Origin of the sequence: uncultured Pontibacter sp. (genome assembly GCF_947499215.1) — a bacterium.
In the GTDB taxonomy this organism is placed as follows: Bacteria; Bacteroidota; Bacteroidia; order Cytophagales; family Hymenobacteraceae; genus Pontibacter.
In genome coordinates, this window is sequence record NZ_CANMNI010000002.1 from 1,264,650 (window position 1) to 1,305,249 (window position 40,600).

The following is a 40,600-nucleotide window of genomic DNA, read 5'->3' on the forward strand; positions in this document are numbered from 1 at the left end:
GCTCTATCTTGCCAACCAAGGCCTTCTCGAGTTGTTCGTACCAGAAGCGCCGGATGTTTGGCCGCTGCTCCATTAGGCGCATAAAATCAACTTTACTTATACCTAGCAACTCACTCTTCTTGAGGGCCTGTATGTAATAGTCAGACGGTTTGCCGTCGACAAACGATGGAAACGAAACTAGCAAGGTCTGCGGATACCCGAAGCCCACGCAAATCTCTTCGTCAGGCAGCGGGTAGTAAATACGAAGCGCCCCACTTGTGACAAGGTATAGCCCTTGTTCCACCTGCCCCTGCCGTATTAGGAAATCATATCTGTTGAGTTGTACCTTCTTCTTCCAAAGCGGCAGGAAGGCGGCTATATCGTCTGGCGTGAGGTAGGGGACTTGGTTGAGGAGGGAGAGGGGCATGGGAGGTTAACTGACTGCGCTCACAACTGCTAGAACTGTGTTAAGTCTTTCTTCAACAATGTTATTCTTTACTCTTTTTAAGTGATTACTTAAAATTGAGGTATATTGCTCAATTCCAATAGCTTTAGCTATATAGCATTCATTGACGAGATTTAACCTATTAGTAATACAGCAGAGGCTATTTAGTACATCTAGTCCCTTAAAGCCATTATAATTAAAGGTGTCGATGTCATCATAATTAGCCTTAATTCTTTTTCTGTATAATAAGTCCATTATAGTTGTGTGGCCTAGAGAATCAGATACTTTCTTCCAGTCCAAGAAGTTAAGACTTTTTTTAGGTTTTCTTTTGGATGTTATAAACTTAAAATCTGATACCTTTTCCTTTAATCTAAGTTCTCTAGTAGATTTTAGAAATTGACATATTTGATTATTTATTGTTTCTTCCTTCTCTAACTCAATTTGTAAATTTTTGATACCACATGGTTTAGATATATTAACGAAATCAATGTGGTTTCTGCCTCCTGTAGAATAAAAACTCATCGACAGAGGTAGTTTGCTTTCTCCCATTAACTTGCCTAATTTCTTCAAAACAGCTGAATGGCTATTTTCTGTATGTCCAACAGCTTTAAAATGGGCAAGAAAAGAGCCAAATGTCGTGTAATAGGCTTGAGCAAATGCCCATTGCATTGCAAATGATTGTCCTGTGTTTTCGATTACAGTTTTATTTTCAGCAAGTACTTTTTCGGTATTCCAAGAGTTTTTAAGCCATTTATCTATTTCGGGTAATGGTGGATTTTTAGCTCCCCTTAAATTGACAAAGTACTTACTGTTAACCATGTCATTTTCAAGATCGGCTTGATTTAATTTAGTTGAAAGGGCTAAAAATTGATTGTGTGTAACATCAGCTCTAAACTTAAGATTATCTTCTTCTTTGAGAGATTTAATATAGAGTTCGAAATCAAACATATAGGAGCTGAATAATGGTTTAGTTACATAATTTTCTATATTTTAAAATTAATTTATTTTAATAGAAAAGTATTGATTAACGCCACGGAAAATTTTGTAAATCACCTCCTCTGCCTAAACCCAACAAACCCTTCCAACCCATTCTTCTCCTCCACCTCCACTTTCTCAACCCGCGCACGGTCGGGGCCTTGGTGTGCCCATGCTTCTAGTTCCTTTAGTGCCTCAGGGCTTCCTTCGGCTTCGAGGTATACGGTGCCGTCGTCTTCGTTCTGCACGAAACCGGTTAGGCCCAGCTCCAATGCTTTGCCTTGAGTACTCGCCCGGAAGAACACACCTTGTACCCTGCCGTGAACCCGCATCGCGACGCGCTTTTTGTTGTTGTTCATACTAATAAGGTTGTTTGTCTATAAAACGACCAAAAGGAGTAACGGTTAACGCTGATTTAAAGCAGTAAATTCGATTATAAACTAATAGTAAAGCCAGTGCCCTTTCAACTGCCCTTTCGAATTTACCTCGAGCGCCGGAAACGGGAGCTTTATAAAAAACATGCCTTTCAGTACCGTGTTAAGGAATTTGCTGTCCGTTTTTATCTTGGTCCAATCTATGTCGAGGGAGAGCAGGTATTGGCGGTAGCGTTGTGTTTCAGGTAAAGCCATCCCACGGTAGTAGCGCCTGTTCTGGAACTCCCCAAACATACCACCGGCGCTGTACCCAACCGCCACGTTTGCCCAGTCCGGGACTATGCTATTGGGCACTAACTTGTTTGCAGGCACACTCAGCCAGTAGGTATGCGAGTTATAGTCTAAGAGCATACTCTCCAGGTGGGTGTCGCCCAAATAGCCGTTAGCCTGTTTATAGTAGGGAGAAGGAGAGAAGCTGAACTTGAATTTGGCAACCTGTTCATCAAAAGCAAGTTCCTGCCCGATCACAAAAGCAGATCCGGCGGCATTGGCGATCATGTCGGGTACGGAAAAGCCCCAGCCTTCATAAAGCCCGTCGTATACTTCGATGGGCGTCTGCAACACGAGCCCCAATGTACCACCGTATAGCAACGCTTTGCCTTTAGGCACACCCGCATTACGCAGGAGCTTATACCCGATGTAACTCTCCACATAAGCACCGAAGGCATGGCCGAACTTGTCTACCTGCTGGTAACCTTTGGTGTCGTTATAGAAATGGAAAGGCACACGTTCATGGTCTTTATACCACACAAAATGCAGGTAAGACATGCCTGCCACATAAAATACTGCTTCTGAAGCTATAACAGGTATAAGTTTTCGGCGGTTAACGGTACTGGTATCTGTAGCGATACTATCAGCAGCTTGCGGGAATGCCAAGGTCTGGGCAAGCAGGAACACAGGCAGTAAAAACAGCAATTTTCTGAACATCATCCGGTATGGGAGCATGAATGGCTCCAGCCGCATCAATATAGCAGTTTATACTTATAAGATAAACGGGGCCTTGTTTTGTTGTGAGCTAAAAGAACGAATGACCCCCTTGAACTTGTTAGAAAAGCGGCAGCATATAGCTGATTCCTTAAATTTGGTTTATCTTTATCGGCCCCTCGCGCTTTGGCCGTAGGGTAGGTATAAGCAATACGATATGTCATTACTATTCAACGATTTTAAGAGCTGGGAAAAGCATTGCGCTGAAACCGGCGAACCACTATACCAGCCCGTGCTGGATTACGAAGTAGAGCAGAAGGGCCGCACCGAAGAGTTTATCTGGGAGAACATCGCCAAAGCCTACGAGGTGATGAAGGACGCCGTGCAAACGGGCCTTACCGAAGACATGACCTCCCGCTCGGGTATGGTGAACAACAGCGCCAAGAAAGTAGCCAAGTCACCGGTAACGGTACTCTCGCCAGAGTTTCAGATGCTGGTAACGCGTGCACTCGGAGCCAAGGAAGTGAACTCCTGTATGGGCCGCGTGGTGGCTGCCCCAACGGCGGGTGCCTCCGGGATACTGCCCGGTACGCTCACCACCCTGCAGGAACTGCACGGACTCGAAGATCGCAGCATACACGAAGGCCTGTTGGTGGCGGCAGGTATAGCCCTCATCATTGAGCAGAATGCCTCACTGGCTGGAGCCGTGGGCGGTTGTCAGGCGGAGACGGGAAGCGCGGCGGCCATGGCGGCGGGTGCCATCGTGTACTGCCTTGGCGGTAATGTGGAGCAGGTGTTCACGGCAGTGGCCATCACGATCCAGTGTATGCTGGGCCTTGTGTGCGATCCTGTGGCGGGACTCGTAGAAGTACCGTGCATTGTACGCAACGCCAGTGCGGCAGCCATCGCTTTCTCCTCAGCGCAAATGGCTATTGCCGGCGTAAGTGCCGTCATTCCGGTTGACCAGTGCGTAGCTGCTCTAGGCGAGGTAGGCGAGAGCATGGAGCGCAAATACAAAGAAACCGCCCTTGGCGGACTGGCCAACACCCCACGCGCCCGCGAAATTGAAAAGTTCGTGCTGGTGCAGGACGTGGAGATTCTACCCGACGAAACCGAGGAAAATTAATAGAGTTTAAGAGTTTAAGAGTTAGAAAGGAAACCCCTTAATCTCTCAAATAATCAAGAAAGGCAGTGGCTGTAAAAGTCGCTGCCTATTTCTTTTTATACCTATACCTGTTGTTCCGGAACCTTCATCCTGAAAATCCTTCAATTCTGAGGTTCGTGATCCACACAACTGGTTCATGGCATAATATATGATAATGCTATATTCACAGCCTGTAGGTTGTGAATACTCAGCTTATATACTATGAGAAAAGCATTACTAAGCGTAGCGTTGGCCGGAGTGCTGGTGCTGCCATCCTGCACATTGCCGAACATGGCAATGGAGCCGACTTTTAAAGAGCAGGCGCAGGAGCTGCCGGTAGAGGGCCGCAAAGCCTTTAAACCCAACGGGAGTTTTATGATAGGCGACTACCGAGTTGCCAATGTGAACCGGGGCTGGAAAAATGCCGGAGGCTTCAGCATATTCGGTTATGAGAACATCAAAATGAACCAGCGCTATGAGTTCAGTCTGCAGAGCCCTGCAGGCGAGCAGTGGTTTGCCTTCGGCGCCAGTCAACTACAGGAGAAAAATCTCCGCTCCGACAATGGCATTACACTCGCTGTTGGCAAAAACCTTGAGTATTTTGTGACGCATTTTACCTCGCCTGTTAGTGGGCCGTGGCGCTTGCTCACTGTGGATCCGGGGCAGTACCTCATGCGCAAAAAGTTTGAGGGGGAGTTGAGCAATGGAATTGATTCCTATAAAGTAGCCCCCATCTATAAAATGGAAGACTCCAAGCTGCCTATCGGTGACATAGTGGGCTATGAGTTTCTGCGCGAAGACGAGCGAATGGCAGCGGTGCAGGTTATCAACCATGGCAAGGTATGGCTGGCTCCGGATCTAGACGAAGATACGCGTATGATATTGGTTACTGCTGCTGCTTCTCTGTTACTCTACGACAAGCTGCAGGGTACAACCGATGAGATGGCCAACCTACGATAAACTTATTTGAACCTAGTTTAGAATAAGTGGCACTTAAAACTAAAGCCCATCGTTCTTAGTATAATTCCTGTTTTCAGTGAAGCGCCTGCAAGTCGTAGAATTCTTGCAGGCGTTTTTTTGTGCCTTGTTTAGGTATAAGCCCTTCGCCTGACTATGCAAAAATGCTGCAGACTTAGTATCTTGTTGCGTACTAATTCACAGGCTCATGACCGTTTCAAAAATGGCCCAGAACCTCATCGGCTCCGAGATCATCAAACTCGCCGGTGAAGTCAACGCAATGATTGCCAAAGGAGAGCAGATCTGCAACCTTACCATTGGCGACTTCGACCCCAAGATATTTCCCATACCCGGCGAACTGCGGGCCGGCATAGCCGAGGCCTACGCCGAAGGGCATACCAATTACCCGCCTGCCAACGGGGTGGCCGTGCTGCGCAAAGCCGTAGCCGACTTCACCCGCGACCGACTGGGCCTGACTTACTCTGAGAATGATATTCTGGTAGCCGGCGGCTCCCGTCCACTCATCTACGCCACCTATCTGGCCGTCGTAGACCCGGGCGACAAAGTGGTGTTCCCAACGCCTTCGTGGAACAACAACCATTACTGTCACCTCTCGAGCGCGACGCCTGTGATGGTAGAGACCAACCCAGAGAACAACTTCATGCCGACGGCCGCTGATGTAGCCCCCAACCTAAAGGGCGCTACCTTGCTGGCCCTGTGCTCGCCGCTTAACCCGACCGGTACCATGTTCTCTAAAAAAGACTTAGAAGACATCTGCGATTTGGTGATAGCTGAGAACAAAAGCCGTGGAGCTGACGAAAAGCCGCTTTACATCTTGTATGACCAGATCTACTGGATGCTGACTTTTGGCGAACACAAGCACTACGATCCGGTAAACCTGCGCCCTGAGCTGCGTGACTATACCATTTACATCGACGGCACCTCCAAATGTTTCGCCGCTACCGGTGTGCGTGTAGGCTATGCCTTCGGCCCGACCGTGATGATTGACAAGATGAAAGCCATATTGGGACACGTAGGAGCCTGGGCTCCAAAAGCAGAGCAAATGGCGACTGCCCGATTCCTGCACCAAGCCGAAGCGGTAGACGTGTTTCTGGATGAGTTCAAGCACAACGTGTGCGAGAGTCTGGATGAGCTCTACCATGCTTTCAAAGAGCTGAAAAACGAAGGGTACAATGTGGACGCCATCGAGCCGATGGGTGCCATTTACCTCTCCGCCAAACTCGACTTAGCCGGTAAAACCACACCATCTGGCCAAGTGCTGCAAACCAGCAAAGACATCAGCTTCTACATACTCGAAGAAGCCAAGCTGGCCGTCGTGCCGTTCTCCGCCTTCGGTTCAGCCCCTGAGCTTGGCTGGTTCCGACTGTCGGTAGGTGGCGCTTCTCTGGAAAGCATAAAGGGCTCGCTGAGCAGGTTAAGAGAAGCGCTGAAGAGGTTGAAGTAGGGTATAAGCATGGGCTTTATTTCCAGTTTTCTGGCTACAGATATAAGTAAGCGCAAGTGGCTTTCAGTTGCGCTTACTATCCTAGTGGCAGCACCATTAACGTGGTGGGGAATTTATGGGATTGGTGAGTATGGCATTGCGCTTTTCATCCTGACGCCATTCCTAATCGGCTTACTTTCAGTAGTGCTTTTTGGCTATGAGAGAATCATTACACTGCGAGAGTCAATTAAAATCGCCTTCCTAACTCTTTTGGTTTTCACGATTGGATTAGTAGTATTTGCTATAGAGGGGCTTATCTGTATTGCGATGGTAGCGCCAGTTGCCTTGCTGATGACATGGTTGGGAAGTTATTTTGGTTATGAGCTGGTCCGTAAAGCCCCGAAGAGTTCATCTACATTGTCGTTGCTGCTAATCTTCGCGATTCCATCAACTGCTTATGTGGAGAAACAGAGTGCCCCAGAACTTTCACCTGTCGTTACCTCCATTATCATCGACGCATCTCCAGAAGCTGTATGGAAAAATGTAATTGAGTTTCCTGAACTTGATATACCGACCGAGCTCATCTTTAAAACAGGTATAGCTTATCCCATTAATGCCCGAATTGAAGGGACGGGAGTGGGAGCTGTGCGACATTGTAATTTTACTACAGGAAGTTTTGTAGAGCCCATCACAGTCTGGGACGAACCAAGACTATTGAAGTTTGACGTAATTGAGCAGCCAGAACCAATGAAAGAAATTAGTTTCTGGGACATCGATGCACCGCACCTCCACGACTATTTTGTTTCAAAAGAAGGACAATTCAAACTAACGGAGCTTCCTAATGGGCAAACGAAACTAGAGGGAACAACTTGGTACTACCATAACATAAAGCCAGCTTTCTATTGGCAGCCTTGGAGCAACTACATTATCCATCAAATCCATGAGCGAGTGCTGAATCATATAAAAGTCAACTCAGAGAAATAAAGAAGGCTTCGCGAACTTGTCGGTTAAAGCCTTTTTTAACTTTAATCAAGCACGGGACTCAGTCCCGTGCCAAGGTATAAAAGCGAGTCTGTGACTCGCAAAACTCAAGCACTACTCAACCCCCACCGAAATCTGTCTTGTGATGCTTTCCTCCAACGAGATAAACGTCTCTGTGCGGTGCACGCCTGCTATACCTTGAATCTTCACGTTGAGCACCTCGCGTAAGTGCTTGGTGTCGCGGCAGATGATCTTAACGAACATGCTGTAAGAGCCCGTTGTATAGTGCAGTTCTACAATCTCAGGTATGTCGCGCATTTTCTCTACCACTTCTTTATAGGCAGAACCTTTCTCCAAAAATACCCCGATAAAGGCGCAGATGTCATAGCCAATAGCGGCCGGATTGATCAGTAACTGAGCGCCCTGCACAATGCCCATTTCCGTCATTTTCTTGAGGCGCACGTGTATGGTACCACCCGAAACACCCAGTTCTTTGGCAATATCAGTATAAGCGCGGTTCACATTCTGCATGAGCAGGTGGAGAATCTGGCGGTCGAGTTTATCAATTTGTAAATCCATGCCCAATATGTATCCTGTGTTTTAAAAATTTGTTAGAAATGTTGACTATATATTGATTATATATCAATAAAATTAATTAAATGTTAAATAATTTTCAATATATATTGTTGATAATTATGTTTGTAATACATCAATTCATTAAAATTAGATAAAATGGAATTGCAAACACTCACTGAACCGACGGCACTGGAAGCTACGATGAAGCACCTGAGCCGCGCGCCCCTGCCCAAAGTGCTTCAAGTACAGCAGGGAATCATCCGTGCCACGCACGACTTTATGTTCAAAAAAGGCCTGACGCAGCTAATGCCGCTCATGCTTTCGCCCATCACTGACCCGCTCAACCACGGCGTGGTAGATGCTTCTATTGGGTATGCCGACCAACGTTGGAGTCTCACCAAGTCGATGATCTTCCATAAGCAGCTGGCTTTGGTGAATCCCGAACTGGAAAGCCTCTACATTGTGTCGCCAAACGTGCGCCTCGAGTTCTCTGACCGCGCTGCTACAGGCCGACACCTCTTCGAGTTCACGCAGGTGGATTTCGAATTTCGTGGCAAAGACCGCTTTTTTGTGATGGAGTTTATGGAGGAAATGGTGAACTACATTTTTGCCCGTCTGAACAAAGAGATTCCGGAGCTTTTGATAGATTTGCGAGGAGAGCTGTTGCCACAATATGAGAAGTGGCCGGTATACCGCACCGAAAAGCTGGAAGCCGCTCTGGGTTCAGACTATGAGAAAATACAGTCCGAAGAGGCGACAGAGCCATTTTGGCTGATCAACCACAAGCGTGAGTTTTACGACAAAGAAGACCCAATCCGCCGGGGCACCTACCTGAACTACGACGTGATCTGGCCAGAGGGCTTCGGGGAAGGCTTGTCAGGTGCTGAGCGCGAGCATGAGTATCATCAGATTCTGAAGCGTATGGACGAAGTGGGCACAAGTAAAGAGACGTTCAAGCACTATTTGGAAGTTGCCAAAGCGGGGTTGTTGCCTAAAACTGCCGGTGCCGGTTTTGGTGTAGAGCGTATGACGCGTTTTATTTGCCGACTAAAGGATGTGGACGAAGTAACGGTATTCTCTCGTAAGCCATGCACACCCGCTATTTTTTAAAGGTATAAGGTATGGATGACGGTAATAATAGTAGCTTGGGGGACCAAGCACGCAATAGAACATAAAAGGCCTGCAAATGAGTTTGCAGGCCTTTTATGTTCTATTGCGCGAGCGTCCACACTCGCGTTATACATTGCCTACTTCCCTTCCCGCTCCTTCCAGAGCTGGTTAAACGACTTCGGCGCTACTTGCAGCGGCTCTCTCCGCTTACTCCATGTATCTTTCAAGACTTGTTTTAGCACAAAGTTCTTCACACCGGCCGGTGCCATATTCAGCAGCTTGCGACTCTTCATGGCCTTTAGCCACAGCTTAAAAGTGGTGCGCTCGCTCTTCTCCGTGAAGCCTTGCTCCACACTCTGGCGGCGGTTGAGCAGCAGCAGGTTGTGAATATTGATTTTGACAGGGCAAACTGACGTGCAGGCGCCGCAAAGCGAACTGGCAAAGCTCAGGTGCTTGTTCTCAGCCATGCCGTTGTAGTGCGGCGTAATCACAGAGCCAATCGGCCCACTGTAAGTGCTTTCGTAGGTATGGCCGCCGATATTCTTATACACCGGGCACACATTGAGGCAGGCGCCACAGCGGATACAGTTGAGCGCTTCCCGCTTCTCAGGCAGTGCCAGCAGCTCCGTACGGCCGTTATCAAGCAGCACCACATACATCTCCTCAGGACCGTCCTTTTCGTTTGGCTGGCGTGGGCCTGTGAAGATTGTGTTGTAAATAGTTACTTGTTGACCGGTACCGCTGGTGCTGAGAAGTGGCCAAAACAGGTCGAGGTCCATGACCGATGGCAGGATCTTCTCTATACCTACAATGGCAATATGCGTTTTCGGGAAAGCGGTGGATAAACGGCCATTGCCTTCATTTTCAGTAACGGCCACACCCCCGATATCGGCTAGCAGGAAGTTGCCGCCCGTTATACCTACTTCGGCCTCAGTATACTTGGTGCGAAGCAAACGGCGGGCAGTAGCTACCAACTCTTCTGCGCTATCAGTTGGAGCAATTTTGAGTTTCTTTACAAAAAGGTCGGCAATGTCCTTTTTAGACATGTGCATGGCCGGCGTTACGATATGGTAGGGCCGTTGCTCGGCCAGCTGCACAATGTACTCACCCAAGTCTGTCTCCACCGTCTCGATTCCGTTCTTTTCCAGAAAGTTGTTCAGGTGAATCTCCTCCGTCGTCATCGATTTCGACTTTACCACCGAGCGAGCACGCTTGCGCTTCATGATTTGTCCGATCTCCTTCAAAGCCTCTTCGGCATTGCGAGCCCAGATCACTTTGCCGCCACGGGCCGTAAAGTTAGACTCAAACTCCATCAGGTACTTGTCTAAGTTATTGATGGCGTTCGTTTTTATAAAAGAAGCCCTTTCGCGGGCGAGCTCGTGATCGCTGTATTGGGTAAGGCCACGCTGTACAGCGGCGTTATACTTGCCGATGTTGAACTTAATGGTCGAGCGGTGGCCCAAGTCAAATGATTTCGTTTCCGCGTCCTGCAGAAACTGTTTTAGTCTACTCATATAAATAAACCCTGCGGTTTTCCTGAAACGGCTAGTAATCAGGAAGTGCTATTAAAAGAAAAACACCCTTAAAGTTAGGGTGTTTTCCTCAAAGCTAACAAATGCAGCTCGTTTTTATGATAAACGGCCGCTTGTGCTGTTTTAGTATCTTACTTTTTGTTGCTGTCCACTACAATGCGGTTATCGCGGTTGGCCAGTTCCCATGTCACGTGGAACGCAAGACGAGCGGCTTTCTCAGCTTTCTCGAAAAGAATCTTGTCCACTGTGTCGCTTGCCTTGTGGTAGTCGGCGTGAACCCCGTTGAAGTAGAACACGATCGGAATACCGTGCTTCGCGAAGTTGTAATGGTCAGAGCGATAGTAGAAGCGGTTCGGGTCGTTCTCGTCGTTGAACTTGTAGTCCAAGCGCAGACCTACATGTTTCTCGTTCACCTCTTCGTTGATTTGGTGCAGCTCCGAAGAAAGCTTGTCAGCACCGATCACATAGATGTAGTTCTGGTCGTTGGTCTTCTCAGCGTCGAAGTCCATACGGCCAATCATGTCGATGTTTACGTTCGCTACGGTGTTCGCCAGCGGGAAGATCGGGTTGTTAGCATAGTACTCAGAACCTAACAGCCCCTTTTCTTCAGCCGTTACGAGCATGAACAGAATGCTGCGGCGCGGACCCATGCCGTCTTTCTTAGCCTGTGCAAAAGCCTCAGCCAGTTCTACAACAGCCACTGTACCTGAGCCGTCGTCATTGGCGCCGTTGAAGATTTCGCCGTCCTCTATACCTACGTGGTCGTAGTGTGCGGTTACCACGATCACTTCATCTTTCTTGTCAGTGCCTTCGATGTAGCCCAGTACGTTGTCAGATGGAAGTGCTTCGCTCTTGCGTTCAGTCTTTACTTTCACGTCTTTCACGGCAGTGAAAGTGCCCGGTGTTGGCTTGCCCGCTTTCGCTACGGCGTTGGCGTGAGCCAGCATTTTCTCAGGAGTAGTACCCAGCAAAGCGGCACCTACCTGTGGCGATACCATCATGGCTGCCGTAGCTCCGCCCTGTGCACCGTTGCCTTTCAGGCCGATTGACGGACGCGTCAGGAAATTGCGGTAGCGCTGTGTCATGGTGGCAAACTCACCGGCGTTGGTGCCTGTTACCACAAGCACGCTCTTGGCACCGCGCTTGGTGGCAGCATTGCGCTTGGTGCGGAAGTCGTTGCCCCAGTCAGATGCCTTTTCAGTGCCGCTTACCAGAAACTTACCGTCGGCGCCTTTTGGCTCACCGCCCAGCACCACGACCATTTTGCCGGTCACGTCGATGTTGGCATAGTCAGAGTAGTTGTCAGCGTCAATGCCGTAACCCGCAAATACCACTTCGGCGGTTTGCTCGGTCTGGTACGGTGAGGCACCTAGCACGAAGAAGTCCTGCCCCATCATGAACTTTTGCTTGCCGACCATGATGTATCCGTCACCCCACTGGCTACGCTCCAGCGCTACAGGCTGGTAATATGGGTTGGCGTTGTTCTTTACAGGACCTACAAGTCCATCTTCTTTAAACTCGCTGGAAATATAATCAGCGGCCATTTGCAGACCTTTAGAGCCTGTGTCACGACCTTCGTACTCGTCCGAGGCGAGTATGTGCAGGTGCTTGGACAGGTCGGCGGCCGTGATAGTGGCCGCATACTTAGGGGCAGCTTCGCGGAGTCGGTCAGCGTCTGCAACCGGGGCTTCAGCAGTTGTGCTGGTGCTTGTCGTAGTGGGCGTGGTGGCGCAACCTGTGGTCAGGAAAGCCGCCAGCGCATACACATAAAACTTGTTATACTTCATGTCTGCGTAAGGTGAAGGTAAGGTTAGTGATTGTTATTGTTTATATATCAGGACAGTTGCAAAAGCGGCTACGCCTTCTTTCTTGCCTACAAAACCAAGGTGTTCCGTGGTGGTGGCTTTGATAGAGAGGTCATGCTCTGGTATACCCATTACTTTGGCCAGACAGGCCTTCATGTCAGGTATATGCGGATTCACTTTCGGATCTTGGAGGCAGATGGTCGAGTCGATGTTGCCGATCTCGTAGCCTTCCAGCGAAAGCATGTGCACTACTTCTTTTAAAAGAATCTTGCTGTCGATGCCTTTATACTGCGGGTCTTTGTCGGAAAAGTGGAAGCCGATATCGCGCATGTTGGCGGCACCCAGCAAGGCGTCGCAGATGACGTGGATCAGCACGTCGGCGTCGGAGTGGCCCAACGCGCCGTGGGTATGCGGAATCTTAATACCGCCGAGCCAGAAGTCAAGCCCTTCCTGCAGCTGGTGCACGTCGTAGCCGAAGCCGGTTCTTATTTTAAATTTCATAGTCTGATAGAACAGATGTAAGGTATAGTCATCGCCTTATACGGCGGTGCAAAAAGTAAATATAGTCGCTTTTGCCCTTTTCTTGCTAGTAGCGGGTGCATTTTTCAAAGGGATAGACTCAAAACAGGTACAAAGGTTTAAAAAGCAAAAGCCAGCCACCGGTTAGGGCAGCTGGCTTTTGAAAGAGTATATATGAAAAAGCGCCTTTCGTTTAGGCTTTTACTTCCTCTAGTGTCGGATAATCGATGTAGCCTTCGGCACCCGGAGTATAAAATGTGTTTTTGTCAGGAGTCTGCAGCTCCTCGTTTTGGCGGAAGCGCTCCGGCAGGTCCGGGTTGGCGATGAACGGTACACCAAATGCCACCATGTCAGCCTCGCCCGCCTCGATCACGGCATTGCCTTTCTCCTGCGTAAAGCCCGCATTGATGATCAGGTTGCCTTTGTAGATCGGACGGTAGCGCTTGGCAATGTTTTGCTCAGCATGCGGCACATTGCTCACATCATTAAACGGCTCTGACAGGTGCAAGTATGACAGCTTGTAGTTGTTCAGCTTTTCGATGATGTAGTCAAAGGTAGGGATGGTTTCCTCGTCGAGCGTCATCCCGAAAATGCCGTGCAGACTCGGGTTCAAACGCACACCTACGCGCTCTACTGGCATTACCTCCTGAATCGCCTCGATCACCTCAAACAAAATGCGAGCTCTGTTTTCTTTGGAACCACCGTACTCATCGGTGCGGGTGTTGGAAGTGCCATTGAAGAACTGGTGCAACAGGTAGCCGTTAGACGAGTGAATCTCTACCCCATCGAAACCAGCGTCCTTAGCGTTCTTGGCAGCAGCTTTGTATTCCTGCACGATTTGCTTGATCTCAGATATAGTGAGCGCACGCGGGGTTACCGTTTCTTTGAATCCCTGTGGGGTATAAGCCTGCGCATTCGGGTTAATGGCCGACGGCGCCACAGGCAGCTCGCCGTTGTGGAAATCGGGGTGCGACATACGGCCCACGTGCCACAGCTGTGCGAAAATCTTTCCGCCCTCGGCATGTACTGCGTCAGTTACTTTCTTCCAGCCGGCCACTTGCTCCTGGCTATACATACCGGGCGTGTTGATATAGCCCACGGCCTGCTCTGAAATCTGGGTGCCCTCCGAAATAATCAGGCCCGCACTCGCGCGCTGGGTATAATAAGTTACCATGAGGTCGTTTGGCACATTGTCTTCGTTAGCGGCACGGCTGCGCGTCATCGGCGCCATGATCACACGGTTCTTCAGTTCTAAATCGTTAAGTTTTATTGGTCTTAAAAGTGGTTGTGACATTTTATTGATTGTTAATTTGCTGATTGTTGAATTGCTGGGAGGATAACCCGCCTCGCCATTTTTGATGGTTTTCCTAGAAGGAAGTTTTGTGCACGATTCGGACAGGTCGCGACCTGTCCCTACGGGTTGTGACGTGCTAGGACTCTTGTGCCCTCGTCCCGAACGCATTCGGAATGTGAGCATCTATTAGTCATTACTCATTATAATTTACTCGCTAAACCCTGTCCCAGTCCGGAGAGAAAGGTGGATTGACTACTCTTAGGTTATCCTTTTTAAGTTGGTCGATTTGGGCGACGTCTTCAGCGGATAGCTCAAAGTCGAAAATGTCGATGTTGTCTTTCAAGCGCTCTATTTTGGAGGTTCTAGGTATAGCCATCACGCCGTCTTGCTGTACCAGCCAGCGCAGCGATACTTGCACCTCGTTCTTCCCATACTTCTCGCCTATACCTTTCAGGACAGGGTTGCCGAGCACTTTGCCCTGCGCGATAGGGCTGTAGGCGGTCAGCGAAATACCATGCTTACGCAGATAGGTATAGAGCTTGGTCTGGTTGATGAGCGGATGATACTCCACTTGATTGGTAATAATGTCGGCACCCGTGGCTAGCACCTCATCGAGTAGGGCAGTGGGGTGATTGCTTACGCCGATGTACTTGGTGTAGCCTTTCTGCTGGGCTTCCATGAGTTGATCCATATACTCGGTCACGGGCACGTTGCGGTTTGGCCAGTGGATTAGCAAGAGGTCTACATGGTCAGTCTTGAGTTTGCGTAAACTTTCCTCTACTGATGGCAGGAACTCCTTTTTATACAGACTCTCGCGGAAAACCTTTGTGGTCAGGAAAATCTCGTCGCGATCTATACCCGCATCCTTAATGGCCGAGCCAACACCCGCTTCGTTCTGGTAGATCTGTGCCGTGTCGATGTGGCGATAGCCTTCTGAGATGGCAGCAGCTGTAATTTCGCGAGCCAGATCGTCAGGTAACTGGAACGTACCCAAGCCTAGCGCTGGTATAGTGGCGTCTTTTATAGTGATGTTCTTCATGCTTGTGTTTTCGGTTTGTACATTACTTGTATATACAAATATCGATATAAAAAAATAGCTCAGCCTCTGAGCTTGTCGAGCAACTTGCTCACTAAAACGGCTTCTTCCTGTGTCAGGTTATGGAAGCGCTGAAAGAAGCTAGGCATTTGCTCATCAATCTGTTCGAGTAGCGCAGTACCTTTCTGTGTCAATCGGACCTCAATCATGCGACGGTTGGACTGGCAAATATCGCGGGTCACGTAGCCTTTCTCGATCAGCTTGTCTACCAAACGGGTTACGTTGGAGTTACGGTCGACCATGCGCTCCTGTAACTCTCCGAAGCAAACCGGCTTAGGGTCTTGGCCGCGCACAATGCTCAGCACATTGTGCTGCTGCAGTGTGAGCCCAAACTGCTTAAAGAAAGGTATAAACTGCTGATTCAGCCAATTGTTCGTGAACAACAGATTGACAACCATCCGGCGGTGGTCGTCCTTAAAGTCTTTCTGCTGTATTTCGTCTTCTATGCGCATAGGCTGAATGTAAGTGCAAAGGTATAGCTGTTGTTTGTATATACAAATATTGCAGCATAAAAGTTGCGTGTAGCTCTGTCCGGATCAGGATTCTTAAGATTTAAGAGGGGCCCTACCCCCACGGATTTACAGGATTGGGTAATCTCATTTGGTAGGGACAGGTCGCGACCTGTCCGCTGTATGGCTTGTCTACGCAGAAGGAAAACATAAGCCTTGCAAGATGCCCTACCTAAAAATTGCCAATAAAAGGTTGCCTGTGCACGATTCGGACAGGTCGCGACCTGTCCCTACAGGGGAAACTGAACTCGAACCTATGCCTGTACGTGCTGCCGAGTTTTTGATAGAGATCACAATTTTACTTCTCAAACACCGTATCAAAAGTAACTCGTTTGGCGCTTCCGTTTACCGTAGGAGGCAGCGCAGTGACATCGGCCTTTACACGCCATTTGCCATCCGCCATTTTGGAGCCCTCAATCAGACCGCCTTCCAAAGGATAGGTGTTGCTGCTTACCCACGCGCCCCATTCTTGGTAGAAACCTTTGGCTGCAAGTAACTCGGCCCCTTCGAACCGAAAAGTTGTTGCGTCCTTGTCCACTTCGAATGTGAGGGTATAGCCCCATTCATCATCCATGGCGTTATCGCATTCTGCGGCGGTATGGCTATACCTGAAAACAAGGTTTTCGCCTGCTTCCACATGATAGTAATCCTGCTGGGCGTCTTCGTTATAACGTACTCCAATGGCCTTGTTCTCTTCGAAGCTGCCGCTGTTTCGAGCCAGGTTGCAGTCGTCCTTGTCGCAGCTGGTCAGCATTAAGGTGATGCCAAGGAACAAGAGGAGAAGTTTTCTCATTAGCTAAAAGTCAGTTTGTTTACATTATGGACCCTTCTGAAGGTCAAATGGTTGCAAGGCTATACCTGCAAAAATAAAAGCGGCTGTTGTTTCCAAACAGCCGCTTCCAATCAGATTAATTATACCTTGTCTACGCCTCCTGCTCCACCGGCTGGGCTTTCTTTTCCGCTTTATAAAGCAGCGTGGAGCAATTGTTCGGGTCAAGCACCTGCTTGGCGCAGCGCAGTATGTCCTGCGGCGTTACGGCCTGTATCTTCTCGCCCTCAGTGTTCACGAAGTTGGCATCGCCCAACAGCTTGCCGTAGGCCAAGTTCATCGCGCGGTTCAGGAGTTCGATTTCAGAGAACACGATTGAGGTTTCAGCTTGGTTCTTCACTTTGTTGAGTTCTTCTTCGTCCACCAGTTTTTCCATCAATTCTTTGTTAATAGCCTCAATGGCGGCATTGGCCTCCTGCAAGTCCACGCCTTCATTGAGTTTGCCTTGGATGATTAGCAAGCCCGGTTCGATAGAGCCAGTCACAGAGGCGGCGATGGAGTTGAAAAGCTTCTGCTCCTTTACCAACTGCTCGTACAGGCGCGAGGACTTGCCACGACCAAGAATATCACTGATCAGGTCGACTGCGTAGTAGTCTTCGTGGTTGCGGTGCGGCATATGGTAGGCCTTATAAATAGCGCTCAATGGCACATCGGCACTGGTCTCAAGCACGCGCGGTGCCTGCTGCTTCGGCTCGTTAGGTATGTGGCGCTCATACTTCACGCCCGCAGGTATTGGGCCGAACCATTTTTCGGTCAACTCTTTCGCTTTCTCAAGCGTCACGTTGCCGGCCACAACCAGTACGGCGTTGCTCGGAGAGTAATGTTTCCTGTGGAACGCTTTCACGATATCCATAGTGGCGTCTTCGATGTGGGCAATCTCCTTGCCGATGGTGGCCCATTTGTAAGGGTGCTGCTCGTAGGCCAGCGGACGTAGCTTCAGCCACACGTCGCCATAAGGTTGGTTCAGGTAGTTCTGCTTAAACTCCTCCACGACCACCTTGCGTTGCACTTCCAGTCCGTGATCGCTGAAAGCCAGATCCAGCATGCGGTCTGACTCCAGCCAGAAGCCCGTCTCGATGTTCTGGGCCGGCAGGGAGAGGTAATAGTTGGTGATATCCGGGCTGGTAAAGGCGTTGTTTTCACCGCCCACGCGCTGCAGGGGCTCGTCGTATACCGGTATGTGCTTAGAGCCACTGAACATCAGGTGCTCAAACAGGTGCGCGAAGCCAGTGTGCTGCTCTTCTTCGTCGCGGGAGCCCACGTCGTAGAGCACGTTCAGCACGGCCATAGGAGAGGTATGGTCTTCGTGCACGATCACACGCAACCCGTTATCCAGCGTAAATTCCTCGAACTGTATCATAATCTTCTTCTCTTTAAAGGACAGTAACTGATGTTACCTTTGCCTGATTTCTTTCCTGTCATTTCTTTTTCAACAGGTATACCTTGTCCCCTGTTCAATCAAAACCCGCAAATACTTGCAGGCCTGACAGGTTTTCTGTAGCTTTTGCTTTCTTTACGGACTTTCGGACGCCACTTGTTGCGTAGGCCGGGGCCGGTAAGGCACGAAGTACCGAACAAATTTATAAATTAGCACCATAATCGGCGGCTAAAGCAAACGTTATGCTGCCAGACTACAACGAATTTCCCTGTCAATAAGATGAACTATAATCGCAAAGAATACTCTGACGACGAACTGATCGCTTTATACAAAGGCATTCTGAAACCCCGCATGATCGAGGAGCGCATGTTGGTGCTGCTTCGCCAAGGCAAGGTAAGCAAGTGGTTTTCAGGTATAGGGCAAGAGGCCATCTCGGTGGGCTCGGCTATGGCGCTGGAGTCGGACGAGTACATTCTGCCGTTGCATCGCAACCTCGGTGTGTTTACTAGCCGTGAAATACCTTTGGACAGACTCTTTGCGCAGTTCCAAGGAAAGAAGACCGGCTTTACAAAAGGCCGCGACCGCTCTTTCCACTTCGGTTCCAACGAGCACCACATCGTGGGCATGATTTCACACTTGGGTCCGCAACTGGCCGTGGCCGACGGTATCGCTTTGGCCGACCTGCTCGATAACAGAGAGAAGGTGGCGCTGGTGTTCAGCGGCGACGGCGGTGCCTCCGAAGGCGACTTCCACGAGGCGCTTAACGTGGCGGCTGTCTGGAATCTGCCGGTTATTTTCATGATCGAGAACAACGGTTATGGTTTGTCCACGCCAAGCAACGAGCAGTTTAAGTTCAAGCATTTCACCGACAAAGGTCCGGCCTATGGTATAGACGCCCTGCAGATCGATGGTAATAATATCGTGGAGGTATACGACACCGTGCGACAGGCTGCCTACAGTATGCGTAAGAATCCGCGTCCGATGCTGATCGAGGCGATCACCTTCCGCATGCGCGGTCACGAAGAGGCCAGCGGTACCAAATATGTGCCGCAGGAGCTGTTCGAGAAGTGGTCGAAAAAGGATCCGGTGGAGAACTTTGAAAAGTACCTGCTCGATGAGGTGATCCTGACGCCAAAAGCCATAGAAGGTATACGCGAAGAGATAAAGGCCGAAATTGAGGAAGGGCTGCAGACGGCCTTTGCGACACCGATGCCGGAAGCAAACCGCGAAGAGGAACTGGAAGATATGTACCGCTCTTTCGAGCAAGAAGTGATCAAACCCGCTTCAGAGGCTAAAACCGAGAGACGCTATGTAGACGCCATTTCAGACGGCCTGCGTCAGAGCATGGAGCGCTATCCGGAACTTGTGCTAATGGGACAGGACATTGCCGAGTACGGTGGTGTTTTCAAGATCACAGAAGGCTTTGTAGACCAATTCGGCAAGGACCGCGTGCGTAATACACCACTTTGCGAGTCGGCCATACTAGGTATAGGATTGGGTATGTCCGTGAAGGGCAAAAAGAGTATGGTTGAGATGCAGTTTGCCGACTTTGTAAGTGCCGGCTTCAGCCAGATCGTGAACAACCTTGCCAAGAGCCATTACCGCTGGGGCCAAAACGCCGATGTGGTAGTGCGCATGCCAACGGGCGCCGGTACTGCCGCTGGTCCGTTCCACTCGCAGAGCAACGAGGCGTGGTTCTTCCATACCCCGGGTTTAAAAATCGTATATCCTTCTTCGCCTTATGACGCCAAAGGCTTGCTGAATGCGGCCATTGAAGATCCGAATCCGGTAATGTACTTTGAGCATAAGCTGCTCTACCGTTCCATCTCGCAGGAGATTCCGGACGATTACTATACCATCGAGATCGGCAGGGCAAAGCAAGTGGCTGAAGGGTCAGATATTTCCATCATCACCTATGGGATGGGCGTGCACTGGGCCAAGCAACTGCAGCAGGAGATGACGGACATCAGCTTCGACATACTGGACCTGCGCTCGCTGCTGCCTTGGGACAAAGAAGCCGTGCGCGATACCGTGGCCCGCACCGGCCGTGTGATCATCCTTCACGAAGACACCATGACCGGCGGTATAGGCGGTGAAATTGCCGCTTGGATCGGAGAGAACTGCTTCGAGCTACTCGACGGACCAGTGACACGGGTCGCCAGTCTGGACACAGCCGTGCCGTTTGCTCCGCCGTTGGAGCAGGAGTTCCTGCCAAAGCAGCGCCTGCGCGAGAAGGTGGAGAGCATCATGGCGTTTTAGCGGAAATTAACTTAGATAAACTTATATTGCAGTGTGATGCAGAAAAGTAGATATTGGGTACTAGGCCTGCTGTGCATAGCACTGCTATTCGGTACGGGCTGTCAGCGCAAGGGGATTATATCTTGTCCGAAGCCGGGGAAGACGTCCAAGGTGTCGGGTAAAAACGCCACTGGGCTGGAGTCGGTGAAGGTAAGCATGGACAAAAATGGCCGTGTGAAAAAGAAGCGAATGGGAATTTTTTAGGGGAGCAACCCCTATTCCCGAATTCAGTATAACAACTAAATACGGTGAGGTGTTATGAAGAAGCTGGGATTTGATACACGAGCAAAATGCTTGATGGTTGTAACAGGCCTGCTGTTATTCGCAGCGTGTCCTGCTATGGCGCAGATCAGCTACAAGACCACTGACAAGCACGAGCAGCTGAAAAGAAAGTCACTACGCGAAGCCAGTCAGGTAGATGCCACGTATAAGGACACGCATTTGAACATGGAGGCTTACACCTTCAAAAAAGGTGAGGCTGGTAAGTCCGACGCGAGGCCGCTGTCACAGCGTTTCCGCCCGCTCAATGCGCCAGACAGAGATCATCTGAAACAATCTTCGTCTAACAAGGAGAAAAAGAAATTCAGGCTTTTCCGAAAAAAGGAAAAGTAAACTAAATAAGAGATATATGAATTGGCATCCACTTACGAGTGCAGAACAGCTAGATACGGTTATCGAAGAGTCCAAAAGCACGCCAGTGGTGATATTTAAGCATAGCACAGCCTGTTCTATAAGCTCTACAGCCAAGAGCAGACTGGAGCGACAGTGGGCCGGGGCCGGGCTGGACCATATCAAGCCCTACTATCTTGACCTATTGCGATACAGACCGGTGTCGAATGAAATTGCAGAGGTGTTTCACGTGCAGCACCAGTCGCCTCAGCTCTTGCTGATCCAAGACGGCATGTGTACTTATGACGCCTCGCACCTGAGCATCAGCATCGATTCAGTAAAAAAGAGCCTAACAGCTTAGCAAGCGCTGGTAAAACATTGCGCTTGCACAGTAGTTTACAATTAACCGAGTAAGAGGAGGCGCACCAGTCAGCCTGACAACGGCCAAAAACTTACGATTAGCCTGTATTCTAAAACAAAACATACCTAACCCTAACCGTAGAGAGGTGGCAAAGAACCTGATACTCATAATCGCTTTGGCGCTGTTGGTAACTTTGCCAGCAGCTGCGCAGTCTGACGATGATTTTGACAATGAGTTGAGTTACGGCATCAACCTGAACTCAAACGGCGGGTTGCTGGGCGGTGCGTTTGTGCGAAAATCTTGGTTCTTCAAAGAAAGCTTCTATCAACTGGCGGGTTTGGAGATAGTTGAAATAAAGCACCCGAAAGAAAACCGCTTATACCACCCGAACTCAGGTGACAATTTTATTGCCGGTAAACAAAATCATTTCTTTTCTGTGCGTCCGCACTATGGACTGGAGCACGTGCTTTTCCGAAAAGCTGCGGAGAGCGGCGTGCAGGTGAATGCAGTTGTGGCAGGTGGCCCGTCGCTGGGTCTGCTGGTACCCTATTACATCCGTTACGACTATGGGGGAGGCTTTGGGGGCGATGTGCGAACAGAGGCCTATGACCCCAACAAGCACTTGAGCTTTGAGAACACGCTGGGTAGCTCAAATGTGTTTACAGGTTTAGGAGAAACCAACGTCAATTTCGGTCTGCATGCTAAAATGGGATTGAGCTTCGAATACGGCCGCTATCGTGAAAGCATAACAGGTATAGAAGTGGGCTTCATGTTAGAGCAGTTTTTCAAAGAGATGGTTATGATCCCGCAGACTGAGAATTACAGCACCTTCACCTCCGTATACCTCAACATCTACTACGGCCGACGCAAGTAAACCGGCTCCGAACATTTCTACTAATCCGTTTGTTCATAAGGGAAGCGCAGAGATTACTGTGCGCTGAGGCTAATATATTTCCTCGCGTTATTGCTTAAGTCTTAACGCATAAACCCCTATCTTTGCAACATGGATGAACTATTGACACTTCCGGTAATACAGCCCAATGCGCAGCCCGAGGGGCTGAATGCGCTGGGACAGCCTCGCAAGCCAAATTGGCTGCGTGTAAAGCTGCCGGTGGGGAAAGAGTACGCGAAGGTAAGAAGCATCGTAGACGAATATAAGCTGCACACGATCTGTGAGAGTGGCAACTGCCCGAACATGGGTGAGTGCTGGGGAGCTGGTACGGCTACTTTCATGATTTTGGGCAATGTGTGTACGCGCAGTTGCTCATTCTGTGCCGTGGCCACGGGCCGCCCTAACGAATATGACACAGATGAACCCCGTCGTGTGGCGGAGGCCATACAGCTGATGGGCGTAAAGCACGCCGTTATCACCTCTGTTAACCGCGATGAGTTGAAAGACCGCGGTGCCGCCATCTGGCACGAGACGGTGGCCATGGTGAAGCAACTCTCTCCTACCACCACCATTGAAACACTTATACCTGATGTAAAAGCCAACTGGGATGCGCTGATCACGATGATTTCCGCTGGGCAGGAGGTGGTGTCGCACAACGTGGAAACGGTGAAAGAACTTTACCGCCGGGTGCGTCCGCAGGCTAAATACGAGCGCAGCATCGAGCAGATTCGCCGCACAAAAGAGTATGGGAAACGCACCAAGACCGGTATAATGCTCGGCCTTGGCGAAACCAGAGAGCAGGTATACCAAGCCATGGATGATCTGGCAGCGAACGGCTGTGACATTCTGACCCTAGGCCAATACCTGCAGCCAACCAAGCTCCACATTGAAGTGGCAGAGTTTATACACCCTGATTTATTCGACCATTACCGTGAAGAAGGATTGAAGCGCGGAATTAAGTATGTAGAGTCCGGTCCTTTGGTTCGATCATCGTATCATGCAGAGCGGCATGTGCATGTATAAAGTTTTTTATGTAAACTTTTAAAGAATTTAGTAAATTTTTTATTGAATAGATTTATACCCCAACAACAATAGCTTATTGTTGTTGGGGTATTTTCTTATTGTACTGGTTTTCCTCTCAATATTTTAGCGATTCAATAACTATCTACAGTATTGTAAAAGAGGGGGATATAACAATAGTTGTACAATGCACTCCTTTCTGCAACCTCTGCAAGGTAAAATTAGTATATTCAAATATACTGTTTTGTAAAGTACCCATGGTTATGCTGATTTGAATTTGCACCGCTTTCAGAAGATCCCTGAAAAAAATTATCATAAAGTTGTATTAGAGTAATCCTATCAGATTGTTGTTGTAACATTCTCTGAGGGATTATATATTGTATTTTTTATATTGTATTAAACCTATCTAAAATATATAAGTATCATGATATAGTAAAAGTCTATAGAAATACTTTTATATTTATGCCAGATTTTCTTTCCCCTTTTAAATTGTCCATATGAGTAGAAATTTACTGCTTCTCATCCTTTTCTTGACTGCGAGCATCACCCTGAGCTTTGGACAGTCAAGCCCAGAATTAGAGCGTGCTGATAACTATGCTATTTTAGCATACAAGCGCGTCGTGAATTTTGGAAACACTGACGTTTATGGCAACTTGGGCTCTGAGACGAGCGGTGCCGTAGTAGATAATGGGAGCCTACGAGTATTTGGAGACTCCGATTTCAAATCCCCGATTATAACAGAAGCATTAAGAGATGCCCAGAATGTTTACGATCAGTATATAAACTACCCTAATCCTAAGCCTCTGTTCTCATATACACTGGGCAATCAGAAACTGGAGCCGGGTGTGTACAAGGTGAACAGAAGCGCTTCGCTAATTGGCGGCCTGACCTTGGATGGGCAGGGTGATCCCAACGCTGTTTTCGTTATAATCATTGAGGGCGACCTTACATCATCCGCAGACAAGACCTATATCAATCTGATAAACGGTGCCCAGCCAAAGAATGTGTTCTGGATTATAAAGGGTGCCGCCGACACAGGAAAGACAAGTCTTTTCCAAGGTACGGTTATAGCCCGCGATGATATTAAGTTTGGAACAGGTGGCGTGGTAATAGGGCGCGCCATATCGCTCACCGGGGAAATAACACTGGATAATAACCTTGTGTTTATGCCTAACATGATCATTGCCAACCTCAGTGTTCAGAAAGAGGCGGAGGACAAAGAGTTTATTTTGAACGGTGAAGTGACCTACACGATCAGGGCCACGAACCTTGGGCCTGACGATGCCAAAGGGGTGGTAGTGAGAGAAGAGGTGCCAGCCGGGCTGGAACTGATAGGAGTGCCTTTCATTTCCAAGGGAACCTACGACCAAGAGACGAACCACTGGTTTATCGGTAATCTCGCAGTGAACGAAATCGTTACCCTGAAGCTGACCTTTAAAATCGTGAACCTAGGCAGCATCAAAAACAAAGTTGTTATTATAGGCGAGAACCCAGACCCATCGCCAGATGAGGATGAGGACGAAGTCGAAATTATTGTTTCGGATATAGGTGTGACCAAAGAACTGGTCGATCCACAAGAAACCTATTATGTGGGCGACATGGTGCGCTATAAGGTGACGGTAAAGAACTACGCCGACCTGATAGAGAAGAATGTAAAGATAAGTGAGCAGCTAGCCGAGGGGCTTCAGTTTATTGACTACGAAGTGGTAGCAGCTGGAGCGGGGACTTACGACCATGAGGTAGGCATTATCCACATACCTGCACTGGCCAACAAGGGCGAGGTTACTTTCTACATCAGAGCCAAACTGATAAAAGCCGGGGAGATCAGTAACGTGGTGTCGATCATCAGCAAAGATCCTGTAAATCCTAATAACCCAAGCAATCCGGATGAGGACTACAAAGACTCTGATCCGGGAAATAACGACGATAAAGTTGTAATACCGGAAGTGCAGTGCCGTCCGAATCCAGAGATCACCATTTCGGTTGGCCCTACCGCTGCTTGCGCAGGTGCTGAGGGCTTGGTATTTAAGGCCACTACCGATGTGATAGGAGGTACTTATACTTGGACCTTGCCTGCAGGTTGGAGATTTGCGGAAGGTACAAACCAGAACAGCAATGAGGTAACGCTGATTGCCGGTCCTGATGGCGGAAGCAAAACCATATCGGTAACTGTGAAGGACCAGTGCAACCAATACAATGCCTCGGACGAGGTAACGGTGAACGTGACCGGCACACCAGACGCGCTGGAGATTACAGGTGGAACAACGGTTTGCTTTAACAGCGATGGCATTACGTTGTCTGCCGCCACTGTGGAGGGCCTTACCTATAAATGGACGGTTGATGAGACACTGGAAATAGTAGACGGAAAAGACACGGAAGCCAGTGTGGTGGTGAGACCTAAAAACCAAAGCCTGCTAGGAGGCAAGGTATACCTGACCGTAACCAATGGCTGTGATCTGAGCAGCATCAGCGAGAAAGTGCTGACTGTGACGCCTGCCCCTGCCACTCCGATTTCCATTATAGGTGATGCCACCGTATGCGCCGGCAAAGAAGTGACCTTTAGAACGGCGGCTATTGCCGGAGCTACCAGCTATACATGGACGCTGCCTACCGGATGGGCTTTCGCAGACGGTTCAGCGGATAATAACACGAATGAAATAGTAGTGGTGCCGGGCACAACAGGCGGCACCCTGCGGGTAACAGCAAATATAGACGCCTGCAACATCAGCAGTGCGGCAGCCGAACTGGAAGTAAGCGTTACTAACGTCCCAGTGGCTCCAGTAGCTATCACTGGTGCAATCAATCCTTGTATCGGTACACAAGTGACTTATACCGTGGCAGATGCGGTGGAGGGAGCCGAATATGTATGGACACTGCCTACAGGCTGGTCATTTGTAGGAAGCAGGACAGGCAGCAGTATTACAGTTAAGGTAGGCACCAGCGTTGCCTCAGGTGAGGTAACAGCCGCAGAGAAAAACGAATGCTTTACAGGACCTGCCGCTACACTTGCCATAACACCGAACAAGAAACCGGAAACACCGGGTAGTATCACGGTACCGGGATCGGATGTATGCGCTATGAGCACAGGCAATGTGTTCAGCATCGAACCTGTGGATGGAGCTACTTCTTATACTTGGACACTGCCTGCGGGCTGGCGCTTCACGGAAGGAACAGCACAGGACGGACCTGAGATTTCAGTGGTGGCCGGCACAGCTGGCGGCACAATCACCGTGAAGGCATCTAATGCCTGCGGAGACAGTGGCTTAAGAAGTATTAATATAAACGTGCTGTCACTTCCGACATTGCCAACAGCGATTGTAGGAAATGCTAACGTGTGCGAAGGTGCTTCCGTGACTTATGAAGTGCCTGTAGTGGCCGGCGTAACATACAACTGGAATGTGCCAACTACCGGTGGCTGGCAAATAGTAGAAGGCAACGGTACAGCGCGTGTGACGATCAAGATCGGAGCCGCCTCCGGCAGTGTGGAGCTGACCGTGACTAATAGCTGCGGTACCAACAGCGCTTCCGTTAGCCTGCCTGTGAACGTGACGAACCTACCAGAGGCTCCGGTGATCAATGGCGCTAGAACAACAGCCTGTATCGGAGAAAAGCTCACTTTTAGCATTGAAGCGCCTGTTAACGGTCTGACTTATACTTGGACTGTGCCGAATACTTGGGCTGCCAGCAGCACGACTGGTACCAGCATCGAAGTAACAGTGGGAGAAGGAAGCGGCGACATCACGGTGTTTGCTAAGAACCAGTGCGGCGATGGCGCTGTGGGACGACTGGCTGTTAGTCCGACGCTACCGCCGGCCACACCGGGTAACATCATCAGCAACATGAATGTGTGTTTGAACAGTACAGGTAATGCCTTTAGTATAACCGCTGTGGAGGGTGCCACTTCTTATGAGTGGGAAGTCACCGGTGGCCTGACAATTGAAGGGGACAACACGGGCACCAGCATTACGGTAGCAGCCGCTGAAACTGGTGGAGAGGTGCGCGTGCGGGCAATCGGAGCGTGCGGCATGAGCGACTGGTCTGTACTGAATGTCAACCTGAGCCTGCCACCGGCACCTGTTACCCTTATCACCGACAACAGCAATGTATGCGACGGCCTGATCTTTACGGCTGATCCGGTTGAGGGCGCTACGTCTTATACATGGACTGTGACAGAAGGCTTCACCATAGAGTCAGGTCAGGGCACCACCACCATTAAAGTTAAGGCCAGCAACGTGAACGCGACAGGCCGGGTGAGTGTGATCGCCTATAACGGTAGCTGCGAAGGTTCAGCTGAGTACAGCATCGAAATAGATGCCAAGGTAGCTGATGGCCAGTTGGACTTCCCGAAAGCCTTCAGCCCGAACGGTGACGGCAAGAACGATACGTGGCTGGTGAAAAACCTCGAGAAATTCCCGGACAATGACATGGTGATCTTCAACCGCTGGGGCTCTGAGGTGTTCAAGCAGAAAAACTACAAGAATGACTGGGCCGCCAAAGGGTTGGAACAGGGTACTTACTTCTATAAGGTAAGGGTGAAACTGTGTGATGGTGTATACAGAGACTACAGCGGTTACATCACCATCTTCCGATAAGAGAGCACAATGACTTTTGAAAAATTTATTACCATGAGAATACTTTATACCCTGCTGGCCCTACTGCTCACTTTCGGAGCTAGTGCCCAGCAAAACCCGCAGTACTCGCAGTACATTTTTAACAGCATGGCCATCAACCCGGCTTATACCGGCACGAAGGGGGTGCTAAACATCAACGCCTTCCATCGTTCGCAGTGGACGGGCCTCGATGGAGCTCCCACTACACAGGCCTTGAGTATAGACGGCATCAGAAGTGAGGGCCGCCTTGGTCTGGGCATGAACTTTACCCGCGACAAGATAGGTGCTTACTCCACTACCTCGGCCTACGCCAACGCCGCCGCCAGAGTAGCAGTGAGTGAGCGTGGTGTACTGAGCCTTGGCATCGCAGCCGGCGTGGTGCAGAGCATCATGGACGGAACGGAGTTTGGTGTGCAAGACGATCCGAGCATTCCGCCCACCAAAGACGTTTTCTATCGTCCGGATGTGAAACTGGGCATCTACTTTAATTCGACGCGATTCTATGCCGGACTTTCTGCTTCGGATATTATCCAGTACAAAGACGTTTTTCAAATTGAGCCGATCCGACACTATTACTTCACGTCAGGTTATGTGTTCGATGTGAGCAGCTTTGTGAAGTTGAAGCCAAGCATACTTATTAAGGAGGATTTTCATGCGCCCGCCAACGTGGACTTGAATGGTTTCGTGCTGTTGGGCGACCGCCTGTGGCTGGGCAGCTCTTACCGCACCAGCATGAATCTGTTTAACAAGAACCCCGAAATGGAACCTGTGAACAAGCGCACGGCCATGGCCCTGATTGCCGAACTGCAGGTAACCAACGCGTTGCGCCTAGGCTACTCTTATGACCGCATGCTCAACGACCTGAAAGGCTTCCACTCACATGAGATTTCGGTAGGCTACTACTTCTTCAAGAAGCAGGACACCAAAATGATGACGCCGCAATACTTTTAACAATAGCTCAATCCGCTTATGAATTTCAGACATATACCCTTATACCTGATAGCTGCCCTTATGCTGGGCGTGGCCCCTGCCGCAGAGGCACAGCAGGAGCTTCGCAAGGCAAACAAGCACTACGAGAAGTTTGAGTTTGCGCTGGCGCTGGAGCAATACCAGAAGGCCGCCGAGAAGCGCAAGCCCGATGTGAAAACCACAGAGCGCATTGCCGACTCTTATCGCCTGACCCGCCGCTCTGCGGAGGCAGAAAAGTGGTATGGGCAGGTGGTGGCTATGCCGGGTCGTGACCCCATGAATATTTTCCACTACGCTGAGGCGCTTCGCAGCAACGGTAAGTACGAGGAGGCCAAGCAGCAGTATATGCTGTGGGCCGAAGAGGTGCCGGAAGTGGAGGAACGGGCACAAGCCTTAGTGGAGTCATGTGACAAGGCGATTGTTTGGATGACGCGCCTTCCGTTAGCCGAGGTGCAGCGTCTAGACGGGCTGAATGCGCAGGGTTATTCTGATTTTAGCCCGATGAACTACGGTAAGAATGGCATTATCTTTACCTCTGACCGAGGTATAAACCAAGAGGACAAAACTGCTGGCACTTACGGCTGGACCGGCCGCCCCTACCTGCAGCTGTTCATGGCCAGCCGCGACGACAATGGCAACTGGGGAAAACCGACTGCCCTGCATGAAATGATAAACGATCAGTACCACAACGCCACCGCCTCGGCTAGCGAAGATGGGCAAACACTCTACTTCACGCGCACGCAGCTGGTGCAAAAGCGCAATTCCGGCAACTCCGACCCGACTAGTTGGGTGGACAATTCTCAGGCACAGACCTACATCAACCGATTGGAGATATTCGCGGCTCAGAGACGAGGCACTACTTGGGCAGATATTAAGCCGTTTAGCTACAATAATGTAGAGGAGTACTCAGTAGGGCATCCCGCCCTGTCACCCGATGGAAAGACCATGTACTTCGTATCGGATATGCCGGGCGGTATGGGTGAGACGGACATCTACTATACCTTGCTTCAGCCGGATGGAAGCTGGGGAGAGCCTGTGAATGCCGGTATTCTCATCAACACAACGGGCCGCGAGAGTTTCCCTTATGTGGATCAGAACGGCAAACTCTACTTCTCCTCTGACGGGCACATTGGCATGGGCGGCTTGGATATTTTCGCAGCAGAGGGCAAACACGCCGCTTGGACTGCCGTGAACAACTTGGGCTATCCGGTTAACTCGCCCAAGAACGACTATGGCATAATGTTCAACGAAGACGGCGAGACTGGCCTATTGTCCTCCAACCGCGAAGGGCAAAACGGAACAGACGACATCTACAGCTTCACGATTTTGCAGCAGCCTGTGGTGCTAGCTGTGACTACACTGGAGCGCAAGCAAAATGAGCAGAAGCGTAATATACAGGTAGCATTGCCGCAGGTGCAATTAGTGATCTCGCAGAAGAACCTAAATGATACCAGTGTAGTTACCACAAATACAAGGGGGCAGTACTTTATGGATGGCCGTAAAGGAAATTCCTACGCGCTGCAGGGCACTAAGCAAGGTTACCTAAACCAGAACACAACGGTAGAGGTGCCAAAAACGGCAGCTGATACGGTGCAGGTGGCGCTCGTTTTCGATCGAGATGAAAAGGACGTGGCGATTGTGCTAGAGAATATCTACTACGATCTGGATAAGTGGGATATCCGTCCGGATGCCGCCAAGGAGCTCGACAAACTGGCGGAAGTGCTGGAAGCGAACCCAACTATCAAGATGGAGCTGAGCTCGCATACTGACAGCCGCGAGAGTCTGAAGTATAACCAGTTGCTGTCAGAGCGCAGAGCGCAGGCCGCCGTGGACTACCTGATCTCGAAAGGTATAGCCAAAGACAGACTGACTGCGAAAGGCTATGGCAAGACTAAGTTGGTGAATGATTGTACGGATGGCGTGACGTGTCCTGAAGATCTACACCAGCAAAACAGAAGAACCGAGTTCCGAATCAGGTAAGAGCTCCCCGGATTAAAATTAAAGTTTCATTAGCTTTCATAGTTTGGAAAGGCTCCGCAGATTCTACGGAGCCTTTTTATTTGTTTTATTTTTTGCCGCCGGTATAGGCAACGCGATAAACCACACCGTTAGAGTCGTCAGTTATCAGCAAGGAGCCATCGGTATGTGTGACTAATCCAACTACACGGCCAAACTGCGCCTTATCACCGTCCACCAAAAAGCCGGTCACAAAATCCACAAACTCTTTAGGCTGACCGTTCTCGAACCGGATGCGGGCCACTTTGTAACCGGCAGGCTTGGAGCGGTTCCATGAGCCATGGAATGCCACAAAAGCATCTCCGTTGTACTCCTTCGGAAACTGGTTGCCGCGGTAGAAAATCATGTCGAGGCCGGAACTGTGGGCGGTGTAGGTAAGCAGCGGGTACTTGGTTTTCTTCTTATACTCCTCATAACTCATGTCATCGGGCTGATCGCCGGGGTTCTCTTTGCCTTCGCCGTAGATGTAGGGCCAACCGTAATCAGCGCCTTCTTCTATTTTGTTGAGTTCTTCGCGCTGCTCGTCATCACCGAGCCAGTCTATGCCGTGGTCCATGCCAAACATCTCGCGGGTTTGCGGATGCCAATCGAAACCGAGGGTGTTGCGCAGCCCTTTGGCGTATACCTTGCGGTTTTTGCCGTCGAGGTCGGCCTGCAGAATGGTAGCATGTTCTTTATTGGGCTCGTCACAGGCATTGCAGGTGCTTCCGATGGAGATGTAGAGCTTGTTGTCCTGCCCGATGCGCAGCGTGCGGTTCGGGTGTTGGCCGCCGTCTGGCAGGTCATCCAAGAGAAGTTGCAATTCCGACAGGCTGCCATCTTTGTTGATGTTGGCGGTATACAATTCCTTCACAGTGGCCAGCCAGATCTTGTTGTCCTTTATGGCAATGCCGTGCATGCGCTCTTTAGTAGCTACCACTTTCTTTTCATCGGCTTTGCCGTCTTTATTAGTGTCGCGGAGCATGGTTACGGTGCCTTTGTCGCGGTCCGTCACATAGACCACTCCATCGTTGCTCACGGCAATCATGCGGGGTTTGTTGAGTCCCTCGGCGAATTTAGTGATCTGAAAACCTGCCGGAACTTTGAGCTGTCTAACCCGAGCATCGGTGGCATCAACGCGAGCAGGTTTAAAAATGTGTCCTTCCACAGAAGCGCTGATTGGTTTCTCATCTTCCTGTGCAAAGACTGGAGTGCCGATAAGCGCCAGTGCCAAAGCCAGTGGAGCAGTGGTTGTAAGTATTTTCTTCATAGTTTTGATTCGGTTAAGTTCGCAGAGAATTAGTTGTATTTTGTTTTAACCGAATGCCAGCTATGATTGTTGCAATCCGATAGAACATAGCAATTCGTGCATAACTCTAACCCAAATAAGGAATAGCCCGTTTTGTTAGCAGCTAACTTGTCTACATGAATCAACCATTACTACCGTTCCGCTACTTCTTTCTGACCACCCTATTGCTTCTGCCCCTGCTTAGTTATGCCCAGCAGCGGGTAGCAGGCCAAGTTCTCAACGCCCAGACGCGGCAAGCACTGGAGGGAGTTACCATCACGGCCAATACCGGCGAGCAAACCTTAACCAGTTCCATGGGGCGCTTCGCGCTGGAAATTTCTGACAGAGCCGCCTTTTTACTGATATCGCACATCGGGTATGAGTCGGACACGATTTCTTTACAGCAAGCCCAACAAGGTATAGCGCTTCAGGTATACCTGCAGCCACAAGCGGCGAGTCTTTCAGAAGTGGTCGTGACGGGCTATGAAAGCAACCGCCCTTTGCTGGAAACAGCGGGTGCACTGAGCGTTATTGATCGGGAAGTGATTCAGCGCTTTGATGAGAGCTCGCTGGTGCGGGCCGTGAATACGGTGCCAGGTGTGCGGATGGAAGAAAGGGCTACGGCCAGCTACCGGCTCTCCATCAGGGGGAGCAGTTTGCGATCGCCTTATGGAATCCGCAACGTGAAGGTATACCTAGGCGAGATTCCGCTTACCGAATCGAATGGGATTACCAACCTGAACCTGTATGATGCCGCAAACTTCAGCCGCATGGAGATTCTGAAAGGTCCGACAGGCAGCATTTACGGAGCAGGAACAGGCGGCACGGTATTGCTGGAGCCTCGCAGGGCAGCTCCCGGGGAGAAGGTTTTTCAAGTTGGCACTACCATTGGCTCATTCGGACTGCAGCGCTATACCGCTAGCGCCAGCGTGGGCAGCGAGAAGCAGAGTATGTTTGTGCAGTATACCCGCCAGCGACTGGATGGCTACCGCGAGCAGTCTGCCATGGACCGCGAGACGCTCCTGCTCACTTCTACCTTCAACCCATCTGACCGAAGCACGATCCGGGCCAACCTAATTTACTCTGATCTTTTCTATGAACTTCCCGGCGGACTGACGGAGGAGCAGTATGAACAGGCCCCGCGGCAGGCCCGCGGCGGAATGTTCGGGAGCGTAGCCCAAAATGCATCCATGAACCAGAAAGGCGTGAACATCGGCCTATCACAGGAGTACCGCTTCAGTGACAACTGGAAAAACGCCACTGCCCTGTATGGCTTGTTCAGGTATAGAGATCACCCGTTTAACACCGACTATGAGCGCAACACCAACCAAGAGTATGGTGCCCGCAGCCGTTTTGTCTATAATACCAACTTTGGCGAGGTCGCAACGACGTTAACTTTCGGGGGTGAATACCAACGCGGTTTCGAAGCGGCCCGCACCTACGACAACAACCAAGGTATAACCGGTTCGCTCCGCACCGACGATGAAGTGCTAGCCAAGACCGGCTTACTATTCACACAAGCAGAGTTCGAACTGCCTAGTAATTGGATCGTAACCACTGCCCTGAGTCTGAACGACACCAAGTATGAGATCACGCGCCTGCACCAAGCCCCAACCGGCGAGCCTTACGAGTTTACCCGCGATTTCAGTGCCGTGCTTTCGCCAAGGGTGGCTGTGTTGAAACGATTGTCAGAACAGGTATCAGTGCATGGTAGTGTGAGTGCGGGCTTCTCGCCACCTTCTGAGGAAGAACTGCTTACCTCTGACGGGGCCTTAAACCAAGACTTGGAAGCGGAGAAGGGCATCAATTACGAAGCAGGTATACGCGGCTATACCTTGGGCAGAAAGCTCAGCTTCGATGTGGTGGCCTTTCATTTCCGGTTGCGCGAAACCATCGTGAGCCGACAGGACCTATCGAGCATTGCTGTTTTCCGTAACGTGGGGGCTACTTCGCAAAGCGGTCTCGAAACAGCACTGGGCTATACCTTGCTAGAAGATGCCACCCAGCCTATTAGTCTGCTCAAGGTATGGAGCAGCTATACCTACAGCCACTTCCGCTTCCGCGATTACAAGAAGGACGACACCGACCTGAGCGACAACCAACTCACCGGCGTGGCCCCACATACCTTAACCGCAGGTCTTGACATGGCTACCCGTTTCGGGCTATACCTAAATCTGACCGCCAATTACGTGGACGAGATTCCGCTTACAGACGAGAATACGGTTTATGCGGAAGCCTACCTTGTGGCAGGAGCACGACTCGGTTTGAGACGAGAACTGGGGAATCACTTCTTGCTGGATATCTTTGCGGGCTCTGAGAACCTGACCGATCAGAAGTATAGCTTAGGCAACGACCTGAATGCCTTCGGCGGACGCTACTTTCAACCGGCATCTCCACGTAACTACTACGGCGGCTTCAGTTTGTCTTATCGACTATAAGTTACCGTGAAACTGGCCTATTAGCTGCTGGTCTGTTAGGCGGGTACAGCGAGAGAATACTGATTATAGACCTTCTAATTTTGCTTTCGTCCGTCTGCGTCACATTGATATCGCCTACTGCGACGCCACGCCATACTAGTTGATTGGTGCTAGCCGAAATTAGATCAATGAGCATGGTTCCGGGCGTGTACTGCCCCACAGGTCTGTATTCCGGGAAATCGGTGGTAGTATAGTTGAAACGGTAGCCAAACCAGTAAGCATACCCAAAGTCAGGAGAAGCAGTAGCAGGGTCTTGCGCCACAGATACATCATAGGCAACAAGCAAATCCGGGTTTTCACTATCTGGTGTCAGGCCTTTTTTAACCAGCTCCGAAGCTATGGCATCGCGTACCCGCCTGTCGAGGAGTGGCTCATAGGTGTTGGGGTCGGCTGAAGAATTGCCCTCAACAGGCTCTAGCAACGCAAACGTTCGGTATACTTGGAAATCCACGCTCCGGTCGTGCGTGCTGTCAGCCATAATAGAGGGTATACAACCACTGAGGCCAATCAGTAAGGCAGGTATAAGGTATAGCCAATGTTTCAGGTTAGGTATAGCGTCTCGCATAGAACTGTCGGTTTATGTACACAATCAATACAACAGGTATACGGTATGATGCAACTAGTAGGTATAGAAGTAAGGGTAGGGACTTTGTCGGTATCTGGAAGTGATTAGCTATATTGTCATCTCGAAAGCATTGAAAGAACTTATCATCTGCATAATATTTTCAGATTTCTCCAAAGGCCGAAATAATATAAAAGCTTAAGTTGAAAGATTTGGGGTTTAGGAACGTTTGAGTGCTAAAGTGGAAGAAGTTAACTGACATGAGATCTACCCTCCAAAAACAAAAAAGCCTGACCGTTATGGTCAGGCTTTTCAGGTATAGGGTTGGAACGGGTTAGCCGATGGCTACCATCTCATTGCCATTTTCGTTGTATGCCTCGATCGGAGCGCAAGAGCAAACCAAGTTACGGTCGCCGTAAGCGCTGTCGATGCGGCTCACCGTTGGCCATACCTTGTTATCGCGCAGGAAAGCCATTGGGAATACGGCCTTCTCACGTGAGTAAGGCCGCTCCCAGTTCTCCACCATCGCTACTTTCAGAGTATGCGGCGCGTTCTTCAGCACGTTGTTTTTCTGGTCAGCCTTGCCAGCTTCAATCTCACGAATCTCCTCACGGATCGAGATCATCACGTCGCAGAATCTGTCCAGTTCTTCCTGTGCCTCCGATTCGGTTGGCTCCACCATCAGCGTGCCCGCTACCGGGAACGATACCGTTGGCGCATGGAAACCATAGTCCATCAGACGCTTCGCGATATCCTCTACCTCTACGCCGAACTTTTTGAACTCGCGGCAATCGAGGATCATCTCGTGCGCGCAACGGCCGTTGGCACCTACATACAGCACCGGATAGTGTTTCTCCAGACGCGCCTTGATGTAGTTGGCGTTCAAGATCGCCACTTTGGTAGCTTCTGTCAAACCTTCGCCGCCCATCATCGCGATGTAAGCATAAGAGATTGGCAGGATAGAAGCAGAACCCCAAGGAGCGGCTGAAATTGCGTTGATGGCCTCTTTGCGGCCTAAGTCAACCACAGCATGACCCGGCAGGAACGGAGCCAGATCTTTTACCACACCAATTGGACCCATGCCAGGACCACCGCCACCGTGAGGGATGCAGAAAGTCTTGTGCAGGTTCAGGTGACATACGTCAGCACCAATGTGCGCCGGCGAAGTCAAGCCTACCTGAGCGTTCATGTTGGCACCGTCCATATACACACGGCCACCGTTATCGTGAATCACTTGGCAGATCTCGATGATAGACTCTTCATACACACCGTGTGTAGACGGATACGTCACCATGAGACAAGACAGTTCATTCTTGTATTGCTCGGCTTTCGCACGCAGGTCGGCCACGTCGATGTTACCTTTCTCGTCGCACTTCACGATCACTACCTTCATACCGGCCATCACAGCAGAAGCCGGGTTGGTACCGTGTGCAGAAGAAGGAATAAGCGCTACCGTACGGTGATGATCACCGCGTGACTCGTGGTATGCACGGATAACCATCAAACCAGCGTACTCACCCTGCGCACCTGAGTTAGGCTGCAGCGACATCGCGTCGAAACGGGTGATCTCGCAAAGCCAAGCCTCCAAGTTTTTGAAGATCTCAGCATAGCCCTGTGTCTGATCGGCAGGAGCGAATGGGTGCAGCTGCCCGATCTCTGGCCAAGTCACTGGAATCATCTCGGCCGTGGCATTCAGTTTCATGGTGCAAGAGCCCAACGAGATCATGGAGTGAACTAGAGAAATATCCTTGTTCTCTAGGTGCTTCATGTAGCGCAGGATCTCGTGCTCCGAGTGGTGCTTGTTGAATACTTCGTGCGTCAAGTACTCGCTGGTACGGATCAGTTTCTCAGACCAAGTGATCTCCGTATCTTCCGGCAGTTCGTCTATACCCAGTACGTCAGCAGATTTTCCAGCTACTTTTGCAAACACCGCAAGTATAGCTTTCACATCTTCCAGCTCTGTGTTCTGGTGCAGGGAAATACCAATGAAGTTCTCTTCGAAATAACGGAAGTTGATACCTGCCGCTTCTGCTTCTGTGCGGATGGCTGCTTTCATGTCAGCACTTTCCACAGCAATTTTCAGCGTATCAAAATACTGTTCGTTCAATTGCTCAAAGCCAAGGGCTTTCAAACCTTTCTCAAGTTGCTGCGCCAATGCGTGCGTATTCAGACCGATGTACTTCAGGCGGCGTGGGCCATGGTACACGGTATACATACCTGCAATTACGGCCAGCAGTACCTGCGCTGTACAGATGTTGGAAGTTGCTTTCTCACGACGAATGTGTTGCTCGCGTGTCTGCAGCGCCATACGGTAGGCTCTGTCACCAGCGGCGTCTACCGAGATACCAATGATACGACCCGGAATTACACGCTTGAAGGCGTCTTTTGTAGCAAAGTAAGCTGCATGCGGACCACCGAAGCCCATTGGCACACCAAAACGTTGGGTGGTACCTACCACTACGTCGGCACCCATTTCACCCGGAGGTGTTAGGAGTGTTAAAGAAAGAATATCAGCAGCCACGGCTACCAGCATTTCTTGCTCGTGCGCTTTGCTGATGAAATCTGTATAGTCGAAAATGGCACCATCAGCAGCAGGATACTGCACCAGAGCACCAAACAATGTCTCGTCAGAGAAATCCATTTCGCGGTGATCACCAATTACCAGCTCAATGCCGATAGGAATGGCGCGCGAAGTAAGAATGTCCAGTGTTTGCGGCAGCACGAGGTTCGACACGAAGAAGCGGTTGGCATTCTTACGTGCGCCTTTGCGCTGGGCGTAGAACATCCCCATGGCCTCGGCAGCGGCAGTGCCTTCATCCAGCAAAGATGCGTTGGCTATTTCCATACCGGTCAAGTCCATCACCATAGTCTGGTAGTTGATCAGCGCCTCCAAACGGCCCTGCGCGATCTCAGCTTGGTATGGGGTATAGGCAGTATACCAACCCGGGTTCTCCATAATGTTGCGAAGAATCACTGGAGGCATAATGGTGTCGTTGTAACCCAAACCGATATACGACTTGTATACCTTGTTCTTTCTGGCGATCTCACCGAATTGCTTCAGGAAGTTGGTTTCAGAAAGCGCCTTTGGCAGGTTCAGCGGCTTTTTAAGTCTAATGGCGGCCGGTACGGTCTCCTCAATCAGTTGATCCAACGAGTCCACCCCGATGGTTTTAAGCATGTCCTGCATTTGCGCTTTGTCCGGACCGTTGTGGCGCTCCTTAAACGTGTCAGCAGGTTTTGTTTTAAGTATCATAACGATGAAGTATTGATTGGGAATTTGGGATTTTCTATTGCTCTGGAAGACAAGCCAAAGGCGCTCTTTCAGTAATTTCTACAAAAGTAATAGTAATTGTTTATTATATTGAAGCATGAAAGCTAAATAGTTCGGGGTGTGGCGACTGGCCTTTTACACTATTATATAAGGAGCACCTATATATAAGGTATGGCGGTCGGCTTTCCCCAGACTTTCAAACACATCTTGCAGCAGAACAATTCACAAACACGCACCTATGGAAAAAGTTAAGATTGGCATTATCAAGGAAGGCAAAATACCAGTAGACAAGCGCGTACCACTCACCCCAAAAAAGTGTGTGGAAGCCATGCAGGAGTTTCCAAGCGCGGAAGTGGTGATACAACCCAGTGATGTGCGCTGTTTTACCGACGAAGAATATGCTGAACTAGGTATAGCGCTGCAGCAGGACTTGAACGATTGCGACGTGCTGATGGGCGTGAAGGAAGTGCCCATCGAGCAACTGATTCCGGACAAGACTTATTTCTTCTTTTCCCATACCATAAAGAAGCAGCCGCACAATGCCAAACTCCTGCGGGCCGTGCTCGACAAGAACATCACTTTAATAGACTACGAGCTACTGACCAATGCACAAGGGCAGCGGGTAGTAGCCTTCGGCAGGTATGCAGGTATAGTAGGGGCTTATAATGGTATCCTGACCTATGGCAAGAAGTGGAAGCTCTTTGACCTGAAACCCGCTTACCTCTGCCACGAGATGGAGGACATGCAGGAAGAATACTTTAAGGTGAAGCTACCGCCGATAAAGATTGCCGTGACCGGTGGCGGTCGGGTGGCAAGTGGCGCCATGGAAGTGCTCGACAAGATGGGTATAAAAAAAGTGAGCGTGTTCGATTACCTGTACAAGCAGTTCAATGAGCCGGTTTATGCCCAGCTACACTCCGGCGACTACAACAACCGCCCCGATGTAGAGGTGTGGGACTCGCCGGACTTTTATGCGCACCCGGAGCTATACCAGTCCACGTTCCGCAAGTTCACCAAAGTAACCGACCTCCTGATGGCCTGCGCCTACTGGGACCCACGAGCCCCCAAATTATTCTCTGAAGAAGACACCCGAGAACCGGATTTCAAAATCGACACCATCGCTGACATTACCTGCGATGTGGATGGCTCTATACCTACCACCAAACGCGCCACCACGATTACAGAACCTGCCTACGATTACAATCCCGAGACAGGAGAGCTTGAGCCAGCCTTTAGCAGAAAAGACAACATCACCGTCATGGCCGTTGACAACCTGCCCTGCGAACTACCGCGCAACGCCTCCCGCGATTTCGGCCGCCACCTGATAGATAATGTATTCCCGCAGTTTTTTAATAATGATGAAGGGGGTATGCTAAAGCGGGCGACGATAGCTAAAGGGGGAGAGCTGACTGAAAGGTATAAGTACCTGCAGGAATATGCCGAGGCTGCGGCGGTGTAAGGGATAACGTTATATAATAGAAGAGTGACCAAAAAGGGATGGCCTGTGTAGAAGGCCATCCCTTTTTGGTATTGACAAAGCAAAAGAATGAGTTTAGAACAAGGGAAAGAAGAGAAATAGATACAGCCAAAAGAAACCTTTAAACTATATTTAAAATTTTGATGGTGCAACTCAGATAGTTAAACGAAACCAATAGAAAGAAAAGGCCAAAGTTGACAGCGCCCCCTTGCAGGTCCGGGATTTTTTCTGACCTTTGCACTCCCAACACGGTAAAGCGGGTCGGGGAAAGCGAGTGAGAGGGCGGCCGGCGGGGCGGCCAACGGATGATGAAAGCAAAGCCTGAGGCATCCGAGAAATTACTGAAAAAAAACTTTGCCTTGGTTGTTGAAGATGTCAAAACTCTTCCTACCTTTGCAGCCCGCTTCAGCAGGAGGCGTTTCGAGGGCGCGCTAACACAGGCCGGAGAAAAAGAGGGAAAAAAGTTTTCAAAGGGTATTGCAAGTTCGAAAAAGCTTCCTACCTTTGCAACCCGCTCGGAAACGAGCGCTTCTCCGAGCCGAACGGGCCGGGGAGAAAAGAAAAAAAAGATTGAAAAGTTGCTTGGAAGTTGGAAAGTTTTTCCGACCTTTGCACACCGAAAAACAACAGCAGGTTGCTTCGGGAAGCACAAGCGGCGCGCGCCCTATGAGAGATGGGGCGGCTACTGGAAGAGGAAGTCTTCCGAAAGTTCTTTGAGAGATTGTTGAGACAGAAATAGAAAAACAAGATAGGTACATCCGCGCGGGCGGATCTTCGGATTCCCACCGCGTCAATTCACGTGACATTGTCACAGAGAGTAAAAAGGAAAAGGCCGGGGTC

Annotated in this window: 33 protein-coding genes (1 of these 33 running past the window's edge); 17 read left to right on the forward strand and 16 right to left on the reverse strand. The window is 50.0% G+C overall.

The features are described from left to right. From Q1A04_RS13665 to Q1A04_RS13680, 4 genes are all read right to left on the reverse strand, one after another. A protein-coding gene (locus Q1A04_RS13665) for a Crp/Fnr family transcriptional regulator (protein WP_299706866.1) crosses the window boundary here: on the reverse strand, positions 1-406 show its 5' portion. Its footprint begins 146 nt before the window's first position; 406 of the gene's 552 nt are visible here — the first part of the coding sequence; its start codon is at positions 404-406; its stop codon lies off the left edge, out of view. Positions 407-412: 6 nt separating this feature from the next. Then, positions 413-1,372 (reverse strand): hypothetical protein, encoded by a 960-nt coding sequence (locus Q1A04_RS13670; RefSeq protein ID WP_299706869.1) that lies wholly within the window; start codon positions 1,370-1,372, stop codon positions 413-415. A 101-nt stretch (positions 1,373-1,473) separates the two neighbouring features. Next, positions 1,474-1,758: an acylphosphatase gene (locus tag Q1A04_RS13675; protein ID WP_299706872.1), complete on the reverse strand. Its 285-nt coding sequence runs from the start codon at positions 1,756-1,758 to the stop codon at positions 1,474-1,476. 81 nt (positions 1,759-1,839) lie between these two features. Next, entirely contained in the window at positions 1,840-2,763 is a 924-nt protein-coding gene (locus Q1A04_RS13680; protein ID WP_299706876.1) for a DUF2279 domain-containing protein, read from the reverse strand. A 211-nt stretch (positions 2,764-2,974) separates the two neighbouring features. On the opposite strand from Q1A04_RS13680, the gene sdaAA reads away from it, so the two are divergent. The 4 genes from sdaAA (at position 2,975) to Q1A04_RS13700 (ending at position 7,286) form a co-directional block, all read left to right on the forward strand. Next, positions 2,975-3,883, forward strand: a complete 909-nt coding sequence (gene sdaAA, locus Q1A04_RS13685) for an L-serine ammonia-lyase, iron-sulfur-dependent, subunit alpha (protein WP_299706878.1) — start codon at positions 2,975-2,977, stop codon at positions 3,881-3,883. Between the two features lie 240 nt (positions 3,884-4,123). After that, positions 4,124-4,861 (forward strand): hypothetical protein, encoded by a 738-nt coding sequence (locus Q1A04_RS13690; RefSeq protein WP_299706881.1) that lies wholly within the window; start codon positions 4,124-4,126, stop codon positions 4,859-4,861. Positions 4,862-5,081: 220 nt separating this feature from the next. Next, the gene (locus tag Q1A04_RS13695; protein WP_299706884.1) at positions 5,082-6,323 is read left to right on the forward strand and encodes an aminotransferase class I/II-fold pyridoxal phosphate-dependent enzyme; all 1,242 of its coding nucleotides are present in this window, start codon (positions 5,082-5,084) and stop codon (positions 6,321-6,323) included. Positions 6,324-6,332: 9 nt separating this feature from the next. Then, positions 6,333-7,286 (forward strand): hypothetical protein, encoded by a 954-nt coding sequence (locus tag Q1A04_RS13700; RefSeq protein WP_299706887.1) that lies wholly within the window; start codon positions 6,333-6,335, stop codon positions 7,284-7,286. A 111-nt stretch (positions 7,287-7,397) separates the two neighbouring features. Here Q1A04_RS13700 and Q1A04_RS13705 read toward each other — a convergent pair whose 3' ends face one another. Beyond that, on the reverse strand, positions 7,398-7,862 hold the full coding sequence (locus Q1A04_RS13705) for an Lrp/AsnC ligand binding domain-containing protein (RefSeq protein ID WP_299706890.1): 465 nt from the start codon (positions 7,860-7,862) through the stop codon (positions 7,398-7,400). Between the two features lie 153 nt (positions 7,863-8,015). Between Q1A04_RS13705 and Q1A04_RS13710 the strand changes: the two genes are divergently transcribed. After that, positions 8,016-8,969 carry an asparagine synthetase A gene (locus tag Q1A04_RS13710; RefSeq protein WP_299706893.1) on the forward strand — a complete coding sequence of 318 codons (954 nt, stop codon included), beginning with the start codon at positions 8,016-8,018 and terminating at the stop codon, positions 8,967-8,969. A 137-nt stretch (positions 8,970-9,106) separates the two neighbouring features. On the opposite strand, the gene Q1A04_RS13715 is transcribed toward Q1A04_RS13710, so the two are convergent. From Q1A04_RS13715 to Q1A04_RS13750, 8 genes are all read right to left on the reverse strand, one after another. After that, on the reverse strand, positions 9,107-10,483 hold the full coding sequence (locus Q1A04_RS13715; RefSeq protein ID WP_299706896.1) for a LutB/LldF family L-lactate oxidation iron-sulfur protein: 1,377 nt from the start codon (positions 10,481-10,483) through the stop codon (positions 9,107-9,109). Between the two features lie 149 nt (positions 10,484-10,632). Beyond that, positions 10,633-12,288, reverse strand: coding sequence for a M28 family peptidase (locus Q1A04_RS13720; RefSeq protein WP_299706899.1), 1,656 nt, complete (start codon positions 12,286-12,288; stop codon positions 10,633-10,635). Positions 12,289-12,321: 33 nt separating this feature from the next. After that, complete coding sequence (gene ispF, locus Q1A04_RS13725) at positions 12,322-12,807, reverse strand: 2-C-methyl-D-erythritol 2,4-cyclodiphosphate synthase (protein ID WP_299706901.1); 486 nt, start codon at positions 12,805-12,807, stop codon at positions 12,322-12,324. A gap of 211 nt (positions 12,808-13,018) precedes the next feature. Next, positions 13,019-14,119, reverse strand: a complete 1,101-nt coding sequence (locus Q1A04_RS13730; RefSeq protein WP_299706904.1) for an alkene reductase — start codon at positions 14,117-14,119, stop codon at positions 13,019-13,021. A 214-nt stretch (positions 14,120-14,333) separates the two neighbouring features. Beyond that, complete coding sequence (locus Q1A04_RS13735) at positions 14,334-15,158, reverse strand: aldo/keto reductase (RefSeq protein ID WP_299706907.1); 825 nt, start codon at positions 15,156-15,158, stop codon at positions 14,334-14,336. A gap of 59 nt (positions 15,159-15,217) precedes the next feature. After that, positions 15,218-15,667, reverse strand: coding sequence for a MarR family transcriptional regulator (locus Q1A04_RS13740; protein ID WP_299706909.1), 450 nt, complete (start codon positions 15,665-15,667; stop codon positions 15,218-15,220). 355 nt (positions 15,668-16,022) lie between these two features. Next, positions 16,023-16,517, reverse strand: coding sequence for a hypothetical protein (locus Q1A04_RS13745; protein ID WP_299706912.1), 495 nt, complete (start codon positions 16,515-16,517; stop codon positions 16,023-16,025). A 130-nt stretch (positions 16,518-16,647) separates the two neighbouring features. Then, entirely contained in the window at positions 16,648-17,913 is a 1,266-nt protein-coding gene (locus Q1A04_RS13750) for a pitrilysin family protein (protein WP_299706915.1), read from the reverse strand. Between the two features lie 297 nt (positions 17,914-18,210). Between Q1A04_RS13750 and Q1A04_RS13755 the strand changes: the two genes are divergently transcribed. The 9 genes from Q1A04_RS13755 to Q1A04_RS13795 all read left to right on the forward strand — a co-directional run bounded on the left by Q1A04_RS13755 (position 18,211) and on the right by Q1A04_RS13795 (position 30,670). After that, positions 18,211-20,190, forward strand: coding sequence for a dehydrogenase E1 component subunit alpha/beta (locus tag Q1A04_RS13755; RefSeq protein ID WP_299706918.1), 1,980 nt, complete (start codon positions 18,211-18,213; stop codon positions 20,188-20,190). Between the two features lie 36 nt (positions 20,191-20,226). Beyond that, positions 20,227-20,433 carry a hypothetical protein gene (locus tag Q1A04_RS13760; protein WP_299706921.1) on the forward strand — a complete coding sequence of 69 codons (207 nt, stop codon included), beginning with the start codon at positions 20,227-20,229 and terminating at the stop codon, positions 20,431-20,433. Between the two features lie 135 nt (positions 20,434-20,568). Then, entirely contained in the window at positions 20,569-20,841 is a 273-nt protein-coding gene (locus Q1A04_RS13765) for a hypothetical protein (protein ID WP_299706924.1), read from the forward strand. Between the two features lie 16 nt (positions 20,842-20,857). After that, positions 20,858-21,199: a bacillithiol system redox-active protein YtxJ gene (ytxJ, locus tag Q1A04_RS13770; protein WP_299706927.1), complete on the forward strand. Its 342-nt coding sequence runs from the start codon at positions 20,858-20,860 to the stop codon at positions 21,197-21,199. Positions 21,200-21,344: 145 nt separating this feature from the next. Then, positions 21,345-22,073 carry a hypothetical protein gene (locus Q1A04_RS13775; protein ID WP_299706930.1) on the forward strand — a complete coding sequence of 243 codons (729 nt, stop codon included), beginning with the start codon at positions 21,345-21,347 and terminating at the stop codon, positions 22,071-22,073. A 129-nt stretch (positions 22,074-22,202) separates the two neighbouring features. Next, on the forward strand, positions 22,203-23,114 hold the full coding sequence (gene lipA / locus Q1A04_RS13780) for a lipoyl synthase (RefSeq protein ID WP_299706933.1): 912 nt from the start codon (positions 22,203-22,205) through the stop codon (positions 23,112-23,114). Between the two features lie 494 nt (positions 23,115-23,608). Then, positions 23,609-27,703: an ice-binding family protein gene (locus tag Q1A04_RS13785; protein WP_299706936.1), complete on the forward strand. Its 4,095-nt coding sequence runs from the start codon at positions 23,609-23,611 to the stop codon at positions 27,701-27,703. Between the two features lie 33 nt (positions 27,704-27,736). Beyond that, entirely contained in the window at positions 27,737-28,672 is a 936-nt protein-coding gene (locus Q1A04_RS13790; RefSeq protein ID WP_299706939.1) for a type IX secretion system membrane protein PorP/SprF, read from the forward strand. Positions 28,673-28,690: 18 nt separating this feature from the next. Further along, positions 28,691-30,670, forward strand: coding sequence for an OmpA family protein (locus tag Q1A04_RS13795; protein ID WP_299706941.1), 1,980 nt, complete (start codon positions 28,691-28,693; stop codon positions 30,668-30,670). Between the two features lie 85 nt (positions 30,671-30,755). On the opposite strand, the gene Q1A04_RS13800 is transcribed toward Q1A04_RS13795, so the two are convergent. Further along, a complete protein-coding gene (locus tag Q1A04_RS13800) occupies positions 30,756-31,955 on the reverse strand; it encodes a PQQ-dependent sugar dehydrogenase (protein ID WP_299706943.1) in 1,200 nt (399 codons plus the stop codon). A gap of 155 nt (positions 31,956-32,110) precedes the next feature. On the opposite strand from Q1A04_RS13800, the gene Q1A04_RS13805 reads away from it, so the two are divergent. Continuing rightward, entirely contained in the window at positions 32,111-34,411 is a 2,301-nt protein-coding gene (locus Q1A04_RS13805) for a TonB-dependent receptor (protein WP_299706945.1), read from the forward strand. Between the two features lies 1 nt (position 34,412). Here Q1A04_RS13805 and Q1A04_RS13810 read toward each other — a convergent pair whose 3' ends face one another. Further along, complete coding sequence (locus tag Q1A04_RS13810) at positions 34,413-35,015, reverse strand: DUF4136 domain-containing protein (RefSeq protein ID WP_299706946.1); 603 nt, start codon at positions 35,013-35,015, stop codon at positions 34,413-34,415. 331 nt (positions 35,016-35,346) lie between these two features. Further along, complete coding sequence (gcvP, locus tag Q1A04_RS13815) at positions 35,347-38,265, reverse strand: aminomethyl-transferring glycine dehydrogenase (RefSeq protein WP_299706947.1); 2,919 nt, start codon at positions 38,263-38,265, stop codon at positions 35,347-35,349. 256 nt (positions 38,266-38,521) lie between these two features. Here gcvP and Q1A04_RS13820 point away from each other — a divergent pair, with 256 nt between their 5' ends. Beyond that, complete coding sequence (locus Q1A04_RS13820) at positions 38,522-39,742, forward strand: NAD(P)-dependent oxidoreductase (protein ID WP_299706948.1); 1,221 nt, start codon at positions 38,522-38,524, stop codon at positions 39,740-39,742. 323 nt (positions 39,743-40,065) lie between these two features. After that, positions 40,066-40,488, forward strand: a complete 423-nt coding sequence (locus Q1A04_RS13825; protein ID WP_299706950.1) for a hypothetical protein — start codon at positions 40,066-40,068, stop codon at positions 40,486-40,488. The last annotated feature ends 112 nt before the right edge of the window (positions 40,489-40,600 follow it).

What these genes read in the sequence shown, in the direction of transcription:
- Q1A04_RS13670 (WP_299706869.1), bottom strand. Translation starts at nt 1,372, where the DNA reads ATGTTTGATTTCGAACTCTATATTAAATCTCTCAAAGAAGAAGATAAT.
- Q1A04_RS13675 (WP_299706872.1), bottom strand. Translation starts at nt 1,758, where the DNA reads ATGAACAACAACAAAAAGCGCGTCGCGATGCGGGTTCACGGCAGGGTA.
- Q1A04_RS13680 (WP_299706876.1), bottom strand. Translation starts at nt 2,763, where the DNA reads ATGATGTTCAGAAAATTGCTGTTTTTACTGCCTGTGTTCCTGCTTGCC.
- sdaAA (WP_299706878.1), top strand. Translation starts at nt 2,975, where the DNA reads ATGTCATTACTATTCAACGATTTTAAGAGCTGGGAAAAGCATTGCGCT.
- Q1A04_RS13690 (WP_299706881.1), top strand. Translation starts at nt 4,124, where the DNA reads ATGAGAAAAGCATTACTAAGCGTAGCGTTGGCCGGAGTGCTGGTGCTG.
- Q1A04_RS13695 (WP_299706884.1), top strand. Translation starts at nt 5,082, where the DNA reads ATGGCCCAGAACCTCATCGGCTCCGAGATCATCAAACTCGCCGGTGAA.
- Q1A04_RS13700 (WP_299706887.1), top strand. Translation starts at nt 6,333, where the DNA reads ATGGGCTTTATTTCCAGTTTTCTGGCTACAGATATAAGTAAGCGCAAG.
- Q1A04_RS13705 (WP_299706890.1), bottom strand. Translation starts at nt 7,862, where the DNA reads ATGGATTTACAAATTGATAAACTCGACCGCCAGATTCTCCACCTGCTC.
- Q1A04_RS13710 (WP_299706893.1), top strand. Translation starts at nt 8,016, where the DNA reads ATGGAATTGCAAACACTCACTGAACCGACGGCACTGGAAGCTACGATG.
- Q1A04_RS13715 (WP_299706896.1), bottom strand. Translation starts at nt 10,483, where the DNA reads ATGAGTAGACTAAAACAGTTTCTGCAGGACGCGGAAACGAAATCATTT.
- Q1A04_RS13720 (WP_299706899.1), bottom strand. Translation starts at nt 12,288, where the DNA reads ATGAAGTATAACAAGTTTTATGTGTATGCGCTGGCGGCTTTCCTGACC.
- ispF (WP_299706901.1), bottom strand. Translation starts at nt 12,807, where the DNA reads ATGAAATTTAAAATAAGAACCGGCTTCGGCTACGACGTGCACCAGCTG.
- Q1A04_RS13730 (WP_299706904.1), bottom strand. Translation starts at nt 14,119, where the DNA reads ATGTCACAACCACTTTTAAGACCAATAAAACTTAACGATTTAGAACTG.
- Q1A04_RS13735 (WP_299706907.1), bottom strand. Translation starts at nt 15,158, where the DNA reads ATGAAGAACATCACTATAAAAGACGCCACTATACCAGCGCTAGGCTTG.
- Q1A04_RS13740 (WP_299706909.1), bottom strand. Translation starts at nt 15,667, where the DNA reads ATGCGCATAGAAGACGAAATACAGCAGAAAGACTTTAAGGACGACCAC.
- Q1A04_RS13745 (WP_299706912.1), bottom strand. Translation starts at nt 16,517, where the DNA reads ATGAGAAAACTTCTCCTCTTGTTCCTTGGCATCACCTTAATGCTGACC.
- Q1A04_RS13750 (WP_299706915.1), bottom strand. Translation starts at nt 17,913, where the DNA reads ATGATACAGTTCGAGGAATTTACGCTGGATAACGGGTTGCGTGTGATC.
- Q1A04_RS13755 (WP_299706918.1), top strand. Translation starts at nt 18,211, where the DNA reads ATGAACTATAATCGCAAAGAATACTCTGACGACGAACTGATCGCTTTA.
- Q1A04_RS13760 (WP_299706921.1), top strand. Translation starts at nt 20,227, where the DNA reads ATGCAGAAAAGTAGATATTGGGTACTAGGCCTGCTGTGCATAGCACTG.
- Q1A04_RS13765 (WP_299706924.1), top strand. Translation starts at nt 20,569, where the DNA reads ATGGCGCAGATCAGCTACAAGACCACTGACAAGCACGAGCAGCTGAAA.
- ytxJ (WP_299706927.1), top strand. Translation starts at nt 20,858, where the DNA reads ATGAATTGGCATCCACTTACGAGTGCAGAACAGCTAGATACGGTTATC.
- lipA (WP_299706933.1), top strand. Translation starts at nt 22,203, where the DNA reads ATGGATGAACTATTGACACTTCCGGTAATACAGCCCAATGCGCAGCCC.
- Q1A04_RS13785 (WP_299706936.1), top strand. Translation starts at nt 23,609, where the DNA reads ATGAGTAGAAATTTACTGCTTCTCATCCTTTTCTTGACTGCGAGCATC.
- Q1A04_RS13790 (WP_299706939.1), top strand. Translation starts at nt 27,737, where the DNA reads ATGAGAATACTTTATACCCTGCTGGCCCTACTGCTCACTTTCGGAGCT.
- Q1A04_RS13795 (WP_299706941.1), top strand. Translation starts at nt 28,691, where the DNA reads ATGAATTTCAGACATATACCCTTATACCTGATAGCTGCCCTTATGCTG.
- Q1A04_RS13800 (WP_299706943.1), bottom strand. Translation starts at nt 31,955, where the DNA reads ATGAAGAAAATACTTACAACCACTGCTCCACTGGCTTTGGCACTGGCG.
- Q1A04_RS13805 (WP_299706945.1), top strand. Translation starts at nt 32,111, where the DNA reads ATGAATCAACCATTACTACCGTTCCGCTACTTCTTTCTGACCACCCTA.
- Q1A04_RS13810 (WP_299706946.1), bottom strand. Translation starts at nt 35,015, where the DNA reads ATGCGAGACGCTATACCTAACCTGAAACATTGGCTATACCTTATACCT.
- gcvP (WP_299706947.1), bottom strand. Translation starts at nt 38,265, where the DNA reads ATGATACTTAAAACAAAACCTGCTGACACGTTTAAGGAGCGCCACAAC.
- Q1A04_RS13820 (WP_299706948.1), top strand. Translation starts at nt 38,522, where the DNA reads ATGGAAAAAGTTAAGATTGGCATTATCAAGGAAGGCAAAATACCAGTA.
- Q1A04_RS13825 (WP_299706950.1), top strand. Translation starts at nt 40,066, where the DNA reads ATGATGAAAGCAAAGCCTGAGGCATCCGAGAAATTACTGAAAAAAAAC.